This window comes from Pseudomonas sp. RV120224-01b, from assembly GCF_003208145.1.
GTDB classification, from domain to species: domain Bacteria; phylum Pseudomonadota; class Gammaproteobacteria; order Pseudomonadales; family Pseudomonadaceae; genus Aquipseudomonas; species Aquipseudomonas monteilii.
In genome coordinates, this window is sequence record NZ_QKMQ01000007.1 from 55,341 (window position 1) to 113,011 (window position 57,671).

Annotated in this window: 54 protein-coding genes (2 of these 54 cut by a window edge); 37 read left to right on the forward strand and 17 right to left on the reverse strand. The window is 60.7% G+C overall.

The window, feature by feature from the left end; all coding sequences use genetic code 11:
* The 13 genes from ureC to N436_RS13090 form a co-directional block, all read right to left on the reverse strand.
* Positions 1-860, reverse strand: the 5' portion of a protein-coding gene (gene ureC / locus N436_RS13030) for an urease subunit alpha (RefSeq protein WP_060498966.1). Its footprint begins 844 nt before the window's first position; the window shows 860 of its 1,704 coding nt (coding positions 1-860); the start codon lies at positions 858-860; its stop codon lies beyond the left edge, outside the window.
* Positions 857-1,174: an urease subunit beta gene (locus tag N436_RS13035; RefSeq protein WP_014591286.1), complete on the reverse strand. Its 318-nt coding sequence runs from the start codon at positions 1,172-1,174 to the stop codon at positions 857-859. Before N436_RS13035 ends, ureC begins: the two co-directional genes overlap by 4 nt.
* A gap of 19 nt (positions 1,175-1,193) precedes the next feature.
* Positions 1,194-1,496, reverse strand: coding sequence for an urease subunit gamma (locus N436_RS13040; protein ID WP_003253929.1), 303 nt, complete (start codon positions 1,494-1,496; stop codon positions 1,194-1,196).
* 9 nt (positions 1,497-1,505) lie between these two features.
* Positions 1,506-2,339, reverse strand: a complete 834-nt coding sequence (locus N436_RS13045; RefSeq protein WP_110741196.1) for an urease accessory protein UreD — start codon at positions 2,337-2,339, stop codon at positions 1,506-1,508.
* Between the two features lie 279 nt (positions 2,340-2,618).
* The gene (gene xerC / locus N436_RS13050) at positions 2,619-3,533 is read right to left on the reverse strand and encodes a tyrosine recombinase XerC (RefSeq protein WP_016714157.1); all 915 of its coding nucleotides are present in this window, start codon (positions 3,531-3,533) and stop codon (positions 2,619-2,621) included.
* Between the two features lie 226 nt (positions 3,534-3,759).
* Positions 3,760-6,018: an ATP-dependent DNA helicase gene (locus tag N436_RS13055; RefSeq protein WP_110741197.1), complete on the reverse strand. Its 2,259-nt coding sequence runs from the start codon at positions 6,016-6,018 to the stop codon at positions 3,760-3,762.
* Positions 6,015-7,664, reverse strand: a complete 1,650-nt coding sequence (locus N436_RS13060; protein WP_110741354.1) for a VRR-NUC domain-containing protein — start codon at positions 7,662-7,664, stop codon at positions 6,015-6,017. The genes N436_RS13055 and N436_RS13060 overlap by 4 nt, the downstream gene beginning before the upstream one ends.
* Before the next feature lie 73 nt (positions 7,665-7,737).
* Positions 7,738-9,039: an MFS transporter gene (locus N436_RS13065; RefSeq protein ID WP_256589958.1), complete on the reverse strand. Its 1,302-nt coding sequence runs from the start codon at positions 9,037-9,039 to the stop codon at positions 7,738-7,740.
* 99 nt (positions 9,040-9,138) lie between these two features.
* Positions 9,139-10,383, reverse strand: a complete 1,245-nt coding sequence (locus tag N436_RS13070; RefSeq protein WP_371920910.1) for a fumarylacetoacetate hydrolase family protein — start codon at positions 10,381-10,383, stop codon at positions 9,139-9,141.
* Positions 10,380-11,438 (reverse strand): Ldh family oxidoreductase, encoded by a 1,059-nt coding sequence (locus tag N436_RS13075; RefSeq protein WP_110741199.1) that lies wholly within the window; start codon positions 11,436-11,438, stop codon positions 10,380-10,382. The genes N436_RS13070 and N436_RS13075 overlap by 4 nt, the downstream gene beginning before the upstream one ends.
* Before the next feature lie 35 nt (positions 11,439-11,473).
* Entirely contained in the window at positions 11,474-13,015 is a 1,542-nt protein-coding gene (locus N436_RS13080; RefSeq protein ID WP_110741200.1) for a UxaA family hydrolase, read from the reverse strand.
* Positions 13,016-13,200: 185 nt separating this feature from the next.
* Positions 13,201-14,154 (reverse strand): LysR family transcriptional regulator, encoded by a 954-nt coding sequence (locus tag N436_RS13085; RefSeq protein WP_110741201.1) that lies wholly within the window; start codon positions 14,152-14,154, stop codon positions 13,201-13,203.
* A gap of 28 nt (positions 14,155-14,182) precedes the next feature.
* Positions 14,183-15,130: a LysR family transcriptional regulator gene (locus tag N436_RS13090; RefSeq protein ID WP_105947723.1), complete on the reverse strand. Its 948-nt coding sequence runs from the start codon at positions 15,128-15,130 to the stop codon at positions 14,183-14,185.
* 101 nt (positions 15,131-15,231) lie between these two features.
* Here N436_RS13090 and N436_RS13095 point away from each other — a divergent pair, with 101 nt between their 5' ends.
* Positions 15,232-16,545: an L-fuconate dehydratase gene (locus N436_RS13095; protein WP_060498956.1), complete on the forward strand. Its 1,314-nt coding sequence runs from the start codon at positions 15,232-15,234 to the stop codon at positions 16,543-16,545.
* A 66-nt stretch (positions 16,546-16,611) separates the two neighbouring features.
* Positions 16,612-17,913 carry an MFS transporter gene (locus N436_RS13100; RefSeq protein ID WP_105947725.1) on the forward strand — a complete coding sequence of 434 codons (1,302 nt, stop codon included), beginning with the start codon at positions 16,612-16,614 and terminating at the stop codon, positions 17,911-17,913.
* Positions 17,914-17,977: 64 nt separating this feature from the next.
* Here the strand turns inward: N436_RS13100 and N436_RS13105 are convergent, their stop codons facing one another.
* The 3 genes from N436_RS13105 to N436_RS13120 all read right to left on the reverse strand — a co-directional run bounded on the left by N436_RS13105 (position 17,978) and on the right by N436_RS13120 (position 22,248).
* Entirely contained in the window at positions 17,978-19,330 is a 1,353-nt protein-coding gene (locus N436_RS13105; RefSeq protein WP_110741202.1) for a GntR family transcriptional regulator, read from the reverse strand.
* Positions 19,330-20,709, reverse strand: a complete 1,380-nt coding sequence (locus tag N436_RS13110) for a hypothetical protein (protein ID WP_105947727.1) — start codon at positions 20,707-20,709, stop codon at positions 19,330-19,332. Before N436_RS13110 ends, N436_RS13105 begins: the two co-directional genes overlap by 1 nt.
* A 516-nt stretch (positions 20,710-21,225) precedes the next feature.
* Positions 21,226-22,248 carry a zinc-dependent alcohol dehydrogenase family protein gene (locus tag N436_RS13120; RefSeq protein WP_105947728.1) on the reverse strand — a complete coding sequence of 341 codons (1,023 nt, stop codon included), beginning with the start codon at positions 22,246-22,248 and terminating at the stop codon, positions 21,226-21,228.
* Between the two features lie 206 nt (positions 22,249-22,454).
* Between N436_RS13120 and N436_RS13125 the strand changes: the two genes are divergently transcribed.
* From N436_RS13125 to N436_RS13240, 24 genes are all read left to right on the forward strand, one after another.
* Positions 22,455-23,369, forward strand: coding sequence for a LysR family transcriptional regulator (locus N436_RS13125; protein ID WP_003253946.1), 915 nt, complete (start codon positions 22,455-22,457; stop codon positions 23,367-23,369).
* Between the two features lie 153 nt (positions 23,370-23,522).
* A complete protein-coding gene (locus N436_RS13130) occupies positions 23,523-24,791 on the forward strand; it encodes a site-specific integrase (RefSeq protein ID WP_110741203.1) in 1,269 nt (422 codons plus the stop codon).
* Between the two features lie 591 nt (positions 24,792-25,382).
* Positions 25,383-26,120: a hypothetical protein gene (locus N436_RS13135; protein WP_110741204.1), complete on the forward strand. Its 738-nt coding sequence runs from the start codon at positions 25,383-25,385 to the stop codon at positions 26,118-26,120.
* Between the two features lie 158 nt (positions 26,121-26,278).
* Positions 26,279-26,449 (forward strand): AlpA family transcriptional regulator, encoded by a 171-nt coding sequence (locus N436_RS13140; protein WP_110741356.1) that lies wholly within the window; start codon positions 26,279-26,281, stop codon positions 26,447-26,449.
* A gap of 4 nt (positions 26,450-26,453) precedes the next feature.
* Positions 26,454-27,332 (forward strand): ParA family protein, encoded by an 879-nt coding sequence (locus N436_RS13145; protein ID WP_110741205.1) that lies wholly within the window; start codon positions 26,454-26,456, stop codon positions 27,330-27,332.
* A 14-nt stretch (positions 27,333-27,346) separates the two neighbouring features.
* Positions 27,347-28,912: a ParB family protein gene (locus N436_RS13150; RefSeq protein WP_110741206.1), complete on the forward strand. Its 1,566-nt coding sequence runs from the start codon at positions 27,347-27,349 to the stop codon at positions 28,910-28,912.
* 16 nt (positions 28,913-28,928) lie between these two features.
* Positions 28,929-29,480, forward strand: coding sequence for a DUF2857 domain-containing protein (locus N436_RS13155; protein WP_110741207.1), 552 nt, complete (start codon positions 28,929-28,931; stop codon positions 29,478-29,480).
* Positions 29,474-30,694, forward strand: a complete 1,221-nt coding sequence (locus N436_RS13160; RefSeq protein WP_110741208.1) for an STY4528 family pathogenicity island replication protein — start codon at positions 29,474-29,476, stop codon at positions 30,692-30,694. The genes N436_RS13155 and N436_RS13160 overlap by 7 nt, the downstream gene beginning before the upstream one ends.
* Positions 30,695-30,845: 151 nt before the next feature.
* On the forward strand, positions 30,846-31,601 hold the full coding sequence (locus tag N436_RS13165) for a PFL_4669 family integrating conjugative element protein (RefSeq protein WP_110741209.1): 756 nt from the start codon (positions 30,846-30,848) through the stop codon (positions 31,599-31,601).
* Positions 31,598-32,107, forward strand: coding sequence for a DUF3158 family protein (locus N436_RS13170; RefSeq protein ID WP_110741210.1), 510 nt, complete (start codon positions 31,598-31,600; stop codon positions 32,105-32,107). Before N436_RS13165 ends, N436_RS13170 begins: the two co-directional genes overlap by 4 nt.
* Complete coding sequence (locus N436_RS13175; protein WP_110741211.1) at positions 32,104-32,526, forward strand: single-stranded DNA-binding protein; 423 nt, start codon at positions 32,104-32,106, stop codon at positions 32,524-32,526. The genes N436_RS13170 and N436_RS13175 overlap by 4 nt, the downstream gene beginning before the upstream one ends.
* Before the next feature lie 460 nt (positions 32,527-32,986).
* The gene (locus tag N436_RS13180) at positions 32,987-33,328 is read left to right on the forward strand and encodes a helix-turn-helix domain-containing protein (RefSeq protein WP_110741212.1); all 342 of its coding nucleotides are present in this window, start codon (positions 32,987-32,989) and stop codon (positions 33,326-33,328) included.
* A 131-nt stretch (positions 33,329-33,459) separates the two neighbouring features.
* Entirely contained in the window at positions 33,460-35,433 is a 1,974-nt protein-coding gene (locus tag N436_RS13185) for a DNA topoisomerase III (protein WP_110741213.1), read from the forward strand.
* Positions 35,434-36,188: 755 nt separating this feature from the next.
* Positions 36,189-36,734: an STY4534 family ICE replication protein gene (locus N436_RS13190; RefSeq protein WP_110741214.1), complete on the forward strand. Its 546-nt coding sequence runs from the start codon at positions 36,189-36,191 to the stop codon at positions 36,732-36,734.
* A gap of 66 nt (positions 36,735-36,800) precedes the next feature.
* Positions 36,801-37,058, forward strand: a complete 258-nt coding sequence (locus N436_RS13195) for a hypothetical protein (protein ID WP_110741215.1) — start codon at positions 36,801-36,803, stop codon at positions 37,056-37,058.
* Between the two features lie 65 nt (positions 37,059-37,123).
* The gene (locus tag N436_RS13200) at positions 37,124-37,618 is read left to right on the forward strand and encodes a JAB domain-containing protein (RefSeq protein ID WP_110741216.1); all 495 of its coding nucleotides are present in this window, start codon (positions 37,124-37,126) and stop codon (positions 37,616-37,618) included.
* Between the two features lie 64 nt (positions 37,619-37,682).
* A complete protein-coding gene (locus tag N436_RS13205) occupies positions 37,683-38,396 on the forward strand; it encodes a hypothetical protein (RefSeq protein ID WP_256589952.1) in 714 nt (237 codons plus the stop codon).
* Positions 38,397-38,634: 238 nt separating this feature from the next.
* The gene (locus N436_RS13210) at positions 38,635-39,036 is read left to right on the forward strand and encodes a PilL N-terminal domain-containing protein (protein ID WP_256589953.1); all 402 of its coding nucleotides are present in this window, start codon (positions 38,635-38,637) and stop codon (positions 39,034-39,036) included.
* Complete coding sequence (locus tag N436_RS13215; protein ID WP_110741218.1) at positions 39,033-39,704, forward strand: hypothetical protein; 672 nt, start codon at positions 39,033-39,035, stop codon at positions 39,702-39,704. Before N436_RS13210 ends, N436_RS13215 begins: the two co-directional genes overlap by 4 nt.
* Before the next feature lie 133 nt (positions 39,705-39,837).
* Positions 39,838-40,437 carry a TIGR03759 family integrating conjugative element protein gene (locus N436_RS13220; RefSeq protein ID WP_371920912.1) on the forward strand — a complete coding sequence of 200 codons (600 nt, stop codon included), beginning with the start codon at positions 39,838-39,840 and terminating at the stop codon, positions 40,435-40,437.
* A complete protein-coding gene (locus tag N436_RS13225; protein ID WP_110741220.1) occupies positions 40,419-40,973 on the forward strand; it encodes a transglycosylase in 555 nt (184 codons plus the stop codon). The genes N436_RS13220 and N436_RS13225 overlap by 19 nt, the downstream gene beginning before the upstream one ends.
* Positions 40,970-41,386, forward strand: a complete 417-nt coding sequence (locus N436_RS13230; protein ID WP_110741221.1) for an integrating conjugative element protein — start codon at positions 40,970-40,972, stop codon at positions 41,384-41,386. Before N436_RS13225 ends, N436_RS13230 begins: the two co-directional genes overlap by 4 nt.
* Positions 41,387-41,395: 9 nt before the next feature.
* Complete coding sequence (traD, locus tag N436_RS13235) at positions 41,396-43,522, forward strand: type IV conjugative transfer system coupling protein TraD (RefSeq protein ID WP_110741222.1); 2,127 nt, start codon at positions 41,396-41,398, stop codon at positions 43,520-43,522.
* Between the two features lie 25 nt (positions 43,523-43,547).
* Entirely contained in the window at positions 43,548-44,276 is a 729-nt protein-coding gene (locus N436_RS13240) for a TIGR03747 family integrating conjugative element membrane protein (protein ID WP_110741223.1), read from the forward strand.
* Positions 44,277-44,966: 690 nt separating this feature from the next.
* Here N436_RS13240 and N436_RS13245 read toward each other — a convergent pair.
* A complete protein-coding gene (locus tag N436_RS13245) occupies positions 44,967-45,842 on the reverse strand; it encodes a WYL domain-containing protein (RefSeq protein WP_110741224.1) in 876 nt (291 codons plus the stop codon).
* 384 nt (positions 45,843-46,226) lie between these two features.
* On the opposite strand from N436_RS13245, the gene N436_RS28570 reads away from it, so the two are divergent.
* The 11 genes from N436_RS28570 to N436_RS13295 form a co-directional block, all read left to right on the forward strand.
* On the forward strand, positions 46,227-46,373 hold the full coding sequence (locus N436_RS28570) for a hypothetical protein (RefSeq protein WP_177410880.1): 147 nt from the start codon (positions 46,227-46,229) through the stop codon (positions 46,371-46,373).
* Between the two features lie 64 nt (positions 46,374-46,437).
* On the forward strand, positions 46,438-46,794 hold the full coding sequence (locus N436_RS28945) for a 4-fold beta flower protein (RefSeq protein ID WP_110741225.1): 357 nt from the start codon (positions 46,438-46,440) through the stop codon (positions 46,792-46,794).
* Between the two features lie 122 nt (positions 46,795-46,916).
* Complete coding sequence (locus N436_RS13255) at positions 46,917-47,531, forward strand: DUF6338 family protein (protein WP_110741226.1); 615 nt, start codon at positions 46,917-46,919, stop codon at positions 47,529-47,531.
* Positions 47,532-48,219: 688 nt separating this feature from the next.
* Positions 48,220-49,053: a hypothetical protein gene (locus N436_RS13260; protein WP_146232436.1), complete on the forward strand. Its 834-nt coding sequence runs from the start codon at positions 48,220-48,222 to the stop codon at positions 49,051-49,053.
* Between the two features lie 530 nt (positions 49,054-49,583).
* A complete protein-coding gene (locus N436_RS13265) occupies positions 49,584-52,202 on the forward strand; it encodes a PD-(D/E)XK nuclease family protein (protein ID WP_110741228.1) in 2,619 nt (872 codons plus the stop codon).
* On the forward strand, positions 52,199-55,369 hold the full coding sequence (locus tag N436_RS13270) for an exodeoxyribonuclease V subunit beta (protein ID WP_158286273.1): 3,171 nt from the start codon (positions 52,199-52,201) through the stop codon (positions 55,367-55,369). Before N436_RS13265 ends, N436_RS13270 begins: the two co-directional genes overlap by 4 nt.
* 732 nt (positions 55,370-56,101) lie before the next feature.
* On the forward strand, positions 56,102-56,437 hold the full coding sequence (locus N436_RS13275; RefSeq protein ID WP_110741230.1) for an RAQPRD family integrative conjugative element protein: 336 nt from the start codon (positions 56,102-56,104) through the stop codon (positions 56,435-56,437).
* Positions 56,424-56,663 (forward strand): TIGR03758 family integrating conjugative element protein, encoded by a 240-nt coding sequence (locus tag N436_RS13280; RefSeq protein WP_110741231.1) that lies wholly within the window; start codon positions 56,424-56,426, stop codon positions 56,661-56,663. Before N436_RS13275 ends, N436_RS13280 begins: the two co-directional genes overlap by 14 nt.
* A gap of 14 nt (positions 56,664-56,677) precedes the next feature.
* Positions 56,678-57,055, forward strand: coding sequence for a TIGR03745 family integrating conjugative element membrane protein (locus N436_RS13285; RefSeq protein ID WP_110741232.1), 378 nt, complete (start codon positions 56,678-56,680; stop codon positions 57,053-57,055).
* A gap of 7 nt (positions 57,056-57,062) precedes the next feature.
* Positions 57,063-57,464, forward strand: coding sequence for a TIGR03750 family conjugal transfer protein (locus tag N436_RS13290; RefSeq protein WP_110741233.1), 402 nt, complete (start codon positions 57,063-57,065; stop codon positions 57,462-57,464).
* A protein-coding gene (locus N436_RS13295) for a PFL_4703 family integrating conjugative element protein (RefSeq protein WP_110741234.1) crosses the window boundary here: on the forward strand, positions 57,461-57,671 show its 5' portion. 428 nt of this gene lie beyond the right edge of the window; the window shows 211 of its 639 coding nt (coding positions 1-211); it begins with the start codon at positions 57,461-57,463; its stop codon lies beyond the right edge, outside the window. The genes N436_RS13290 and N436_RS13295 overlap by 4 nt, the downstream gene beginning before the upstream one ends.

Genomic DNA, 57,671 nt, shown 5'->3' on the forward strand with positions numbered 1-57,671 from the left:
GCGCGGATGATGTCCGGCGCATGGCCACCGCCGGCACCTTCGGTGTGGAAGGTGTGGATGGTGCGGTCGCCGATGGCCGCCAGGGTGTCTTCGATGCAACCGGATTCGTTGAGTGTGTCGGTATGGATCGCCACCTGGATGTCCATTTCCTCGGCCACGCCCAGGCAACAGTCGATGGCTGCGGGCGTGGAGCCCCAGTCTTCATGCAGTTTCAGGCCGACAGCGCCCGCAGCGATCTGCTCACGCAGCGCTTCAGGCCGCGAGGCATTGCCCTTGCCCAGCAAACCGATGTTGATCGGCAGGCTGTCGGCCGCCTGCAGCATGCGCGCCAGGTACCAGGGGCCGGGCGTGCAGGTGGTGGCATTGGTGCCGGTGGCCGGCCCGGTGCCGCCGCCGATGAAGGTGGTGACGCCACTGTTCAGCGCCTCGTCCACCTGCTGCGGGCAGATGAAATGGATATGCGAGTCCACACCGCCGGCGGTGACGATCTTGCCCTCGGCCGCGATCACTTCGGTACCTGGCCCGACCGGTACGTTCACGCCCGGCTGCACATCGGGGTTGCCGGCCTTGCCGATCACCGCGATACGCCCGTGCTTGATGCCGATATCAGCCTTGACGATGCCCCAGTGGTCGATGATCAGCGCATTGGTCAGCACCAGGTCCATGGCTTCGGCGGCCAGCATCTGGCCCTGCCCCATGCCGTCGCGGATCACCTTGCCGCCGCCGAACTTCACTTCTTCGCCATAGATCGTGAAGTCCTTCTCTACCTCAACCCACAGCGCCGTGTCGGCCAGCCGCACGCGGTCGCCCACCGTGGGGCCGAACATGTCGGCATAGGCCTGGCGGGAAATACGGCTCATACCCTGCCCTCCAGTGCACCCATCACCTTGCCCTGGAAGCCGTAGACCTCACGCTTGCCGGCGTAGGCCACCAATTGCACGGTGCGCGCCTGGCCTGGCTCGAAACGCACGGCAGTACCGGCCGGAATGTCCAGACGAAAGCCCAGGGTGGGCGCTCTGTCGAACACCAACGCGTCGTTGACTTCGTAGAAGTGGTAATGCGAGCCGACCTGCACCGGCCGGTCACCGTGGTTGGCCACGCTGACGCTGACGGTTTCCCGGCCACTGTTCAGTTCGATGTCGCCAGCAGCGACCTGGATTTCACCTGGGATCATGCGGGGCTCCTTGGCAGGTTCAGACGATGGGGTCATGCACGGTCACCAGCTTGGTGCCATCCGGGAAGGTCGCTTCGACCTGCACGTCGTGAAGCATTTCGGCAATGCCGGGCATCACCTGCTCGCGGGTCAGCACTTCGCGCCCCAGGCTCATCAACTCGGCCACGGTGCGGCCATCGCGTGCGCCTTCGAGCACGGCGGCGCTTATCAGCGCCACCGCTTCCGGGTAGTTCAGCTTCAGGCCACGGGCCAGGCGCCGTTCCGCCAGCAAGGCAGCGGTGAACAGCAGCAGTTTGTCTTTCTCTCTCGGGGTCAGCTCCATGGCGCTCTCTCAGGTGGCCCAAATGCGTGGTGGGCAAGCTGGCAGGCCAAGGACGGCCGGGCGCAGCACATGCCACAGGCGTTGCAGGGTGCGTTGCAGGTGTTGGTTGTCGTGGTCGAGCACACGGATGACCAGCAACGAACCCAACAGGGTCGCGCCAGCCGGGTTGGCCAGTTCATCCAGCAGCGGGCGAACTTGCTCCAGCACCGCCTGGTCGGCCGGTGCCGCACAGAACGTGGCGAGCAGCGGGTGGCCGCCGAGCTTGTCCAGGTGCCCGCCTTCGATGCGCAGGCGTTCGTGCAGGCCGACTTCGTCGGGCAGTTCAATGTGCAAGCGGCTGTCCAGCCTGCCCTGCTCGAAACGCTCGCTCATGACCGGGCGCCCGAGGCACAAGGTTTCCCAGGCCAGCAGCCGCGCCCCGGGTTCGAGGGTGAAACGGCTGTCGAGGCTGGCGCGGGCGCCGGAGAAGAAGATGCTGTCTTGCGGCAGCCATTCCAGGGTGCTGCCAGCCGCCAGCCGAAAACGCTGGGTCAGCCGTGCGGTGAGGCCGATGCTGCGGTAGAACTTGCTGGCGCCGGGCATGGTCAGCAGCGCGTGGCTGCCAGGTTCCAGGTGGATATCCAGTTCCAGGCGGTCGCCGGCGACGATGCCACCCGGCGGGTGCAACACATAGACATGGCACGGCGCACCTTCAGGATAAAAAGGCCGCTGCACCAAAAGAGGTCCGAAATGGCGCCACGCACCAAGGCGGGTCACGTCGTCGCGCCTGACAAAGCGCAACTGCAGGTGGGCGCTCCAGCCTGCATCGTCTTTTTGTTGTTCGATCTGCTCCGCGAGCGACATCCTGCGGCCCCTGAAATCCGTGGCCTGCTGGCCGTTTAGAGGGTCCGGCGCGGGCGACTGCTAGCGCGCACGGCCTGACCACTCGATCAAATTCGCAGGCTGGATATAGCAGTTTGCGGGCCAACTCCGCAGGTGAAGGCAGATGAAACTTTTCTCAAAGCCGCTCTGGCACAGGGCATACGGGGGAATGGCGCACAAAGCGGGGGCGCGCACTGGCCCTGTTTCGGTGCCAGCAGAAATGCAATCGGGGCTGCAAAGCGGCCCCGAATACATCAAGACTCAGTAGTCGAAGCGGTCCACCGCACGGCGGCGTTCGTTGTCATCGCGCCGGTCATAGATGGCCGTGGTCTGGATATTGGCATGGTGTGCCAGCTTCTGCGCAATCGACAGGTCATGCTCTTCGATCACCCGGGTAATGAATGCCCGGCGGAAGTCATGCGGCATGATCTTCACCCCCACCTGCGCACCGCGCTGGCGGGCGATGTAGTAGATGGCATGTTTGGTAATGCGCGCCCGGGTAATGTGGCTACCACGGCGGATGCGGTTGAACAGGAACGGGTCATCCTCCGCACCGGCAGGCAGGTCCTGGCGGCGCAGGTCGAGCCAGGCCTGCAACTTCTCGAATGCCCATGGCGGGGCGTACTTGACCAATTGGTGGTTGCCCTTGCCCACCACCTGCAGGCTGCGCGCCTCGAAATCGACCTGGTTCAGGTCGATGTCGACCGACTCCGACTTGCGCATGCCGGTACCGTACAGCAAGGCAATGATCGCGGCATCGCGTACGCCCTGCGGCCGAGGGTCGGCCGCGCACACGTCCATCAGCTCGCGAATCAGGCTGCGCCGCAAGTTGCGCCCGGGTGGCAGGCGAGTGCCAGTGGCCGGCTTGACCTCGCGAATGCGCAACAGCTGCTCATGATCGATCAGGCCCTGGCGCCAGGCCTCGTTCATCACCCCGCGAATCGCGTTGACGTACAGCGACGAGCTGTTGGGGGCATATCCGTCGGCACGCAGGGCAGCCACCAGCGCAATCACATGGCCGGGTTCGAGCCGATGCCAAGGCACATCGACGATGTTGCAGTCGACAAAGCCCAGCCGATCGGCGGCGTCCTGAAGGATGTAGCGCATGGTTTGCTGGCTGGATGGGGCCAGGCGGGCCATGTACTGCAGCAGCGGATTGTTGGAGAGATCGGACAAAACGTGAATCCTGTAGCGAAGCGGCGGCGGGTATTGAGCCGGCCAGCATCTGAAGCAAGTCGAAGCGATTGATGAACAAGGGCCAATGACGTTTCAAGCGCACGCCATTCGAACCCAAAGCAGTGCCATCATCTTGATATTCAGGGATTTTATAGCTGAACGGGCCAGATCTTAACCCATTTACAGCGTCGATGGCCGCCCGTACGGCGCCAAGCCTGCCAGCCAACTAAATGGCCGTCGGCCACCACCCTGGGAACATCTGCTGCACCCGCGGCTCGGCGAAACGCTCATCAATCAGCACCAGTACGCCACGGTCCTGGTCACCTCGGATAACCCGGCCCGCCGCCTGGATCACCTTGCGCACCCCCGGGTAGAGATAGGCGTAATCGAACCCCGCACCAAACTGCCGCCCAAGGCGCTGCTTGAACTGCTCGTTGACCGGGTTGACCTGCGGCAGCCCGAGTGTTGCGACAAACGCGCCGATCAAGCGCGTGCCCGGTAAATCCACCCCCTCACCGAAAGCACCGCCCAGTACGGCGAAGCCGATGCCCTGCCCGTCGCTGACAAAACGATCGAGAAATGCCTGACGGGCCGCTTCGTCCATGCCCGGTTCCTGAGCCCATTGCGGAATCTGCGCATGCTGCTCTGCCAACAGCCCTGCCACCTGCTGCAGGTATTCGAAACTGCTGAAGAACGCCAGGTAGTTGCCCGGCATCCGCTCATACTGCCGGGCAATCAGCTCGACGATTGGCGCCAGAGAGGCGTGACGTTGCTGGTAACGGGTAGACACCTGGCTGGCAATCCGCACCTCAAGTTGCTCTGCACGAAACGGCGCGGCCACCTCCAGCCAGGCGGTGTCGGCTGGCATGCCCAGCAGGTCGCTGTAGAAATGCCGCGGGCTCAATGTGGCGGAAAACAGCGTCACGCTACGCGCCGCCTGCATGCGCGGGGCCAGCAGGCGCGCGGGGGTGACATTGCGCAGGCACAGCGTGGCCAGCCGGCGCTTGCGTGGGCCCTGGCGCTGGCTGATGTCGAACAGGAAGTGCTCGTCGAACAGCTCGGCCACCCGGGTGAATTGCAAGGCGTGGTAGAAGAACTGCAACACCTGCGGGTCCATGTGCGCGGGCGCCTGGTTCATCTGATCCTGAATCAGCCCGATGCATTGCTGCAAGGCACGCAGCAAGCCTTCGGGCAACGACTCGCTGGCCTGATACGGCGCACGCTGCTCTTTGTACAGTGCGTTCCACTGGCGGTTCAGCCGGTCCAGCGCACTGCCAAGCCCGGGTGGTTTGCTCTGGCGCAACGCCAGCAACTGGCCTTGGTCGAGGCTGGCGCTGTACATGCCGCGCCCACGCTCGACCAGGTTGTGCGCCTCATCCACCAGCACGGCAACGCGCCACTGGTTGAGCTGGGCAAGGCTGTACAGCAGCGCATGCGCATCGAAGTAGTAGTTGTAGTCGGCAACCAGCACGTCGACCCAGCGGGCCATCTCCTGGCCCAGGTAGTAGGGGCATACCTGATGTGCCAAGGCCACTTCGCGCAGGTTGGCGCGGTCGAGCAACGGCAATGCTGCCGCCGCTTCGCGCGCCGCCGGCAAGCGGTCGTAGAAGCCCGTCGCCAATGGGCAGGACTCGCCATGACAGGCCTTGTCCGGGTGTTCGCAGGCTTTGTCGCGGGCGATCAGCTCCAGTGTGCGCAACGCGGGCTGCGGCGTTGCTTCGGTAATCTGGCGCATGGCATCCAGCGCCAGCGCCCGGCCCGGCGTCTTGGCCGTAAGAAAGAACAGTTTGTCCAGCTGCTGCGGCACCATGGCCTTGAGCAGCGGGAACAAGGTACCGAGGGTCTTGCCAATGCCGGTGCTGGCCTGGGCCATCAGGCAACGGCCGGTACTCACCGCCTTGTACAAGGTTTCGGCCAGTTGCCGTTGGCCCTGGCGGAACTGTGGGTAGGGAAAGCTCAGTGCCTGAAGGCCCTGGTCGCGTTCGGCCAGACGTCGTTGCTGGCATTGAGCCCAACCCAGAAAGCGCTGACACTGGGTTTCAAAGAAGGCCCGCAGTTCAGTCGCCGTGTAATGCTCACTGAACAGCGTCTGCCCATCGCTGTCTACGTCCAGGTACACCAACGCCACCTCGATGGCTGGCAGTTGACGTGCCTGACACATCAGCCAGCCATAGACCTTGGCCTGCGCCCAGTGCAACTGCCGGTGGTTGGCCGGCTGGCGCGCCAGGTCGCCACGGTGTGTCTTGATCTCTTCCAGGCGATTGCTGGCCGGGTCATAACCGTCGGCACGGCCGCGCACCTTGAGGGTTTCGAACTGGCCTTCGAGGGTAATTTCCGACTCGTAGCCGGCAGCACGCCGTGCCACTACCCGCTGGTGCCCTTCAATGCCCTCTTGAGCGGTGGGCGACGGGGTGAAGCGCAGGTCCAGGTCACCGACCTTGGCACTGAACTCGCATAAGGCGCGCACCGCCACGCTGTAGCTCAAGGTGCTTCGCTCCAGCGCACATGGCACACCGCGACCGGCAGCCCGTGTTGCCGGCAGAATTCCAGCCAGCGCAGTTGGTTATCCTGCAGGCGGTCACCGGGGCCCTTGACCTCGACCATGCGATAACGGCCCTGCTCGGGCCAGAACTGGATCAGGTCGGGCATGCCGGCACGGTTGCTGCGAATGTCCTGCAACAGGCGCAGGAAGCACTGCTTCAACTGGGCCGCCGGCAGGCAAGCCAAGGCCTGTTCCAGCAGTTGCTCACTGAGCATGGACCAGAACACGAATGGCGACTGCAAACCCTGCTTGGCCTTGTAGCAGTCGAGAATCGCCTGGCGATGGCTGCCATCGTCGAGCCGACCGAGGCAGTGATCGAACAGCGCACTGCGCCGTTGCTGGAAGTCGCTGTCGTGCAGGTCTTGCGGCCCTGCCTGGAACGGGTTGAAGAACGCACCGGGCACCGGCGCGAAGATGGCCTCCCAGCACAACAGGCCAAACAGGCTGTTGAACAGCGTGTTCTCTACGTAGTGTGCCTGGCCTCCCGCTTGTGCCAGATGCTGGCGCACGGCTTCCTCCACGCCGAGTGCTGCGTGCTCGCGGGGCAGTTCGAGTTCGATCAGCTCCAGTGGCGCAACCCGCTGGCGCCGCTGTGGCGGGCCGCCGAGTTTTCGCGCCAGGCGCGGCAGCATGCGCTCCAGCGCCTGCACTTCCAGCGCATTGGCAGGTGCCGCAGCCAGCTGCAACGCCAATGCGTGGGCCTGGGGCCACTGTTCGCTGCGCTCCAGCACCCGCACCTGGCGGATACGCGCCTGGGCATGGTTGCACTGCGCATACACGGCCATGGCCAGGTCCCATTCAGCCAGGCGCTCGCAGTGTTGGCCCAGGGCGAATTGCAGCCGCGCATGGCGCCGGGCCAGCCAGGGGTTGTCGCTGTGCAGGCCCTGCAAGGCCGCGAGGATGGGCAGCGGGTCGCCGCCCTGCTCCAGTCGCTCGGCGCACTGGTGCAGCGCCATGGCTACGTCCACCTCGGCGCGTTGCTGCAACGCACGAGAGTCAGTGGTGAACGGCACCTGCTCGTAGCGTAGCAAGCCAAGGTCAGCGAGGACGAAGTCAGACCAGTCCTGATACAGGTTGCCGAAGAACAGCAGGCGCATGCGGTCGCACAGGGGCTGCAGGCACCACTGGACAATGCATACCTCGCTGTCAGGGAACCATTCGCTCAGTGGCCGGGCAGCCAGTTCCAAGGGTTGCAGCTGTGCCAGCAGGTCCTGCTTGGCGGCGCGGGGGCGGCTCAATTGCGGGGCGAAGCAACGGGCCAGCTCGTCTTTGCGCAGCAAGGCGAACAGTTGCTCCAGCGCCAGTTGCTCGGGCTCGCGTACCCAGCCGAGCGCCTGCAACGGCTGCAGCGCCAGCGCGGTATCGCCGATTTCGACGTAGTCCAGCCGGTCGCTGCGAAACAACTCGCCCTTGCGCATGACCATGCGCACCATCAAGGCCTGAGCTGGCGCCTCCAGTTGGTTGAAGGCCTGGATGAACGCCAGCTCCTGGTCATCGAGCAGGTCCTGGTAGCGCTGTTCTACCCACAGCAGCACCTGGCGGAAATTGTGCAGGTAGTAGAACGGGTCGTCGACGGAATGAGCGATCACAAGTACAGAGTCAGGCGGCTGGAACAACTACTGGTTATACATACAGACCAGCACGCCTGGCAAGTACCGTGGGTCACTCCGTCGCGGTGACCATGTCCCCCGCCTCGGCCTTCACGCTGCCAAGCGGCGCCTGCAGCAGCAGGAAGTAAGCCACCGCCGAGCACAGCGCCACCACCGCACTGATCATGAACGCCGTGGTGAACGAGCCCGAATACTGAATGCTGAAGCCGGTCACGATCGGCGCGACAGAGCCGGCGATGTAACCGCCGAAGTTCTGGATCGAACCGAACGAGGCCACGCGCTGGCTGTCGACGATGGTGTTGACGATCATCCAGGCCGTTGCGCTGGCCATGTTGATGCTGAACAGCGCCAGGCACAACAGGATGATGCAGCCGGTCAGGCCGGTGACGAACGACAGCGGCAAGGTGAACAGTGCTGCCAGCACCAGGCCGGTGATGACACTGAACTTGCGGCTGCCCAGCACACTCATGCCACGCTTTACCAACCAGTCGCAGAAGCGGCCGGCAACGATGGTACCTGCCGCGCCAAAACCGTAGGCCAGCGACACCACCCAGGCGGTCTTGTACAGGTCCAGGCCGTGCTCACGCTCGAAGTAACCCGGCAACCAGGTCAGGTGCAGCCACAGCATGTAGATCACACCCATGAAGCCCAGCACCGCCCCCCAGGTGCTGCGGTGCTTGAACAGGTCGAGCCAGCCGGCGAAGTAAGATGGCTTCGGCGCGTGCACCGAGGGCGTGGGCGCGTGGTGCTCACCCGGCAGCGGCTTGCCTTCGGCAGCCAGCTCGGCCAGGTATCGCGCCTTGCTTTTGTAGAAGCTCAGCCAGCACACCGCCAGTACCACGCCGATCACGCCGGTAATGATGAACATGCCGCGCCAGCCGAAGTTGACCATGAACAGCGTCAGCAACGGCGGTGCCAGGCAGGGGCCAAGACAGGTCGACGACCACACCACGCCGGTGGGCGTGCCGCGCTCGTTGGCATCGAACCACTCCGACAAGGCCTTGGCTGCCGACGGGAACATCGGCGCCTCGCCAATCCCCAGCAATACCCGCAGGCCCATGAAACCGGCAAAACTGTTGACCATGCCGAACGCGGCCTGGGCAACCGACCAGCCCAGCAACGAGGCACCGAGGGCGATCTTGCTGCCCAGGCGGTCGATGATCATGCCCATCGGCAGTTGGGCAAAGGCATAGGCGATGGAAAACGCCGACAACAGGATGCCCATCTGCGAAGGGCTGATCATCATGTCTTTCTGGATGGAGGTGTTGGCGATCGACAGCGCACTACGGTCCAGGTAGTTGACGATGCCGATCAGCAGCAGGAACACGACGGTGATGCGCTGGTACTTCTTCATAGGGTTCATGTGTCGACCTTTATTATTATTGTTGCCGCGCTGTCAGCGCTTTGGCGATCCCTCGTTGATGCTGCGCCCCTCCCTGGCGCAGCCTGTCATTCAAGGCCTGCGTGCAGTGGCTGCAACCTCCAGCAGGCCACGCCGGCCGAGGTTGTCGATCAGCGCGCGCAGGCCGAACGCCCATTGCGGGGCCTGGTCGCTGGTGGTCACGCGGTTGCACAGGGTACCCAGTTGCGGGTTGCTGATGCTCACCACATCGCCCGGCTTGTGGGTAAAGCCGTTACCCGGCTGGTCGCGGTCCTGCTTGGGCGCGAACAGGGTGCCAAGGAACAGCACCAGGCCGTCGGGGTATTGGTGGTTTTCGTTAAGCGTCTGCTGCACCAGGTCTTGCGGGTCGCGGCTGATCTGGCGCATGGAGCTGCGCCCCGACAGGACGAAACCGTCTTCACCTTCGACCCGCAGGTCCACGTCGGCAGCGCGGACGTCGTCCAGCCCGAAGCTTTCGTCAAACAGCCGCAGCAGCGGCCCCAATGCAGTGGAGGCGTTGTTGTCCTTGGCTTTGGACAGCAGCAAGGCACTACGCCCTTCAAAGTCGCGCAGGTTGACGTCGTTGCCGAGCATGGCGCCCTTGATACTGCCATCGCTCGACACCGCCAGCACCACTTCCGGCTCCGGGTTGTTCCAGCTGGACTTGGGGTGGATGCCGATGTCCGCGCCATGGCCAACCGCCGACAGCGGCTGGGCCTTGGTGAACACTTCGGCATCCGGGCCAATGCCCACTTCCAGGTATTGCGACCACAGGCCCTGCTCCACCAGCACCTTGCGCAGCGCTTCGGCCTGGGCTGAACCCGGCACGATCTGCGAAAGGTCGGCGCCAATGCGGCTGGCCAAGGTGTCACGGATCGCATCGGCCTTGGCCGGGTCGCCCTTGGCCTGCTCTTCAACCACACGCTCCAGCAGGCTGGTGGCAAAGGTCACACCAGCGGCCTTCACCGCCTGCAGGTCGATGGGTGCCAACAGCCATGGCTGGCGCGGGTCGCGCCGGGCGGGGTCGCTGTTGGCCAGCAACGCCGGTAGCGCAATGAGCGGCTCGGCCAACGGCAAGGCACGCAGGTAAGCGGCCGGGTCATCCACTTCAAGCAGCGCCGAGACCGTCGCCACATGGGTGCTGATATCGTAGACGGCGCCAGCCTTCACCCGCACTACCGCCGGCCCCTGTTCCGGCAACCAGACGCGCCCTACCCAACTGCCACTGTCGAACACGCTGGCATCACAACTTAGCGGTAGCGGTTGATGGGTGTTCGATCGATCATCAGTCATCTGTGTACCCTTACTGTGCATCATTGGGAAAATGTCGGCAGTTCCAGCAGCCCGGCCAGGCGGTCGAGGTCGGCCATCAACTGTGGCGACAGGCTCACGCCCTGCGCCAGTGCCTGACGACGCAGGGCAAGGCCGGCCTGCCCGGGCAGGCGTACCGGGCGCTCGGGATCGAGCGGGCGGCTTGCCAGGATCAGGCTGCCAAGGAAGCTGGTTTCGTGGATGAACGCCTCCAGGCCGCCGAAGAAGCGCGGGTCAATGACCACGGCAGTGGCCGAGGCGCCCCACTGGGTGGGTTCGTCCTTGCGTCCATGACCGGCCAGGCCCGAGGTCAGGGCTTCGACCAGCAGCGCCAAGGCGAAGCCTTTGTGACCAAAGGCCTGCCCCCCCAAAGGCAGGATGCTGCCTGGCGGGGTGGTGAAGAAATCGCGCGGGTCGTCACTCAGTTGCCCGTCGTTGCTCACCAGCACCGGGTGCGGCAGGCGGCTGCCGGCATCGCGGCATTGGCCCACCAACCCGAGGGTGACCGTGGACATGCTGACGTCCAGCAGTATCGGCTCGCCCTGGGTCGGTATACCGGCAGCAATCGGGTTGGGGGTGTATACGGGGTCGATGCCGCCATGGGCGCAGACCAGCGCCACAGACGGGTCCGACGAGTAGACCATGGCCACCAGGCCTTGGTCGGTATAGGGCTTGAGGTAGGCGGCCAGGCAACCTATGTGCGAAGCCCGGCGCACCACGGAGATACCGATGCCCTGCGCCGCCGCCCCTTTGGCTGCGCAATCAAGTGCACGGCTGACGCAGTACGGCCCCAGTACATAGTGGCCATCGAACACGCTGGAAATACCACTGTCCGACACCTGCTCCAGCGCCTGTGCGCGGGCCTTGACCTGCCCGCTGAGCATGCCATCGATGTAACGGCTGACCAGGTTCAGGCCATGGGTACGGTGCCCGAGCAGTTCGCCTTCGAGCAGCACCCGGGTGACCACCTGGGCGACTTCGCTATCGGCACCGGCCTTTACGAACAGTTGCTCGACAAAGGCGGTGAGCGCTTGCACGTTGTAACGTGTGATTTGAGTCATTACGGTTGCCTCAAAAAAGGGACGGGAGCGGACGATCAGGTCACGGCGCCAATCTGCCAGGGCACGAATTCGTTCTGCCCATAGCCGTGCTGTTCGCTTTTGCTGCGCGCCCCGGAGGCAATGCGCAGCATCTGCTCGAAGATGTACGCACCCCGCTCCTCGATGCTGGTGGAGCCATCGGCAATGCCACCGCAATTGACGTCCATGTCTTCTTGCTGGTGCTCGAACACCCGGTTGTTGGTGGCCAACTTGATTGACGGCGCCGGGGCACAGCCGTATGCCGAGCCTCGACCGGTGGTGAACGCGATCAGGTTGGCCCCGCCAGCCACCTGGCCGGTGGCCGAGACCGGGTCGTAGCCGGGGGTGTCCATGAACACCAGGCCTTGTGCGCGCACGGCTTCAGCGTACTGATACACATCGACCAGGTTGCTGGAACCCGCCTTGGCCACCGCACCGAGGGATTTCTCGAGGATGGTGGTCAGCCCGCCTGCCTTGTTACCGGCCGAAGGGTTGTTGTTCAGTTCGGCGTTCATGCGCTGGCAGTAGTCTTCCCACCAGCGAATGCGCGCCACCAGCTTCTCCCCCACCTCACGGCTGACCGCGCGGCGCGTCAGCAAGTGCTCGGCGCCGTAGATTTCCGGGGTTTCGGAAAGGATCGCGGTACCACCGGCCGCCACCAAGCGGTCAACCGCATTGCCCAGTGCGGGGTTGGCGGTAATCCCCGAGTAGCCATCGGAGCCGCCGCATTGCAGGCCGACTACCAGATGCTGTGCGCTGACCGGTTGGCGCCTCACCTGGTTGGCCTCGGCCAGCAGGCTGCGAACCTGCTCGATGCCCGCCGCGATGGTTTTCGAGGTGCCACCGATGCCCTGGATCGTGAAGGCACGCAACTGTGCGCTGGCCTGCAGGCCCTGGGTTTCCAGCAGGCTTTCGATCTGGTTGGTTTCGCAGCCCAGGCCGATGATCAGCACGGCAGCGAAGTTGGGATGCACGGCGTACCCGCCCAGGGTTCGGCGCAGCAGGCCAAGGGCTTCGCCGCTGGGGTCCACGGCGCAGCCGGCACCGTGGGTCAGGGCCACCACACCGTCGATGTTCGGGTAGTCGGCAAGCGCTTCGGGGTGGATGTCGCGGCGGAAATGGTCGGCCACCGCCCGAGCTACCGTTGCCGAGCAGTTCACCGATGTGAGAATACCGATGTAGTTGCGGGTGGCGACCCGGCCATCGGCGCGCACGATGCCCTGGAACTGCGCTGCGCTGCCCGGCTGGCTGCGGGTGTCGACACCGAAGGCATAGTCGCGGGCAAAATCACCCATCTGGACGTTGTGCACATGCACATGGTCGCCGGCATCGATGGCCTGCGATGCAAAACCGATGATCTGGCCGTACCGGCGCAGCGGCTGACCCTGCTCCACACGAACCGTGGCGAGCTTGTGGCCCGAGGGGATAGGCTGGCGCACGGTGATCGCCTCGGCCTCCAGGCGCAGGCCTTGCGGCAGCGGCTGACGGGCGATCAGTACATTGTCCAGCGGGTTTAAGCGGATGACGGCAGGGTCACCGGATTTGGCAATCAGTTGCATGGGACCTCTCAGGGCGGTGCGGCTGACTTCTTGTTATGGCTGTGGCCACTTTAAGAAGCCTTGCGTGGCATTCCCAATGAGATGATCCGATCAAGCGATAACCTGGCGTTATCGCAAGCGGATTTCAGCACCTGATCATCAATCACCTGAGAGGCCATGAGGGCGGCGCCACACGGCCCCCGGGGCTACCTCTGCACGGCCCTGCGACGCTGTGCGCCCTCCAGCAGGATCTCGACAAACGCCCGGGCCGAAGCGCTCAGCGGTTCATCCTTACGGGTGACCACGCCATACTCCAGCGCAGGTACATGCAAGGGGCTGCGCAGCTCCTTGAATTGCCCGCTGGCCAGCTGTGCAGCAACCATCGAGCGCGGCAACATGGCAATCATCGGTGCCGATTGCAGCAGCTGCAGGAACATCGGCATGGAGATGGTCTCGACGCTGTCGGCAGGCGTGGCGATACCGGCCACCCGGAACGCTTGCTCCAGGCGGTTGCGGATTGGCGTGCCCACCGGGTACAGCACCCACGGCCAGTCGCCTAGCGCTTCAAGGGGTGTGCTGTCGAGCAGGTTGAGCGGGTGCTCGCTGTTCACCACCAGGCTGAAAGGTTCGGGCTCCAAGGGCTGGAAGTCGAACAGCTGGCTGTAGCGTTCCTCGGTAAAGCGGCCAATCATGATGTCCAGCTTGTTCTGCTCGAGCATGGCCAGCAGGTGATCGCTGGAGTGCTCCACCACCTCAATCGACAGTAACGGGCTGCGCGCCTTGATGGCGGCGATGGCCTGCGGCAGAACCAATGCAGTCGCGGCAAAGATACCGCCAACCCGAATAAAGCCGTGCCCGCCGTTGCGCAGGCGGTTGACCTGGTCGACGAACTGCTGCGACTCGGCCAGCGCACCCTGAGCGTAACGCACCACGTACTCGCCAAGTTCGGTAGGTGGCATGCTGCGCGGCAGGCGCTCGAACAGGGCAAAGCCGAACTGCTCCTCAAGGTCGCGCAGCATCTTGCTCAGGGCCGGCTGGCTAAGGTTCATGCGGGTGGCGGTTGCGTGCATGTTGCGCGTGCGCGCCAGGGTGTCGATCAGCACCAGGTGCTTGTAGCGGATCCAGTTGCAAAAGCTGGAATGGGTCATGTCCGGCGGCATAGACGCAGGGCCTCATGCAGGGTGAAGGTCATTGCGCCCGCAAGTAGCGCAGCAAGGTATCGAGGGCAACCGAGTGGGGCCGTGAACGCAAGGTGAGTACACCGAGGTTGGCCATGGCCAGCGGCAGTTCCACCGGCAGGATGGCGACCATGCCATAGCGGGCATAATGCTCGGCCACGTCGTTGGGCACCACCGCAATCATTTCAGAGGCTTCTAGCATGGCCGTGGTCGCCAGGATCGAGGCGGTTTCGACGATGTCCAGCGACTGCACCATGCCGCCGGCCTGCAGTGCGCTTTCGACACGGCGGCGCATCGGGCTGCCGATGGGATGCAGGATCCAGGTCAGGCTCACCAGGTCGGCCAGCTGCAACCCGGTGGCGCTGGCCAAGGGGTGGCCTGCGCGGGCAATCACGCGCATCTGCTCACCGCCTTCGAACAGCTCGATGTTCAGCGCCTGGCTGTCGCTCTGGTCTGGCAGGCGCCCCACCACCATGTCGAAGTCACCGCGCAGCAAGGCGGGCAGCAAGGTATCGCTGGTACCCACTTCCAGGGCGATGCGTACCTTGGGGTGGTCGTGCTTGTAAGCCAGTATCGCCTTGGTCAGCACGCCCGGCACCGGCCCCATGACGCTACCCACCCGCACCAGGCCCAAGGCCCCGCGCGCCAGCTCGGCGATTTGCGCCTGGGCATGTTCGAACTCATGCAACGCGTTCTGTGCGTAGCGGATCATTACCTCGCCGTACAGCGTTGCTTGCATGCCCCTTGGCAAACGCTCGAACAAACGTACGCCAAGACGCTCCTCCAGTTGCTGCAGCAACAGGCTGGCCGCCGGTTGCGTGGTGTGCATCGCTGCCGCAGCGCGGCGCAGGTTGCCAAACTCGCCCAAGGCATTGAGCAGCGTGATCTGCCGGCTGGAGATCTTCAGTGCGCCGAGGCTGGCAGGCGCCTGGGCGTTATCGGGCAGCAAGCGAGACATATCGAATCCGGTATCGCTGGTTAAGATTTGGCGATTATGCCTGTATCGCTCGACAACCTACAGTCAGCGCTCCCAGTGCTTGAACAGAACAAGAGCCGACCATGAGCATTCGTATTACCCACCTCAGCGTACGTGACATCCGTTTCCCCACTTCTCTGTCGCTGGATGGCTCAGACGCCATGAACAGCGCCCCCGACTATTCTGCCGCCTATGTGGTGCTGCACACCGACGCCGAGGCCCTCGAAGGCCACGGCCTGACGTTCACCATCGGCCGCGGCAACGAGATATGCGCGGCTGCGGTGCAGTCACTGGCGCCCTTGATCGTCGGCCTCACCCTCGATGAAATCACCGCCGACATGGGCGGCTTCTGGCACCGCTTTACCGTCAGCGACAGCCAACTGCGCTGGCTGGGCCCGGAAAAGGGCGTAATCCACCTGGCCACGGCCGCCATCATCAACGCCGTGTGGGACCTGTGGGCCAAGCACGAAGGCAAGCCCGTATGGAAACTGCTGGCCGACATGACGCCAGAGCAGCTGGTGCGCTGCCTGGACTTCAGCTATGTCACCGACGTGCTCACCCCCGAAGAAGCCATTGCCCTGCTGCGACGCCAGGCGCCAGGCAAAGCCCAGCGCGAGGCACAGATGCTGCGTGAGGGCTACCCCGGCTACACCACCGCGCCAGGCTGGTTGGGCTACAGCGAAGAGAAAATGCGCAAACTGGCCCGCGAGGCCGTGGAAGATGGCTGGACCCACATCAAGCAGAAGATCGGCGCCGACCTGGAAGAAGACATCCGCCGCGCCAGTATCCTGCGCGACGAAATCGGCTGGGAGCGCACCCTGATGATGGATGCCAACCAAGTGTGGGGGGTCGAGGAGTCGATCACCAACATGCGCCGCCTGGCCGCCTTCGAACCGCTGTGGATCGAAGAGCCGACCAGCCCGGACGACATTCTCGGCCACGCCACCATTCGCCAACGCATCGCGCCAATTGGCGTGGCTACCGGTGAACATTGCCACAACCGCGTCATGTTCAAGCAAATGTTCCAGGCCGGTGCGCTGGACTTCTGCCAGCTGGACGCTGCCCGCCTGGGCGGCCTGAACGAGGTGCTGATCGTGCTGCTGATGGCGGCCAAGTACAACGTACCGGTGTGCCCGCACGGTGGTGGCGTCGGGCTGTGCGAATATGTGCAGAACATCGCCCTGTTCGACTACATCGCAGTGTCTGCCTCGCTGCACAACCGGGTGCTGGAGTACGTCGACCACCTGCACGAGCACTTCATCGACCCGGTGGTGATCCGCCGCGGGCGCTACATGCCGCCACAACGCCCGGGCTACAGCATCGAAATGCACGCCGAAACCCTGGAGCGCTACCAGTACCCCAACGGCGCCGTGTGGCTCGACATCAACCGCTCCTGACCCACAGACCTTGGCGTGTCGCGGTTACGCGGCACGTCACCAGCACATTTCACGGGGAAAAAAACAATGACAACCCTCACCCGTGCAGCGGCTTCGGCCCCTGCCGCCACCACTGAGCAGCGCCTGAACGGCCTGCTGTTGCGCAAATTGATGCCACTGCTCATCGTCGTCTATGTGATGAGCTTTCTTGACCGCACCAACATCGCCCTGGCGAAAGCCAGCATGGGCATCGACCTGGGCCTGTCGGCAGCGGCGTACGGCCTGGGTGCCGGCCTGTTCTTCCTCACCTATGCGCTGGCCGAAGTGCCCAGCAACCTGATCATGCATCGGGTGGGCGCGCGCTTCTGGATCACCCGCATCATGATTACGTGGGGTCTGCTTTCGGCGGGCATGGCCTTCGTCCAGGGTGAAACCTCGTTCTACATCATGCGCCTGTTGCTGGGCGTAGCCGAAGCGGGCCTGTTCCCGGGTGTCATGTTGTACCTGACCTACTGGTTCGACCGCGAACAGCGCGCCCGTGCCACGGGGTATTTCCTGCTGGGCGTGTGCCTGGCCAATATCCTTAGCGGGCCACTGGGCGGTGCCCTGCTGGAAATGGACGGCGTACTTGGCTGGCATGGCTGGCAATGGCTGTTCGTGCTCGAGGGCCTGCCCGCCGTGGCCTTGGCTTTCGTGGTGTGGAAGAAGCTGCCGGACGGCCCCGCATCGGCGCCCTGGCTGTCGGCTGCCGATGCCAAGGATATCGAACGCCGCCTGGCTGCGGAGCGGGCTGGTGCGCCACAGCAAAGCAAGTTGGGGCAGATGTTCCGCGACCGGCAGATCTGGCTGGCGATCGTGGTGTACTTCGTGCACCAGATCACCATCTACACGGTGATTTTCTTCTTGCCGGGCATCATCGGCACATACGCTGCGCTATCGCCTTTCCAGGTTGGCCTGCTGACCGCGGTACCTTGGGTTGCCGCCGCCATCGGCGCCGCCACGTTCCCACGCCTGGCCACCTCACCACGCCGCTGCCGCACCTTGCTGTTCTTCGGCCTGCTGACCATGGCGACCGGGCTGCTGCTGGCCTCGCTGGCCAACTCGTTCCTTGGCCTGATCGGGTTCTCCCTGACGGCGCTGATGCTGTTCGTGGTGCAATCGATCATCTTCGTCTTCCCCTCCAGCCGCCTGAGCGGCAATGCGCTGGCGGCCGGCCTGGCCTTCGTTACCACCTGTGGCCTGTTTGGCGGCTTCGTCGGGCCTTCGGTAATGGGGCTCATCGAGCAGACCACCGGCAGCACCCGCAATGGTTTGTGGATCATTGCTGCGTTGCTGGTAGTGGCGGCACTGGTCAGCACCCGCCTGCGCCAAGGGCAGGAACAACACTGAGCAACACGCACGCTTGCACCGCCTGCAAGCGCAGCCCTGTGCTGCACTTGCAGGCACTTCGATTTCAATGTGAGAAGCGGGCACGGCGCCGACAGCCTTGCTCCAGCGCTTGCGCCAAACGCTCCGCCGCTTGGTGCAGGTCGTCCGGCAGCCCGCCCGGCCACATCAACGCCAGGTATTGCGGGTAACGCCCCTGCACGCAGAACTGCGCGCCCGGCAGCGCATGCAACGCTGAACCTGCCAAAGCTGCGGCAACACGCTCCCATACCAGCGGCTGGCGAAAGCAAACCCACAGCATGTGCCCACCTTGCGGCATCTCAAACCTCACCTGTTGGCCAAATTGCAGCTCAAGCACATGCGCCAGGCCGTGAGTGCGCTTTTGCAGGTCTGTGCGCAGGTGTACCAGTTGTACGTCCATTTCCCCCTTGCCGAGCATGTGCGCAAGCGCTTGCAGACGCAGTGGCGCAAGCCGAAACGCACGTTCGACGAATGCCTTGGCCAGCACGGCGTCTTTGCTCAACAAATAGGCATACGGTGCTTCGGCCCCTACCGCAGGCTCGAACGTGCCCATCACCAGCAGCCTGTGCGGGTCGACCCAGTCACGCAGGCGCTTTTTGGGGGGCCCGTTGTAACAGAGCTCACTGTCCAGGTCGTTTTCCAGCAGCCAAACAGGGTGTTGGCCTAGCAACAGGCCAAGCTGTTGCTGATAGTACGGTGAAACCAGCCGCCCTTGCGGCATGCCCAGGCACGATGGCATGACCAGCATCTTTACAGGCTCGCTCCCCAGCAGCGTGGCCAGAGTGTGCAGGTCCGGATTACCCCGGGCATCCGGTGGCACCTCCAGCACACGCATGCCTGCACGCGTCAGGGCGCGCAGCACTTGCCGGCAACAGGGCGAATGCACCAGCACGGTACCGCCCTGCAAGGCCAGCGCCGCCAGCAGCGTCTCCAGCAACGCCGGCACATCAGGCGCCAGTTGCACATCATCGCGACACCAGTACTGGCTGGAAGAACGGGTATAGCGTTCTGCCAACGCACTGCGCAGGCGGGTGCTGCCAAGTGCCCCCCAAGGCTCGGCGCTGCGATCACGCTGGCGGGCGAAACGCCGTTCGTGGCCAAACAGGGCACGCTCCAGCAGCGGTTGCACGGGGGGTGGCAGGCAGGGCGTGGTCACCGCTTGCACTTTGCCGGCGTGTTGTACGTAATAACCCGACCTCGGCAAGCAGCGTACGCGGCCCTCCTCTTCCAGCAGGCTGTAGGCGCTCTGCACGGTTGCCAACGACACCCGCAGCCGTCTCGACAGTGTGCGCAGTGACGGCAAGCGGCATGGGCCACCGCTTGCCGCCTGATCGATCAAGGCTTCCAGGTAGCGATATACCTGGCGATACGCGAACTCGCCGGGGGCCACTCGCCCCATCAGGACAACCCCGCAAAACCGCGCCTCAGCCCCGACGCCTGCCGAGGCATCAACCTCAAGTGCACGTCGCGGCGGGCCAGGTTGTTCAGCAGGCGCCAGGCGGTCAGCGGCAATTGCCCGCTATAAATCGCCCGCAACTGCACCAGCGGCAGGCCACTGGTGTTCACCAGCCAGGCTTTCACCGCATCTGGGCAGGGTTTGCCCTGCAACGCCCGGTGTAGATACGGCAACGCCACCAACATGTCGGCATGCCGGCATTGCAGGAAACGTTCGAGGTTCTTCCCTTGCCGGGCAAAAGGGCTGAATAGCAAGCACACCAGCTGCGTCTGATTGATGCCGTAGGTTTTGCCGAGTTGCGACTGATGCATTTCGTGTTGCTTGCTACCGCCCGACTGCCCGGCCAGGCGCAACGCGGGGCGGCTGGACTGAGGATCCAGGCTGCGTGCACGCAGTTCATGCAACTGTGCCGCGGCTTGCGGATCGACGAATGCCGACAGTGGCCAGGCATCCGGGGCGTTCTCGATGCTACAACCCAGCATGCTATCAAGCGGCTGTGCTTCGACCACGTACGGTAGCAGGTCATCGAGGGCAATCAGCCGCACCATCTCCCTTTCTGCTGCGTCGCCCAATGCCGGCTGGCTAGTGGGGGCGCCCCCGACAACCCCATGCAACCGGCCCAGACCTTGGGCCAGCACCGCCAGGCACTGGTGCATCGCATACGGGCCGCGCTCGCCGGACAGGCGCAGGCTACGCCGGGCCCATGCCAGGTATCGGCGCCGCTGGGCACCGGGTATGGCGGTGACCAATGCATCGGCAGGTGCCTGTGCCTGCAACGCAAAGCCTATGGCCCCCGCCAGCTCCAGGTGCAGACGGCTACCCAGCAAGGCTTCAGGCCTCGCGTCGACCAAGTGGCCGAACATCAACAAGGCGTCTTTCGCCAGTGCCCAACGCTCGGGCCTGGCCGAGGGCTGGCGGCGAAACGGCACCACTGCGCCACCCTCGATCATCTGCAGCTGCACCCGCGGGTCATCCTGCATGAACAGTGCGCTGAAGCTGCGCTCATGCGCGTCCAGCCTGGCGCTGTCCGCAACCGGCAAGCTGACCACCAGCACCCGCAGCTGGAAGGTTACCGGCGCACGCAGGGCAATACTCAATTGTGCGGCACGCAGCATCGCCAACAGCCTGGCACTGTGGCGATCGCCGCCCTGCAACACCTGCAAGCGGAAGGTACCGATGTACTCGAGCCCGCCCGCCGCAACCAGCAGCCGCTGTATCAGCAACTGCAGGGAAGCACGCTGCGCCTGTGACATGTGGCTCAACAAGCGTTCGAGCACTTGTTCGTAGACGTAATGCATTGCCTGGTCGTGAATAGCTGTCACGAAATCACCTCACCCACTTCATTCAGCCGACACATGCCGAGCCCACTGTATTGAGCTTGAACCTGCGCCAAACTTACCCAGAAGAAATTTCCTACAATCGAATAGAAGTAATGACGTAACCCTTCACTGTCGCCAAGCCATCGAGAAAAGCCCTCCGCCACGATGACCTATCGCTAACGCACATTGCCCTGGCCTGGGCATAGCCATGCTCATTTCACGCTCCTTGCGCAAACTACTACCGGGCCATTATCGAGGGATGCAGAGCGAATTGAAGATACAGATTGCGGCAAAAAAACCATTCACCAGAAGTACGAACGCACATTGAAGCGCATGGCGAATGCGTTCAAGCCAGATTATTTGGCGGAATATTTCCGACAATTAAAAACCACCCCACTTAGATGTAGTACTTGTCACATTCAATTGTAGGAACGTTCCTATTTTTAATGTTTCAACCCCATCCCGCAGACACAAAAAAACCCGGGACTCGCCCGGGTTTTCCAGTAACGCATGCAACCGTCAGTGTTGTGCCATGTCCAGCACCACCCGCCCGCCGCACGGGCATTGGTCCATGTAGCGATGCGCCTCTACCACCTGCTCGAACGGATACACCTTGATGATCTGCGGTGTCAGCAACTGGTCGGCGGTGAACTGGTTGATGTCGCGCAAGGCGCGCTGCAAGGCCACCTGGTCCTGGCTGATGCCAAGTTCTGGCTTGCCGGTGAAGTTGCCAATGCAATGCACATAGAACTGGATGTTCTTCTGGAAAGCCGCGCACGCCGGGAACGGCGTTTGATTGCCGCCTTGCAGGCCATACAGCACCAGGCTGCCACGCGGTGCCAGCACGTCGCCCAGCAGCGACATCTGCGGGCCGCCCATGCCATCGAGAACCATGTCCACGCCGCGGCCATCGGTATACTTGCCAACCTGCAGCAGCAAGTCCTGCTCTTCGGTGACAATCACTTTGTCGGCGCCCAGGCCCAGCAGGTACTCACGCTGCTCAGCTTCCTTGGTGGCCGCAAACACTTTCAGCCCCAATGCCTTGCCCAGCTGCACGAAGGCAGGGCCGGCGCAATGGCTGGCATCGGTGACCAGCGCAGTCTGCCCGGCCTTGGCCCGCGCCAGGTCGACGTAGGCGAAATAGGCGATCAGCAGCGGCGTATAATGCACGCTGGCCTCGATCGGGGTGAGTACATCCGGATAGCGGGTAATGGCTGAACGCGGCAGCACGATGACATCACCATACACCGGGTGGTCGTTGGCACTGGTAGCCGGGAAGCTGGCAACCCGATCACCGACGGCAATGTCTTCTACCCCTTCACCGACCGCCGTCACCACCCCGGCCATTTCGTGGCCGATCCCCGCAGGCAGCCGTGCCTGGGACGGCGCCAGGTTCTGGCGCCAAAGCACGTCATACCAGCTGACGCCAACCGCCTGGACGCGGATCTGAACCTCGTCGGCAGCGGGTGACGGTTCGGCCTGCTCCTCGCAACGGAGCACATCGGCAGCGCCGAACTTGTGGAAACGGATCATGCGGGACATCGCATACCTCGCCTTTGTGAACCTCTAATTACCACTGACTCTATCCGGGCTTTACCGGTTAGACCATCAGCGGTCATTAATAGTCGACATGCTTGTCATCGATTGGGCACCTCACTTTCCCTGCAATTGGTCCCCCTAAACCCGTGCAGGGTAACAGCCTTTGGCCTTAAGATTCACCCCTGCCCCACTTTAGGCGAAGCGCACCGATGAATCGAAACGACCTGCGTCGCGTAGACCTCAACCTGCTGATCGTGTTCGAAACGCTGATGCACGAGCGCAGCGTGACCCGTGCCGCGGAAAAACTGTTCCTCGGCCAACCGGCCATCAGCGCGGCCCTGTCGCGCCTGCGCAACCTGTTCGACGACCCGCTGTTCGTGCGCACCGGGCGCAGCATGGAGCCCTCGGCGCGGGCCCACGAGATCTTCGCCCTGCTGTCGCCGGCGCTGGACTCCATTTCCACGGCGGTCAGCCGCGCGGCCGAATTCGACCCCGCCACCAGCAATGCCGTCTTCCGCATCGGCCTGTCGGACGACGCCGAGTTCGCCCTGCTGCCACAGTTGCTCAAGCGCATTCGCGCAGAAGCGCCTGGTATCGTGCTGGTGGTGCGGCGGGTCAATTACCTGCTGATGCCTACGTTGCTGGCTTCGGGCGAGATTTCGGTGGGCGTCAGCTACACCAGCGAACTGCCGGCCAACGCCAAACGCAAAGTGCTGCGCCGCAGCATGCCGAAACTGCTGCGGGCCGACAGCGTGCCCGGCAGCATCACCCTGGACGACTTCTGTGCCCGCCCGCATGCACTGGTGTCGTTTGCCGGGGACCTTTCCGGGTTTATCGACGAAGCGTTGGAAGAAATTGGTCGCAAGCGCCATGTGGTGCTGGCGGTGCCGCAGTTCAACGGGCTGGGGAGCTTGCTGGCAGGCACGGATATCGTGGCCACGGTACCGGACTACACGGCCGATGCACTGACGGCGGCGGGTGGATTGCGGGCTGAGGACTTGCCGATACCCGTGCGCAGTTTCGAGCTGCACATGGCTTGGCGCGGGGCGCAGGATAACGACCCGGCGGAGCGGTGGTTACGGTCGAGGATCCAGATGTTCTTCGGGGATCCCGATAGCCTTTGACTGGATTCCACCAAGATCCATAAATACGATAATTAACAACTAGTTACGGCAAATTCACATCCACTGCCGTCCGTCGCATTCCGCTAGTTTCCGAGACTATCGGGGGTATCTTTGAGGGTACTTTTCACACCTCGAAAAATGGTACCCCCAGCGATGTCTCCCGAAATTTCACCAAAATTCCGGCGTAAGCTCAGCGATGCCTTCATCCGGTCTCAGACATCGCCTGGCAAGTACTCCGACGGCGAGGTGCCGGGCCTGTACCTCCAGGTAAAAGCGTCGCTCAAGCCGGACAAGCCAGCGTCCAAATACTGGAGAATGAAATACCGCTTGCATGGCAAGGAGAACGTCTTTGCGATCGGGAGTTATCCCGATGTTGGCTTGAAGGAAGCGCGAGATATTGCACGATCGGCACGCCGCGATGTAGCCAACAATACCGCCCCATTGAAAGCAAAAATTGCCAAAATGGAAGCTCAGCTGCTCAATGAAGAACGCACCTTTGCATACGTCTCCGAGCAATGGATGGCTTTCAAATCCTCTGACCTCGTACCCAAGTCAGTCGCTGGCTTCCGTGGTGCACTAAACAACCACATCCTTCCAGCCATCGGTCAAAAGCCAGTCGCCGAGATCAAGCTTGAGCATGTCACCTCGATCATTGCCGAGCTTCGCCATCGTCGTACCCTCGCGATGGCAAAGCGTGTACGTACCATCATCCGGGCCATATTGGGATTTGCGGAGGGCCGCGGATGGATTGAGCGTAATGTCGCACTGAGCAACAGTGAGGAGCTTAAGGTTCGCCACGTAGTGACCAGCAATCCTGCGATCGAAAGGCCCGCGGACTTAGGCAAATTTCTACTGCGCCTGGATGATCTGCACGACGGTAGCGTAACCAATGCGATGCGCCTACTGGTGATGCTCCCAGTACGGCCCGGAGAATTGGTGAAGATGCGGTGGGAGGATGTCGACCTTGTCGGCGCTGACTGGCGCTATGTCGTCGGCAAAACAAAACATCTAGACAAAACGAAACATATCGTTCCTTTGCCAGAGCAGGCCCTGATCCTCTTGCGTGAGCTAGAGAGTAACCGCGTCGTCGATGAAGCCGGCAACGGCTGGGTATTCGTTTCCCCGGTCTATCCAGGTCGACCTATTGACTCAACGTCCATGCTCAAGTCGTTCCAGCGAATCTGGCCAGAATACGCCATCACTGCCCACGGGTTCCGCGCGACCTATCGAACCATCGCCCATGAACATTTGGGCGTTGATCCGATAGTCCTAGAGCTCTCACTATCACATCGGATGCCTGGAGCGCTTGGTGCCGTATACGCGCGCGCCCAGCTTCTCAGTCAGCGTAGGGAAGCTGCCCAGTTGTGGTCTGACTATCTCGATCAACTACGTAGGCATGCCCGACAGGAGTCCGGGGAGTAGACGAAGGGTCAAGGGCTTCGCTTTCAAAGCCGCGCGGGTATTTTCTCAGTCTGAGAGGCCCCTCCTCCCTCAAAACCGCTGGCGATGATTCTGGACATCGATGCAACTCGGTTTTGTGTTAAAGCCTGTGCTCGATGGGGCTCGGGAGCCCTGAGCACGTGAAATCGACTCCAACCAAATCAACCAATCTGTTTGATGATGAACGACATCAATGTATAGTTAGGCCACTCAGATCCGGACGTCTGCGCGATGAGAATTATTGACGTAGGACCAGAACAACCAGCCACTCACAGCGGGACTCGCCCAAAGGCCTGGTTTGGTGGCATGCAAGGGACCCCAACAGGTTTCACCTTCTCGAGCTGCTCAACACCGCCTACAAAACGAAGGTACGCAACACTCCGACGTGCAGCTTCAAGGTCACCCTTCCTCAAACGATTTGTGGAAAATTTACGTTTTCCGTGTTCCGCGTAAGTGGCTGTTTTGATGCGTAGTTGATAATGCTCTGCTGCTGAGCGGTATGTGGTTGCTCTAGAGCACATGCTGACACAGCAAGGCTTGAGCTCAGGGACATGACTGCAGGAGGCTGAGCAGATGGCATCAACCAGAAACTCCTACCATCCGATTGGTGCTGCGCTTCTCTGGTGTGACCTCGCAGCCCATGAAGCCGACATCATGCAGGTCGCCTTGACATGCCCCGAAAAGTTGTCGACTCATTTTCCGCAATGGCCATTTCTCCATGCGTACGTCGAACGCATATACGACGCCATCGCGCGCTACGAGCTACCGGCGATGTACCTTGGCAGTCCGATCACTCCTGACAATCAGGTCGACCGAGCATTTGTAACTCTTCGACATACTGATCTGCGTATTTGGATTGCCCGTTACTATCCCGATGAGAAACCGGAGTTTCTTTTCTCGAGAGATCTCGATCACTCCCAATGCATAAGCCTTGGCGTACACCTGGCTCAGAAAGCCGAGCTGGATGCAATTCAGCGCGAACTAGCCAAATGCCATGCACAGCTGGCGTCGCTGGAGACTGAGCTAGCTGGACAGTCACATGAAAGGCGAACACTTTCAAACCGCCTTGATGCGCTTGCTACCCCGAGGGAAGCTTCAAGCATGGTGCTTTCCGTCATCATTGCGTCGCTACTCGATGTCACTCTAGCCAGATCGAGCTCAACCCGATTTCCGTCGATCTATAAAAACCAATCAGCAATTGTCGACGCCATCGTCAACCGCTTCCCAAGCACTCCAGGGTTGAGCAAACGCACCCTCGATCGGAAATTTGCTGAGGCCCGACGCCATTTGGCCCAAGTCCTAGAGCGCTAGCGTCGAGTTGCCAGGCAATAGGTATCATTGCCTGGCAATGATTTTTTACGTCGATCGCACTTCACTATCCGTCACATCCCAAGACGCGCCACCCCGCGCTAAGGAGTGACATCGTGCAATCCATCATCCCCACTTCCCTGTCGGCCGATCGACACATCATGCGTCGCGATGAGGTTGAGCAAAAAACCGGCTTCAAACGTTCTCACATCTATAACTTGATGAAAGCTGGGCTGTTCCCGCAGTGCCGACGGATTGGTACTCGCGCAGTCGGCTGGGACTCAATTGAAATCGAGCAGTGGGTTCAGGACCGACTCTCTGCAGGGGACTGACGCGATGAAGGTCCTTTCGTTGATCTCAACCAAAGGTGGCGCCGGCAAGACGACGGTCGCCGCCAATCTTGGCGGCTTGCTAGCCGACTTCGGGCTACGCGTACTGCTACTGGATCTCGACAGCCAACCGACGCTTTCCAGTTACTACGCTCTGGCTACGACTTGCGAGTCCGGCAGTTACGAGCTCATCTGCCAGAAATTCAGCTCAACTGAGCAGGTGATTACACATACGAAAATTCCTCGATTGTCGTTAATCGCCTCCAATGATCGCGCTGGTCATATGAGCACTCTGTTACTACACGCGGCCGATGGACGCCTGCGCCTGCGCAACCTGTTACCCATCTTCGAGGAAAACTATGATGTGCTTATCGTCGACACCCAAGGCGCGCGTAGTGTCGTTGTCGAGATGGCCATTCTTGCCTCCGACTGCGCAGTCTGCCCCGTTCCACCAGAAATGCTGGCTGCGCGCGAACTGCGACGTGGGACCCTCGAGCTGCTGGACGAACTGAAGCCGTACCGCTCTCTGGGGGTACCACTGCCGACGGTGAAGTTGTTGCTGAATCAGGTGAATGCGAATCGCCGCGACACCCGATTGATCATGGAGAGCTTGCGAGAATCCTTCAAGACTGATCCGCTCGTCAGCGTCTGCTCCACTGTGATTCCCGATCGAGTTGCTTATCTCAATGCTGCCTCTCTCGGACTGCCCGTACATCGCGTTGAGTCCGCCGTCCCTGGTCACAGCCGCAACCGTTGCGCAGCAGAAATCATGCATGCCTTGGCAATCGAGCTGCTACCGGACTGGGCCGATCACTTACGCTCCCTGGTGAGACCCAACTCTAAAAAAATAACAGCTGGAAGCAGCCGGCTGACCCACCGTAGCTGACCGGAGAACGCGTGATGAAGCCACCGACCTCCGAAGATATAACCCGCCAACTACACAAACCGCACTTCCCACAGAAGAGCCGTGAGCAGCCGGCCGACCCTGTTGGTGAAACGGCAATGGTCGTTACGCTGGAGCAATTGCGCCCCTACGAGCTGAATCCTCGGGTGGTGCGCAACCCACTGTATGACGAGCTCAAAGCCTCCATTCGTGAGCGCGGCCTGGACCATCCACCATCCATCACTCGTCGGCCCAACGAGCAGCACTTCATCATTCGCAATGGCGGCAACACTCGCCTGAGCATCCTCGGCGAACTATGGCAGGAAACTCACGAGGAACAGTTCTTCCGCCTCAATTGCCTGTTCCGCCCCTGGCAATCCGAGCCGCATGCCTTGCTCGGACATTTGGCAGAAAGCGATCTGCATGGACAACTGACATTCATCGAACGGGCGCTGGCGGTCGCGAAACTATTGGACATGCTCCAGGAGCCCGGCGAGACCCTCAGTCAGCGTGAGCTTGCAATACGCTTGAGCAAGGGTGGGTATCCCATCTCGCAATCGCACATCAGTCGCATGTTCGATGCAGTAGAGCATCTCCTGCCCTCCATTCCCCAGTTACTCTATTCAGGCCTCGGTAAACCCAGTATCGAGCGCGTGATTACCCTGCGACGCCGAGCGGAGTCGACCTGGAATCAGTATCTCGGTGATCCCCAGCAGTTCTCGCTGCTCTGGATGGAGGTGTTGTCTACCTTCGATGACGAGAAACCCGAGCTAGATACCAGCCATCTACAGGATGAACTCATCGCTAAACTGGCTGTATACCTGAACCAATCGCCACGAGTCCTTGCGCTGGACATCCACCAAGACAGCCGCGCGCTGCCGAACCCCGCACCACCAATGCCACGCCTATCGCAACAGGACCCACCCCCCAGCCCAGCACCAGCACCAGCACCAGCACCAGCACCAGCACCAGCAGCGAATCAGGTTATCGAGTCAGCGCAAATTCCTGAGTCGGCAAACGTTGATCCGGGCGTGGCCAGTGTTGAATACACTTCCCCCCCTCAACCTCGACTACCACATATCCTGCAAGCGCTTGGAAACGAACCGTCCGGAAACGAGCCATCAGAGGTCAATGATTCAGGCCGAACCTCGTCGGGTCCGGCGAACACCCGATTTGGAACTACCGACGACATCTACGGCCTGCGGGAACACTGTGCCGAACTGGCGAAAGACCTCGCTGATTACGCCGATGCCGACGATTTGGTGCTGCGACAATCAGACGGTCTCGGTTTCATCCTGGCTCTGGACCAGAACGCCACCCTCACCCCTCGACGCACGGGCATCCAACTTCTTCTCTCGGCGCTGTTGCGCCTGCAGGATGACGTGGGCTGGGCGCAACGCCAGCAGTTGCCAGCAGCCCTGTTTGGGCAATTGCTGATCGGTGTTTACGACCTTCCATTTGCCGAGCGCCCTGCCCTGACCATTGACCTTGAGCGCTTGCCAGACGAGCAACTGGAGCAATTGTTTGCCCTGATCCGCCATGCACGGCAGTTGATCGATATTACGCTGTCGACCCTCCGTTAACGTGAGGAGCCACCTCATGACCACGACTTTCAACCTGCTGAACCATGCCATGTTGAACCAGGTGCTGCATGAGCTGCGCCACGGGCGTTTGCAACGCTGCAAAGCCCTCGGCCTGGCGGATGAGGACATTGAGGTATTGCAGTCGTTACCGCCGACCACGCTGTCGCAGCTGGCCCATTCGACGATCAGTTGGGTGGAGATCAAAGTTGACACCACCGTGTTGCGACGGCTCATTGCCCAGGCCGAGCGGGACGAACTAAACGAGCGACTGATCAACCGAGCGCTGAAACTCGGGGCCAGCTCCAGCATCATGTACCGCTGGTTCGGCCTGGATCATTCGGAAACCGCCCTTCGCCGCCGGATCCTGAAGATCGAAACCCACCGCGGTCGACCGGTACAACTAACCGAGGCACAGGAGCATGCGGTGTGGAACCGCTGGAGCCAGTTGCGTGAGGAAGACCCGGAGAATGATCCACTCGACGCGATGATGATGCTCGCTGAAGAGCAGCACATCAGCCTGACGCTGATCTGGCAACAGATCGAACTGTACGGAGGTGCCCCATGCTGAGCTTCTACGAGGTCGATTGGCAGGACGTCGTGCGCCAGTGCTACGACGCGCTCCGGCGGCGCTTGGAATGGCAGGCCACGCAGGCAAAACTGGCAGAGTCCGCTGCTGCGGCGGCACCGATACGCACGATCTACTATGGCGACAATGATCCATTGCCCCTGAAGCTGTTGCTGGATCGCCGCCTCACGCCGCTCGAGCGCAACACTTGGCAGGTCCTGCGTTGGCTGATCACCGAGCGTAAGGTGCAGACACCCCGCTATCAGGATCTTCAGCCCTACTTGGCGACCAGCCCCTGCGGTGCCCAGGCCTCCCGTGAAACGATCGCCCGGGCGCTCAATGTGCTACGAACCACCCGCTGGCTGAGCCTGGTCGAGCGTTCGCGGGATGCACAGGGCTGTCTGCGCGGTTCCGTCTATGTGCTGCACGGAGATCCTTTGACGGCGGCCGAGCAGTTAGAGCTCGACAGCGGCTACCGATCACTGCTGCTGCAAAATCTAACCCATGCCACCAAAGGCGTCAGGGATGTCGCCGGGCATGTGATCGCAGACATTCAGGCAGACCCCAAGGTCGCCGCTGCCGACAAGGCCATGCTTGCGATGCCCCCGGCGGTGGCGGAGCAACACACGCTGCCGCTGATGAGCAATGAGGCGGCGTATTCCGAACGCGGTGAATACCACTGGGTTCGGAATACGCAAGCCCCGGCAACGTATTCCGAATCCAGCGGCAGAACCCCTGTTTCCGCTGCCGTTCGGAATGCCGACGACGGCCGTACAGTACAAAAAGACAAAAGCAAAAAAAGTACAGTACTGGCACACGTGGAGTTCGGACGAGCGCGCTGGCCAGAAGACCTAAAACTGAGTCCTGCCGAGCGGCGCATGGCTTCCCAAGCAATGCGCCCGCTAGAGCCAGAACAACAGCAAGCGGTAATCAACGAGGCGGCGGTACGTTGCGCCCGCGGCGAGATCCGAAAGCCGGTCGCCTATCTGATGGGGCTGATCAAGCGAGCGTGCCAAGGCGAATTCAACTTGTGGGCCGCACGCAGCGATACGACTGCTCCAGAGCACAAAGCTCGGCAGCCGCCAGCCACTGTGACGGAACCTGAACCCCCTCGCGAACGCCGGCAGCCCGGCGAGCAGCGCACCGCCTCGCCACTTGCCCTCGCCTGCCTGGAAGAACTCAAACAGCGTTGCCGCGTCCCGAATGCAACGACCTAGCACCGGAACACTGTGGATTTGATGCCTAGTGTGATCAAGTCCATGGACGTCCATTGTCTGAAAATACGAGCCCAGCACCTTCGCGTTGATCCAAGCCGAGTGCGGTGACAGAGCTCATCGTCTGCCTCACTTCAACGGCGAGGATCCGGCGATGGTCGACCACTACCAGCTCAACCTGGGCTCACTGCGCAGCAGCATCACGCTCACCCTGCACACCCACCATGCCGCGCGACTGTGGCAGGGACGAGCCGCCCGCGAGGGCGTCCATGGCATCCTCGGCATGGCCGGCTACATCAGCGTGACCAACCTGCTCAAACAGGCCAGTAGCCAGGACGATCCCTTTGCCGACTGGTTCATGCTGCAACTCGAAGACAAGCTGCTGCAGGCGAAGGCTGATCTGCAAACGTTGACCGAACAGGTCAGCCTAGTGGAGCGCGATCTCCCCACTCAGGTCGATGTCGGAGACAACCTCAATATCCATCCGGTAACCCTGCCACTGTTCATCGGCAGCCAGCTCGGCTTTCTCGCCGTGTACCTGCTGACCGACTACGACACGTTGGTGCGGCGCGTGCTGCTGGCGCATCACACCGCCCTCATTGGTCGAGGCGACATGGAGATCTGGATCGACCGCGGCGCGCACCTGCTGCGCAGCGTATTCGGCCTGGCCCAGCGCTACCGTCTGGCCGGCGTCAGCCGGGACGACGTAGCCGCCAACAACGCCCGCGCGCGTGAGGCCGTGGACAAGTTCGGTTTACCCCCGCAAGACGTGCTCGAGGGCACGCGCCGCTCCCGTTTTGCTCCGCCCATTCTGCGCCAGACGATGGATGCGAGTCTGGCAACACCACCGATTGAGATCGCCGAAGAGGCCCTGAACCTGCCACCCGCGCCGGAAGGCGATGAGGCATGACCCTGGCCGAAGCGATCGCACGGCGCCTTTCAACGGATGCCTATCGTCAGTTCGAACAGGGTGCCTCCCTAAAAGGCCTTTTAAAGCCTTTTAAGGGTAAGGGGGAGCTGCAGCAGTTCGCCGAATCGATCCTGCGCCTGCGTACCCAGGTCGCGGGGCTGATGGCAGGCATGCTCGCAATCGTGGCGCAGCCACCCTTCTCGCTGCTGGACCTGCGGTTGGTGGTGCAGCACAGCGCAGCCGGAACGGACTTTTTGCGCTGGCGCAGCCGTGACTTCACCCGAATGGGCGCGGAGGTGTGGAAGCAGGCGATGGAGCAGCCGCAGCTGGCACCTGCAGTGCGCGAGGCGCTGCACCAGTTGGAGGTCAACCGCGTGGTCCTAAACCTGCAAATGAGCAGCCTGCACTCACTGCACCGCCAAGCCAGCGCGTCCGCCCACCAGCTACTCGACGCCGAGGCCGCCCTCGGCAGCACCGTTTCACCACACCCGGAGTCAATCCCATGAGCACGTTATTTGTTGGCGAAGGCAACATCGGCAGCGTTCCCGAGTTTCAGGAATTCAATACCAACCCCGAAGAGCCGCGTCGCCTGCTGCGGCTCAATGTGTATTTCGACAATCCGGTACCGCGTGACGGCAACTACGAGGATCGCGGTGGTTACTGGGCACCGGTCGAACTCTGGCACCGCGATGCCGAGCACTGGAGCACCCTGTTCCAAAAGGGCATGCGCATCCTGGTCGAAGGCCGTACGGTCAAAGAAGAGTGGGAGGACAGCGAGGACAACGCTCGAGTGACGTTCAAGGTCGAGGCCCGACGCATCGGCATCCTACCCCACCGATTGGCGTCAGTGACCATGCGTGAAAAAGCTCAGGACGGCGGCAGCAATACACGCAAACACGCGGCCAAGAAGAGCGTGCGCAAGTAGGCAGAGATTGTGGTACTCGGTGGGCTGGCCGAGCCAGCGCGATTTTGGTTAAGAACGGCCACCCACCGGACACAGTGCAAACTGAATGGACTAGTTCAATGACGCGATGACGAAGCTAATGAGGTGTTGGCTAAAAGCAACCTGGCGTGCTCCAAGTATCCGCTCAAAGCACGTAATGCAAGCTGGTGCACAGGGCTTTCCAGTAGCCATTCAATCAATTCGGTGCGAGCGTATGGGTTGTTCGGTTCAAGGTGTGTCACTAGCAGCAACTCGTAGGCTTTCAGCTGCAAAACCTCGGTTACACCGCACTTACTTTCCCCCATGCCCCTACCCTCCACGACAGTCCACAGCTGCATTTTATAGCCGTAATACGCCGCATAAGGTTGATAGTCAACCTTTTAGGGCGTTCATATGCACAGGTTGATGGTCAACCATATGGGTCGAATTGGAGAACGCCCCATTGCCAGCCAAAAAGCCCAACTCCCGTCACATTGGCCGCCAATTGGCCAAGTTTCGCAACGCCTGCAAACTTACTCAGGAAGAAGTGGGCGAGCGGCTGCAGATTAGCGGGGAGGCCGTTTCCCGGATGGAGCGTGGCCAAGTCGACCTGTCCGTCACCAAGTTGCTGCAGTTGGCGGACATCTACCAATGCTCTGCAGACGAACTATTGCTGGTCGCAAGTAGCCGGCCTCGCGATCAAGGCTTGGTAATCGCTGAGATGCTGCAAGATCTGAGTGAAGCCGATCGACTATTTGCCGTAGACAGCTTACGTCAACTGGCTACGCACCTCGCTCGGCGCTGATCAACACTCCGTAACCGCCTCCCTTTTCCCGTCAGACTGATTGCTGAAGTGATCTGCACAAATTCGGCTTTCCGCTAGCCCCGCTATCCCACCTCGGCACGCTGTCATGAACCGACTGGGAGTGCCTGCTCATGCGTGTATTCATCTGTGAAAAGCCTTCGCAAGCTCGCGATATCGCACTCGTCCTCCAAGCCACCCGGCGCAGCGAAGGCTGTCTGACCGGATCAGGGGTGACGGTGACCTGGTGCGTGGGCCATCTGCTGGAGACCGCTCCACCGGAAAGCTATGGTGACCGCTATCGGCGCTGGACCCTGGAGGATCTGCCCATCATCCCCGGGCAGTGGCAAGTCGTCGTCAAACCGAAGGTGGCCAAGCAGTTGAAAGTTATCCAGGATCTGCTGAAGTCATGCTCCGAGGTGATAATCGCCACCGACGCCGATCGTGAGGGCGAGATGATTGCTCGCGAAATCATTGAGCGTTGCCAGTACCGCGGTCCGATTCAGCGTCTGTGGTTGTCTGCCCTGGATGAGGCATCGATCCGCCGGGCTTTGGCCGCCCTGCGTCCGGGCGAGCAGACCCTACCGCTGTATCACTGCGCACTGGCGCGATCACGAGCCGACTGGCTGATCGGCATCAACCTAAGCCGTCTGTTCACCCTGCTGGGCCGACGTGTCGGCTTCGACGGGATGCTGCCCGTGGGCCGCGTACAGACACCAACGTTGCGCTTGGTGGTCGAGCGCGATCGCGAGATTGCCAGCTTTGTCGCTAAACCGTTCTGGACCGTTGAGGCCACCTTGGAGGCCGACGGCACGCGCTTTCGTGCACGTTGGCAGCCCCCGGCGCACGCGTGCGATGACAGCGGCCGTTGTCTCACCGAGACCGCTGCACAGGAGGCTGCGGCACGATTGGAACATCGAGCTTCGGCGAAGGTCGGCAGTATCCAAATCGAGGCTGTCCGCAAAGGCCCGCCCCTCCCCTTTGACCTGGGCACCCTGCAGGAAGTCTGCTCCGCCAAGCTGGGCCTTGGGGTTCAAGAAACGCTGGCCGCTGCGCAGGCGTTGTACGAAAACCATAAGGCCACAACCTACCCGCGAACCGACTGCGGCTTCCTGCCCGAAAGCATGCTAGATGACGTTCCCAAGGTACTACGGGCCCTTGCCTCCGCGTCCTCACCCTTGGCGCATTGGTTGAAATCGGCTGACCCCGCGCGACGCTCACGCGCCTGGAACACTACCAAGATCACCGCTCACCACGGCATCATCCCCACCGCAGTCGTGACCGACCTGTCGCTGCTGTCCGAGCACGAGCGCGCTGTCTATTCACTGATCCGCGCTCGCTACCTAGCCCAATTCCTCCCCGATTATGAATATCTGAAAAGCCAAGTCCTGCTGGAGGCGGGTCAGGACTGTCTGGTCGCCCGCGGCAAACAGATCCAGGTGCGTGGCTGGAAAGCCGTAATAGACGAACTCGGTGACAGCGATCAGCCAGAGCCCAGCCAATCGCTGCCGACGTTGTACGAAGGCGCTGACATCACGCTGCTGGACACCGCGGTCTCCGCTCAGCAGACCCAACCGCCGAAAGCGTTTACCGAAGGTACCCTGGTCAAAGCGATGAAAACCATTGCCAATCAGGTGGACGATCCGCGTCTCAAGCAGAAGCTCAAGGACAGTATCGGCATTGGCACCGAAGCCACTCGCGCGACGATCATCCAAGGGTTGATAGATCACGGGTACTTGCAGAAGAAAAGGCGAAGCCTGGCGGCATCAGCAGCCGCGCACACGCTGATCGAAGCCGTGCCACGGGAGGTCGCCGATCCCGTGCTGACCGCTCTCTGGGAGCAGGCTCTGGACCGCATTGAATCAGGCCAGCTTAGCATCGACACCTTCCTCGCCAAGCAGGCTGCGTGGCTGACACAACTGGTGCAGAGCCACCGCTCGCTCACTCTGCCGCTGCCAGTTCCCAAAGGCCCAAGTTGTCCGGTGTGTTGCAGTGTCATGCGCCAGCGCAAAGGTCGGGCCGGAGACTTCTGGTCGTGCTCGCGCTATCCAGACTGCAAAGGCACGAAGCCCTTGAAGACGAGCAAGCGCCCGGTCAGATCCAAGTAGCAGAGGCGCCACCGCTTGACGCCAACCGGCGGCGCTGCTGTAGTGGGACTGCCCATCGCCCCTGGCGATCCCAGACCGATTCGCTCCGGGCAGCTCGGTCAGACTCATTGAGTTCGGAGCCCTCTCTTCCACCGCTCCCAGCGTCAACCTTACGTTATCAGCGTCGGACTGAGGCGGATGACCCACGCGGCTTGCTACAGGCCGCAGGGGTCATCCGCTTCGGCGGCCATGCTCAGCCCCGGTGCCCGCCGGCGAAAGACTGGGCACCTTTTGTGCGCGGATGCGTGCCAGTTGGTTCCGATCCAGGCCACGACAAGGGTCGGTTGATTGCTCGGAACGACAGCTTGAGGTTTGCGATGACTTAGCTGTCAGGATACGAGTCAAAGGTGGTCCCTCTCCTCCTAGCCCGATTACCGTCGGGCTATTTTTTCGCCGCTGACAATCTACTGAAAACCACCCGCTTCCGCTCGCTCAGATCGCCTGAAATCCTCCATTGACGCACCTTTCATAGCGTTTTATAGATGAGGTACACGCCGCTGTCGTTGACAGCGCCCAGGCAGCCAGGACCTTCAAGGCTGCGCCCGCTTCGGGTGGTTCTCCCAAGTGCGACTCGCGCTCGGCAGCTCGCACGTTCATCGACCCGTCGGTGATGAGCGCCCTCCACACCGATCACGTTTTTGCATCTCTCCCTTGCGGAACTCACCAGCCGCCAGGGCCGGTGGATGTCCGCGTTTCTGCTGAACAGGAGCTCCACCATGACTACTGCAAGCAATAACGCCCCCACCACCTACTTCAACCTGCACACCCAAGGCATCGGTTACCTGAACCGTGTTCGCGAAGTCCCGGTTCGCCGCGGCCAATCGTTCATGGCCTGTGACATCGCTGCCTTGCACGGTGCCTCGGACGACGTCGAGTACACCCGCTTCGATTGCAAGGTCGCGAGCGGCGAAGCCGACCGGCTGATCCGTGAGCATCTGGAAGACGTCCGCGCGGAGCGCAAGGTACTCATCGCGTTTCGCATCGGCGATCTTTGGGTCGATCCATTCATGTACGAGAAAGGCGAACGCAAGGGGCAACCCGGCGCCAGCCTCAAAGGCCGACTGATCTTCATCGAGTGGATCAAGGTCGATGGCCAATTCAGCTACCGTGCGCCCGCCCGCACTGACGTTGCACCCGCTGCTGAGGGTGCTGAGCATGCAGAGGCGGAAGGAGATAAGGCAGACACTGACGGTGACTCCGATCAAGGTCAGCCAACCCCGGCCTCCGCGCGCAAACCCACCGCAGCCCGTCAGTCTGCCTGAGGCAGTTTGACCACCAGCAACAGGCGCTCCTAAGAGCGCCTGTTGCTATTCACGTCGGAGGTCGCCATGGAAAGCTTCTGGCTCTGTGAGGATTGCCTGCAGGCGGTTGCCTACGACGACTTCAGCGCGCTGTCGCTCTACTACAGCGAGGCTGAAGTTGAACAACGCATCACCCATATGCGCCTCGAACTGCAGGCCTTGCTGCCCCTGAGCGCCGATTTCGATCCGCACACCGGCGCAGGCATTCAGGCCTTTTCCACCTACCCGTGCGAGGGCTGCGATAGCCGGCTGCACGGTGCGCGTCATCGTTTTACACGTCTGTGACTCACCTCTCTCATCTGCCTGGGGCACTCCCCAGGGGGCGCTCCACCTCCCACGAGGAATTGCCCATGAACACTGCCCACAATCGGGTCGAGCGTCTCGACCCTGCATTGGCCCAGCGTGCCCGCGAAGATGCGCTGCTGACTGAAGCGCTGGAGTTGCTGGATCAACGTTATTTCCAGCGCGGCGAGCAACTGATCTCACCATCCGATGCAGCGTCCTATCTGAAATTGCAGCTTGCACCCTATTACCATGAGGTATTTGCGCTGCTCTGCCTGGACTCGCGTCACCGCGTGCTCAGCTTCGACATCCTCTTCACTGGCAGCATCGACGGTGCCTCCGTGTACCCGCGCCAGGTCGTCGTCAAGGCTCTTGAGCACAACGCCGCTGCGGTGATCTTGTGCCACAACCACCCCTCCGGCTGCTCGGAACCAAGCGGCGCCGATCGGGTGCTCACCAATCGCCTGATCGAGGCGTTGGCCCTGGTTGAGGTACGTGTGCTGGACCACATCATCGTGGGTGAAGGCACGCCGCTATCGCTGGCCAATTACGGCTGGATCTGACCACCCCCACCACTTGTAGGGTCACTGCCTGTACGGGGTGACCTTCACATTTTGGAGCGCCATCATGTCCACTCTTCCCAATCCCTTCCTCCGCGGCTTCCAGGACCTGAGCTACGAACGCGTGGTGCAGATCAGCTACGCCGACGATTGCCCGCCCTGCTACCGATCCCTTCACCCTGCGCTGCATGACCTGCCGGATGACGGCATTAATTTCCAGCCGTGCCTGTTCGATGATGACTTCGCGGTGATCACCGACGACGAAAGCGTGCCCGAGTTTGTCCGTATGCCGTGCCCTGCCGACGGTACCGTGAGCCAGGTGCTCTACCAGGTCACAGGGCTGCACCATGGCCGCCGGCAACACGTCAGCGATCTCCCCAGCGAGGAAGCTGCACAGCACTTGATTGAGCAGCTGTCCTTCGCCACTGGGCACTACAGCCGCAGCTGGGAGATCAGCAGTGCGCACCTACCAGCAGATGAGTTTGAGTTCCTGCAGGTGTGCGCCTGGTGTCGTTCACCGTCAGGTTTCTTCGAGTGCTTCGAGCTGAGCAGCAACAACGCGGTGGGCTGCAAACTGTACTCGACGCCCTGGCTCAAAAACATCGCCGCGGGCGGCAGCTACTGCAGCGCCGAGGAAGTGACAGCACGTCTGCACGCCGATCACGTGCCACCGGTGCTGCTGCGCCTGCTGTTACTGGCCGGAGAGGCCGATACCCGCCTCCTGATCTTTGACCCCGATGCGACGCCGCTTTCCGAGTTACCCATGTTCGTCGAAGATTGACCTCAAGGCGCCTCCGGGCGCCTTTTTCATGGTTGCGCCAGCATAATCCGGTCGGCGAGATTCGCTTTTTCAGTGGGGGCGCACCCTGGCTTTTCGCCAAGGTGTCGGCATCTTTTGTTGAGACCTGGTCATGCATACCCCCACGCTCTTCACGCTCGGACTGATGCTCACGCTGCTGGGCTGCAGCACGCCACCACCGGTGCCCGCCCCAGCACCACCCGCACCCGTCCCGCCCTCAGTGGTCAAGCCCAAGGCCCCGGTACCCGCCTGGGTCCGACAGGACCGCTACACCCTGGCCAGCACGCGGCCAACGCTGGAGCAGCGCCAACCGCTGTATCAGCTGATCAACGTCCAGATCGCCCCTGCGCTGCACGCGACAGTCGGTGAAGCGTTGCACCACGTGCTGCAGCATTCGGGCTACTCCCTCTGTCCCGACAACCCTGCCGTGACGCGGTTGTTCCGCCGCCCCTTGCCTGCCGTGCATCACGACCTCGGACCGATAGCGCTGCTGGATGCCTTGACCATCATCGGCGGCCCCGCTTGGCGACTGGCCATTGATCCGGTCGAGCGGAACGTGTGCTACGTCCTGCGTCTGCCCGCACCCGAGCCACCCTTCTCGACACTGGAGACCGCACCATGAAGGTTCACCATTTTCAGGCCCTGGTGATCGGCGCGCTGTGCCTGGGTGCTGCCGTCCTCGCTGCTGCAAGCTACAACCAGCATCAGCAACTGACTGAACTGCAGACCGCCGCACGCAATGCGCCGGCCGACCCCAGCCCGTCACTGCGTCGCGACATCGGTGAATTGCACACCACACTCGCCACGCTGCCACCACAAGTCGCGGCACTGGAAGACGCCCAGCACCAGCAGACCACTGCGCAAGCAACGCTCGGCCAGCGACTCGACGAGCTGGCGACCTCCGTCAGGGTGCTGCAAGCGCTACCGCCAGGACCGAGCAGCGCCGATCTGACCGCCCTAGCGCAACGCATGGGTGTGGCAGAAGCGGCACTCGAGAAGCTGTCGACCGCTCCTAAAGGGCCAGAGGGTACCGACGCATCCCAATTTGCCTCCATCCGCGAAAAATCAAAAGCCAAGGTACCGCAGCCGCCCTTCACCCTGCTGGGTATCGAAGCTCGCGGCATCGTTAGGTTCGTGACCGCACTGCCTACCGGCGCCCTTAAGTTATCCGCCGTTCACCTGCTCCAGCCCGGTGATAGTTTGAACGGCTGGCAACTTCGGGCGATTCGCGAGGGGCAGGCCGTCTTCCAGCACCCGGGCCATGGCGAGCAAACGCTGCTCATCCCGTGAGGAGAAAAACGTGCATAGGCTTTCCGCTGCTGTTGCGCTCATCCTGCTGCCGGCATACGTGTTCGCCGATCAGGGCTTGAGCGTCCCCAAGCGTGTTGACGCTCAGGTGCAATTCAGTGAGCAGTCGTCGCTTATGCGGCAGAACTCTGCAGCAGGCCAGGCTAAGGCCTGGGGCCTGACGGATGACGAATGGGCCACGTTTGAGCGCTTACAGACTGGCCCTCGTCGCTACTGGTCGCCACAACTAGATCCCCTCACCACACTGGGTGTTGAGGCCAACTCCGAACAGGAGCGGCAGCGCTACGCCGAGCTGCAGGTTCGTCTGGAAGCCAGGCGTGCCGAGCGCGAGCTGGCCTACCAGAAAGCCTACTCCGCGGCCTGGGCACGACTGTTTCCGGGTCTGCAGCCCGTGCAGGGCATGAGCGACGATACTGGTTCTTTGAGCAGCAGCCGCACGGCGCTTTTCGTGGAAGAGCACTGCGCCGCCTGCGTGACCACCGTCCAACAGTGGCTGCAGGCCGGTGAGCGACTGGATGTCTATCTGGTCGGCAGCCAAGGCAACGACGCGCGGCTGCGCTCATGGGCGCAGAGCGCAGGCGTCACTGCCGCCCAGGTCAGCGGCGGCCAGGTCACCTTGAACCATGACCGCGGCCGCTGGTTTGCCCTGGGCGCTAGCCGGCCCTTGCCGGCCCGCTATCAACAGGTGGACGGGAAATGGCAGCGCATCGACTGATTCTTACCCTGGCGATGGTCGGCGCCACCGCCGCTCAAGCAGGAATTTTGCCGCCGCCGGCGTATCAATTGGCTGCCGCGCGCGCCGGCATTCCAGCCTCGGTGCTGTTCGCCATTGCCCTGCAGGAAAGTGGCACGCCGCTGCGGGGGCAGCTCATGCCCTGGCCGTGGACACTGAATGTTGCGGGTTCACCGCTGCGGTTTGCTCGGCGCGACGAGGCGTGTGCGGCACTCAGAGAAGCGCTCAGCAACCACGACCCCAAGCGCATCGATATCGGACTGGGGCAAACCAACCTGGGCTATCACCCGGACCGCTACCTTAACGCCTGCGATGCGCTCGACCCGCGCACCAACCTCGCGGTCACCGCCGAGCTGTTGCGCGCGCACTATGCCGATACCGGTGATTGGGTTATCGCCGCCGGCCGCTATCACCGGCCCGCCGGTGGTCCCCCTGCGGTACGCTATCGCCTTCAATTCAGCCGCCACTGGCAACGCGTCCAGCTAGTCGCGACAGTACTAGGACGGGCGCAGCCATGAGCTTTTTGCGCTTGGTGGTCCTGACCCTCTGCCCGTGGCTGTCACTTACCGCGAGCGCTGACTCCAGTCCGCCCGACCCCACCATGCTGAACTGGGTGCTACCTGTACGCAGCGCACGCCTCTCGCCAGGTGCCGTGCCACCCAGGGCGCTGAGCCTGCCCGGCATGAGGCCGCTATTCCTGGTTGGGCAGGACGCTACTTCCCTGGAGTGGCTATCGCGGCACGCCCAGACGCTACAAAAGCTGGGTGCCAACGGGTTGGCAGTCGAGGTAGACGACGCAAAGGCCCTGCGCCGCATCCAGGCGGCAGCGCCCGGGCTGACTACCTGGCCAGTGAGTGGTGACGACATCGCCGAACGTTTGGAGCTGGAGCACTACCCGGTGTTGATCACGCCCACCGGCCTGGAACAGTGAGAGCATCCCATGGGCGAACATGCGATGGAATCCCTGCTGCGCCCGGCGGTGGAACTGTACACCGTGGGTATCTGCGTCGGCGCTGGTGCTCTGTGCCTACACTCGCCCTGGGCCGTGGCACTGTCGCCTGAGGTAGGTACAGGCATGGCCTTGGCGTATACCGCGCTCGGCCTGAAGCGACTCAACGAGGCGCGGATCGTCCTGCGATACCGGCGCAATATCCGCCGCCTGCCGCGCTACTCACTGACCAGCCGGCAGATTCCGGTGAGCGGCAAGCGCCTGTTCATGGGCCGCGGCTTCCGCTGGACTCGCCTACACACTCAGCGCCTACTCGAAGCTCAGGACCCGGCACTGGCCCATTATGTCAACCAGTCGGCTGCTTACCAATGGGCACGACGGATGGAACAGCTGCTGGAGAAGGCCCCACCGGGGTTGTCGCTGCTACCTCGCCTGACCGCCTGGGACAACCCGCTCAATCCTGTACGTCCGCTACCACCGGTGGGGGGCTCACCATTGCTGCATGGCGTCGAGCCGAAGGAACAGGAAGCTAGCCTGCCGCTCGGCGAACGGGTCGGACATACACTGGTGCTGGGCACCACACGGGTGGGTAAGACTCGCCTGGCTGAGGTCTATATCACCCAGGACATCCACCGACCGAGCCGGGAAGTGGTCATCGTCTTCGACCCCAAGGGCGATGCCGACCTGCTCAAGCGCATGTACGTCGAGGCCCGTCGCGCAGGCCGTGAGCACGAGTTCTATGTATTCCACCTGGGCTGGCCAGAGATCTCCGCGCGCTACAATGCGATTGGCCGCTTCGGCCGCATTTCAGAAGTCGCCACTCGGATCGCCGGCCAGTTGAGTGGCGAAGGCAACTCGGCGGCCTTCCGCGAGTTCGCCTGGCGCTTCGTCAACATCATCGCCAGGGCGCTGATCGAGCTCGGTCGGCGCCCGGACTATCTGCAGATCCAGCGCCATGTGGTGAACATCGATGCGCTGTTCATCGAATATGCCCAGCACTTCTTCGCCAGGCATGATCCACAGGCCTGGGAAGCTATCGTGCAGATCGAAGGCCGCTTGAACGAGAAGAACATCCCGCGGCACATGGTTGGTCGGGAAAGGCGCGTCGTTGCCATCGAACAGTACCTGACCGCCAAGCGCATTTTCGATCCGGTGATGGACGGCCTGCGCTCCGCCGTGCGCTACGACCGCACCTACTTCGACAAGATCGTCGCCTCATTGCTGCCGCTGCTGGAAAAGCTCACCAGCGGCAAGACCGCGCAACTGCTGGCCCCGAACTATTCGGACCTGGATGACCCACGACCGATATTCGACTGGCTGCAGGTCATCCGCAAACGCGGCATCGTCTACGTCGGCCTGGACGCGCTGTCCGATGCGGAAGTTGCCGCCGCCGTCGGCAACTCGATGTTCGCCGACCTGGTCTCCGTCGCCGGCCACATCTACAAACACGGCATCGATCACGGCCTGCCAGGCTCCTCCAGCGCCGCAGACAAGGTACCAATCAACCTGCACGCCGACGAGTTCAATGAGTTGATGGGCGACGAGTTCATCCCGCTGATCAACAAGGGTGGCGGGGCCAGTATCCAGGTGACGGCTTACACCCAGACCTTGAGCGACATCGAGGCACGTATCGGCAGCCGGGCAAAAGCTGGGCAAGTCATCGGCAACTTCAACACCTTGCAGATACTGCGAGTACGGGAAACCGCCACGGCTGAACTGCTGACCAACCAGTTGCCGAAGGTCAACGTACAAACACGCACGCTCGTCTCCGGAGCGACGGACACCGCCGATCCGGATGCACGTACAGACTTCACCTCGTCCTCCCAGGACCGGGTCACCACCACCGCCGTGCCGCTGATCGAACCCGCGCACATCATCGCCCTACCCAAGGGGCAGATGTTCTCGTTCCAAGAAGGCGGGCAACTTTGGAAAGTACGCATGCCGCTGCCCAAACCGGCCAGCGATGATGCGATGCCAGCAGATCTGCAGACCCTCGCTGCGCGCATGCGCGAATCTTACAGCGCCAATGCAGGGAGTTGGTGGAGCAGCGCTGGAGGTGCACCCACGGCCGATTTCGATCCCGAGGTGCCTCCACCAGGGCGCAGGCACGCGCCTTAAGCGACCTAGTACTGCGGAGCCCCCTATGCCGCCCCCTCCAGCCAGCCAGCCTCCTGCGCAAAAACGTCCGGGGCTGATCTTCGGCACGCTTGAGCTTGGTCTACGGCTGCTCGGTTTGCTGTTCGCTTCGCTGATCGTCTCCGTCGCCCTGGAGTTCGTGGGCATGCTGTGGTTCTGGCCCGAACAGGGCTGGCATCACAGCCATGCCATGTGGCTCAGTGAGCTGGGATGGCTCAGCGATCACTTCAAAAATTCGCTGCTCGTCGAGGAACCCGCGCAAGCTACCGCCAAAGTCCTTCAGCACCTGAATGAATGGGTCGTGGTCCGCTCCGGCTGGGCGCAATCAGACGCTCAGCTCAAGCTTTTAAGTCATGAAATATCGATGCAGGGTGAGTTTGCTCAAGCGTACGTTATGCTGCAGGAATACCTATTGGCCGCCCTATTCACCGTATTCACCTTTGTCGTGCGCCTCGCCGTCCTCACCCTGGCCATGCCCCTATTCCTGCTCGCCGTGCTCACCGGCGCTGTTGATGGTTTGATGCGCCGTGATCTTCGCAAATTCAGCGCCGATCGCGAGAGCAGCTTTGTCTACCACCGAGCGAAGCGTACATTGTGGCCCTTAATGATGAGCCCTTGGGTGATCTACCTCTCCCTCCCCACCTCGGTGAATCCTATTTGGGTGCTATTGCCCTGTGCTGCGTTGCTTGGATTGATGGTGTCAATCACGGCTAGAACCTTCAAAAAATACCTTTGACTGCCCGATATAGACCCCGGCTGTGTGAAAACGCAGTAAACACATTGAAAACTGAGAGGCACGCGGGTTGCGTGTGGACTAAGCACGCGAAAGCGCGAAAAGCCCATTCAACGAAGAGCTGCGGTGACGCCGTATGGGTTGCGTCAATGGCCCATCAGTAAACGCGACGGGGTTACGCCCTGATCGCCTCAGATGGTGGAGGACACTGGACCTCTCAGTGCGGCATCACAAGCGACATAGCCAACGAGCGGGCCCATTCCGTCGGCGGTAAGGTGTCAGACATATCAACGAAAGCCGCTTGGTGCTGAAAGGGATGAGCTAAAGCCGCTATCTACATCCTATTTGTTCGCGCCGGCTGGCTGCCGCTAGGTCTTGGCGCCTCCAGTCTCATATGCCTTTTACGATTTGCGAGAGCGGCGGAGATGGGTTTGTCGACTTTTTACCCTAGATTATCCTGTGGCGCAGCTTGAAGCGTTGGACCGATTTGGGTCGTTAGTGCTCGTAGTAAATTCACACTTTCGCCCCCCGGCCTGCATTTTCACCCCGTCCGGCGGGCAGGCCAGCGATAACTCGCATGCACCGCCTAGCAATATAAGGGTTCAGGCGAGTGCCAAGAAGGGTCTTCGCTGGTCGCTACGTTCGGGTGCAGCGAGGCAGCCGCGCTCGCCTTGATAGGGCTCGGCCAGACTGTCAGTTGGGACTTTTATAGCCTGGGGCAAGCTTGGCGCTTTTAACACCATAAAGAGCTAGAGGGTCGCTCAACCAGAGTCGATATGCCTCGTCTGCAATGCTGTGATCAGTCGAGCAGTCTACGTGGTACTGCTGCAGTACATACCCAGCCATCGCTGCACGCACACGCAGCTTGAGCACGCCATCAGGCATGTCGTAGTCCCGCATCATGATCTGAGCGCAATTTTTATCAGGGTGTGGGACCAGGGGTAGATCCAGCATCCGATTCCACTGGTCATCATTTCTAAGATTCTCGTTCTCCAGGGGCTTCTGCCCCTGCTGAATCTGAGCAGCACCGATTCTGGCTAGAACAAAGTCCACAAAATCTTTACGCTTTCTATCGTAAGCCCGAACATGCCAGCGCAAGCCATCACAGCTAATGGCGAAGGGCACAATTTCACGCTCAGATTCACCCGATGCCGACGTGTAGCTGATTTTCACCACCTGACTCAGGCTAATCGCACGCGCGATCGGCGCCAGGATCTCCACCTTAGGCTGGCTGAGCAGCGAAACGGACTCGTTGAGAATGAGCGGCCTCTCACCATCCAGGCTGTATCCGTATCCCTGCGTTAGAGCAGTGAGTACTCGCTCAGGCGGATGCTCTACCAGCGGGGAGAATGTATCCCGGATTACATAAAGCTTGCTGACGGTGTCGAGCTCAGTGTTGGTCGGAGCTATCTCACGATATTGAGCAAAATCTCGAGTAGCAGCCGCAGCGCCCAAACCGAATCGATCCATCAGGTCATTACGCGAGACCACACCCGTGAAATACAGGCGAAAATCGATATAAACCAGGCGCTCCCGCTGGGCCTGGCTGTAGTCGCTCAAGTTACTCATGTCCACTCCGTCTTGCCTTTTCACCGTCTTACCTGTCTTGCATTCCGACTAGGAACCTGGTCGGTCGTTTCATGAGGATGCATCATAGCACAAGATCGCTTGACCTAATCAAATTGATGATGATAGGATTTCCTCATGACCCTGATAGACCCTTATCTATAGCACCTGACCTAAATTGGAAAGGGTATGGATGGAGGTAAATCAGCCAGAAACGAAAAAGCCGATCAAGTTCGCACCTTGACCGGCTTTAGGGAAAAGATATCTGAACTGGTTCCAGATATCTCTCGCGCTTTGTTCAGAAAGCTCTGCGATGGTAGCCCTTGTGGGTTGCTGACGCAAGGGTAGCGAGTTCTGTGTTCGAGCCACCTCAGTAGGAGACATCCAATGTCCCAGCTCGAGATGTTCGACAAGCCCGAAGGCGAAGGCGAGGTCATCTATCGCATGACCATACGCACCCGCAACGGCAAGGTGATACGCCGCGCGAACGGTCAGCCGTTCCGTATCGTGCTTCGCCCTAAAGCGGCCGATTAATTGGTCACTTAACAGAGCTCAGGGCACATTGGTGCCCTGCCCTCCTATCGGATGGAGAATTTTCATGCCCTTGAATTTCTACGATCGAGCCGGTGCCCCTATAGCGTATACCGATGATGGTGAGCATATCTTCACAATCAGCGGTCGCCCTGTGGCCTACCTAAACGACGGTTCCGTCTATTCCTACCAGGGACGACACCTGGGCCTCATGACTGAAGGAGTAGTACGCGATAACAGTGGACATGTCGCCTTTTTTACCGAAGGTGCAAGACTTGGCGTTACGAGGCCAATGCTTCGACTGATGCCGCTGAAGGGACTAAAGCAGTTAAAGCCTCTTAAGCAATTACGACAGCTCAGGCCGCTGAAGCCGTTAAATCGGATGACCTGGTCTCAACTGTCAGGCCAGAAATTTTTCTATTAGATCTCCACACGGTTGCCCCCTCACACACGGACGTATGTGCGGAGTAATCATTCAAGATCCTTCGTAGCTCATCACGAGAAAAGCCGGGGCTTCACCTGCAGGTGAGCTTTCGGAGGTGCAAGATGGAAGACCTAGCTACAAAAATCATTCCGTTGGTTCAGACCCTTATCCCAGGCTTCCTCACCGCCATGATTTTCTACTGGCTGGCAGATGTGAAAAAGCCTGGCCAGTTCGAACGAACAGTTCAGGCACTGATCGGTACCGGCCTGATAACCATGATGATCGCAGGCATCAAGGGAGGCCTGGGTTGGATTGGTGAGCATTACTTCACAATGGGTGAGTGGACCCCCCAGGTAGAGGGTGTCTGGGGGATCGGTCTGGCGGTGATAATGGGCCTGCTCCTGGCATTCGCGTCGAACCACGACTATCTATACAGATTCGCCCGATGGCTGACCCTAACCTCGCGATCCTCGTATCCAGAATGGATTTATGCGTTTCGCAAGCGGGAAGGTATGAGCGTTGTGTTGACCCTGCTCGATGGTCGTCGGCTTTTCGGGTATCCCGCAGTTTGGCCAACCGATCCTAAAGACGGGCATTTTCTTATCACTTACCCGTGTTGGATGGACGAGAACAACCAGTGGATAGACACGCCTGGAATTGAGAGCTATCTCATCGCCAACAGTGATGTCTACCTAATCGAATTCTTAGAAGAGGTAACCGAAAATGAGCAACGATAACCGACCTAGGCAGCATGTGCTTGAACAGCGGGTTGCCAACGATGGCATGAACGTCAGTCCTCCGGCACCAACAAATATTCGCCCTAAAGCACCGCCACCAGCCCCGCCGAAAGCCACGAAAAAATAAGAGGTAAAAATGTACCAAGAAAGAGGTATATCACCCAAACCACAACGGCCAACTCCTGGACAGTCAAATCCATCTAAGCCTTTTGCCCAACGTCCAGCTACACCTCCTAAAGCACCACCACTGCCACCACCCAATAACCGGTGATCAGCATGACCAATCAAACTGGCGGTAAGATTCACGTTAACGATGGTATAAGCAAACAGACAACAAGTCAGCGCCCGGCAGCTCCACCAGTTGCACCTCCGCCGGCGCCTCCAAAGCGATAAGTTGAGAGCGTGTTTGAAATTGACAGTATGTGGCCAAGGATTGGCGAGCTCTCATGCCGCCATTATCAATTATGGGGTTCAAACGGACCCGGCTATGGGGCGCCTCCTTCTAAACTCATAAATCTCTTCTCCTTGCGTACGAAGCTAGCTTGAAAAAGCTGGGCATGCAGTAAATCTTTTTTGTCGTCGCTGACGTCGAACGCGGCGAAACTCTGCTGGCTGCGGATTAGGTGCGCCATGGTGGTCAACGGGGCCAAGATAACGAAACAATGAAAAATTAGATGGAACTGAAAAATTGAATAGCACGCAGGATTGCAATCACAAATTTACTCGCCCTCAGCGTTTCGCCAAGTGGATTCTGGATAAAAATGCTGCATTTTGCTCAACAGCATCTAGGAGCCAAAAACTATATGCTTTTGGTTACTTTACTGCACTTGGCGTGATACTGATGCGGCTCGTCGGATTCAATAGTGATCTCAATATTTTTTATTTTACAATACTGATGCTAGGGCTCGGAGTTACCTCTGACCTTATCATGGTTTATAAGAGAATCTGGGAAACTGCATTAGGAAAGGCATGTTTGCTATTAGTCTATTTCGTCCTATCCAATATCGCTCTTGGCATTTCGGAAAATGCAATTAACATCATAACAGGAGTGGATTTCACTTCAGTTGTCTACACGAAGGCGATACTCACAGTGATAATGATCCCGTTATTTGCGTGGAGTATTTCAGTTTTTTTGATGACCATGAGCTTTGTATTGCTTCCGTTGATTTTTATGTTCTTGGTTATTGGTAAAGATTTGGCCCAACATCCTTGCTTCAGCTTTATTGGTAGTATTTTCAGCAGCTACCTTGCAAAAACAACTTTAGCCGCTCGCTTTTTTGCGTTTTTATTGCTCTTTATTTTTGTGAAGTCTGAGGGGAAGGGATGGGCGACCGACTATGATGAGTTCCTGGAAGAGCAGTTACCACTTTCATTGTACTGGTTAGAGGGCAGGAAGTTTACAAGTTGCACGTTGAGCGACAACGAACGAGGCATAAAAGGCGAAGATGAACGCTATTTAATCATAAAACATGAGACTGGAGCATACTCATTTAAAACTAAAATCTGCGGAAGTAAGAATTGATTAGTAGGTGTCAGGCACCTGGAGTGTTTGACACCCTATTTCTATTCGTTTTTATTCTTTCCCCCAGCGCCAGATCACATCTTCGAAACTGATATCTCTCCATGACCCTCTCCATTCCTTGTGAACTTTTACACTCTTGGAATGAGGCTCTGGAGATGGCAGTGGCATCTTGATTACGGCCGGGAGTAATATCGCGCCTCTTACTGCAATGCATTCACCCGGAGATAGATCAGGAAGCATGTCCGCAATAGAGCTTGCGTTGCCCGGAAACAGCCGTTTGAAATAGTTTTGGTAAGTGCAGTGTGGCTTCACCCCGCTGAATTGGCGATCAGTCAAGTAAAGCCGCCTCGTCGCCGGCGCGCATGGCCACGGGCTCGGTGGCCAGCCAGATGGCATCGAGGTGGGTCGCTTTTGGCCGTTTCCCTTCGTACGCGAATGGCAGCTTTCGGTTACTCTAGTCGACCAGGAGCAGGGGAACATTACGCAATAGGACACCTGCATTCGATTGCCGTCAGGGAAGTCAGCGCAGCATGCATATCACTTTTGGCCTTTTCTTGGACGCCCGTCAGGGTCCGTCCCCAACAAACTTCTTCAATAATCCGATAGTAGGCCGCCTCGGTTTCCTGTCCCTGTTGGAGACCTACCTTGGTCTAAGCGCGCCAGAAGCCTCAACGGCAAGGCGCGTGGCCATTTACTCCGGCCTGCTGCAGGCTCATGACAACGACTCGCGCTTCTACAGCGACTCCCTGAAAGTCGACAGCATTGGCACTGCCGCGCGCCTCCTAGCTTGGCGTGACGAGTGGCGGCTTGGCGGTTGGGACGGCAGCGCGAATCCGGAGCACCCGCCGCGAATCCAGGAACTTGCGGTTGTCGAAAAGGCCGCTCTTGAAGACCTGCCGCCTGGAGAGGCCGAGCGCTTGCATCTGGTGATAAAAGCTCTGAGTGCCTCCGGCCCCGGCCCCATCAGATCAGTTCACTTAGTTGACCCACTTGAGGACTTCCCGCACCTCTGGCAGCAGGTGTTGGAGCGCCTGCCCAAGGTCGAAGTTCGCCTCCCTGAACCACAGGGAGCAGGCCAACTCCGCGCGGTGCAGGAGCAAGCCCTGGCCGTCCTGAACGGAGGCTCTGCAGGAGATTTTGCTGTGCAGACCGACGGGAGCATCTTGCTGGTGCACACCCTCGCAGCCACTACCGCCGAACATTGGCTAGGTACGCAGCACGTGCACACGCCCGCAGACCGACTGATCCTGGCCGAGGATGCAGGAGACTCACTGGACGTATCACTGTCTGTTGCTGGCAGCGTCAACTGCGGGTTCGAACGTCCTAGTCAACTGCGCCCGGCCCTTCAGGCACTAGCCCTTGCCTTGGAGCTGTGTTGGGACCCAGTGGACATGAACCGCCTTTTGGACTTCCTGACTCATCCGGTCGGCCCATTCAGTCGCGCTGCGAGAGGCAGACTCGCACGCGCTGTCGCCAACCAACCTGGGATAGGTGGCGAAGCCTGGACGACAGCCAAGAACAAAATCGCCGAAGGTGACGATGCCCAGGAAGTGGCAGATGAAATCACCTTCTGGCTGGAGTCAAAGCGCTGGGCACGCACGGATGGAGTGCCGGTAGATGCACTGATCGCCCGCGTCGATCGGATGCAGGAAGCTATGCGGCGTCGTCTCTCAGGTGAGTCTGCTGACGCGGCGATTTTTATCGCGGCGCATAGCCAATGCGCGGCTGTTCATGACGCATTGATCGAGCTGGCTCGGCAAGGTGTGTCCAAGCTGCTGCCTCGACAAGTCGAGCAGTTGGTCGCCCACGCCACACCCGCCGGAGCAACCAACCCCGCGGCGGTTCCTCATATTGGTTGCATGCGCTCGAGCGGCACGGCAGCCGCGTGCATCGAAGCAGCTGATGAAGTGATTTGGTGGATGCCGTCGACACCTGCCCTGCCCTCGCCTCTGCCTTGGTCTCCTGCCGAGGTGAATGCTCTGACTGAATTAGGTGTGCAGTTGCGAGACCCGGCGCGTGAGCTTGTATCGTTAGCACTGAGGTGGCTGCGGCCACTACTTGCCGCGCGAAACAGATTCGTCATCGTCTGCCCTCCTCCTGGTTCAGAAGTGCATCCGATTCGCCAGCTTCTTAAGAAGCTCGTACCGGATATCGAGCCCGCGTCGCTTGACTTGGACGCCGCACTCAACTCCACGCTTCTAGGGGTAACCGCCGAGGTGCTTGCACCTCAGGCGCTGCCCGCTACTCCACGACACATCCAACTGCCTCATCCCGTGCAGCTCGGCGACACCCTACAGTCGTTCACTACGCTGAACGAGCTTTTCAATGACGCAGCCCTATTCGTTTTGAAACGAGTGGCGAAGCTGGATCCCTCCTCAGTCCTAGAGGTTGATGAGGGCAACCGCCTGCTGGGCATCCTCGCTCATAGGGTGCTCGAAAAACTCTTCGCGCACGACAAAGCCTTGAGTTGGTCAAACGCCGAAGCCGTTGACTGGTTCCGCACCGTAGCCGACTCGCTCTTGATGACTGAAGGCGCTGTACTGCTCATGCAGGGTGCTGGGGTAACACAGCAGCACTTCCGGCAGGTTTGCGAACGAGCCATCGGAAGTCTCCTCGATCACCTCAGGCTCGCAGGTGCCATTCAGGTTCAGACTGAGGTGGAGTTCAGAGGAACCTTGGGAGCAGTTCCGCTGATCGGCAAAATTGATCTCTTGGTCACGCTTGGTGACAAGCGAACTGTTGCCGTGGACATAAAGTGGAGAGGCGATACCTACTACGCCGGGCTGCTTCGCTCTGGCGAGCACCTGCAGTTGGCGCTCTACTCCAGCCTCATAGAGCAAGCAAGCGGTGTCGCACCAGCCGCGCTTGGCTATTTCATCCTGGAAAGCGGCGGACTGTACATCAGCGCTGCTGACATCTTCCCAAAAGCGCAGGTCAGAAGACCGCCGGACGGCGTAACCGTATCCAACCTACTCGATCGCGCGCGCGCTACCTGGGAGTGGCGCAAGCAACAGCTGGACGCCGGGATCATCGAAGTCGTTCCGGAAGAACCGAGCGACGAGTTCCAGGGCCCTGAGGGAACCCTTCCGGTCAACGGTCCAAGCAAATGGGACCAAGACCACCTTATCTTGCTGGGAGGCTGGAAATGATGAACAGCATCGAATTCATCAGTGCAGGCGCCGGTAGTGGCAAAACCTACAAGCTGACCGAAACACTCGCCCAAGCCCTCGAATCGGGCGCAGCCCGCCCTCACGCTATCTTGGCCACGACCTTCACCGTGAAGGCCGCTACCGAGCTGCGTGAACGCGCCCGGTCCTGGCTTCTTGAAAAGGGACGTATCGACCTCGCCACAGCCATCGGCCAGGCCCGCTTAGGCACCGTCAATAGCGTTTGCGGTCAGATGCTCAAGCGGTTCTGCTTTGAGCTTGGCCTGTCTCCCGATCAGACTGTATTGAGCGAAGGTCAATCCAGGAGACTGCTCAAAGCTACACTGGCCGAGTCGATGGAAGCCGATGCTCAAACGGAACTGGTTCGGCTCACAGGGCGGTTCGGCATTGAGCAGGCGGACTGGTCCAAGACTGTTGAGGCTGTCGTCAAGGCCGCACTCGACAACGATATTGGACCGGATGAGCTTCGAGTGATGGGTTCCAAGAACGCAGACGAGATGCTCAGGAATTGGCCTGTTCCGGGAGTGGACCCGACCGAAGCATTGGCGACTGCGCTGGCCGAAGCGCACAGGCAAGTAGCGGCGTATGTAGAACAGCAGCAAGCTGCCGATGCCAAAGTTGCAGGCAACCTGTTAAAAGGCCTAGAGGACCTCCAGAAGCTGGATCGACTCTTCCGTGAAGGACGCTGGAGCTGGCCCGACTGGATCGGTGCAGCCGGGTTCGACGCCGGCGCCAAGGTCAAAGATATCGTGGCACCAGTCAAAGCCGCAGCGCAGGCGCATGAGTCTCACCCGGCCTTTCATGCCGAGGTCCGCCAGTACCTTGACCAAATATTCAACCTGGCCGCCGACGTTCTCAATGCATACGAGCAGGCCAAGAAGGCGCTGGGTGCCGTCGACTTCAGCGACCAAGAGGTATTGCTGCTACGTGCGTTGAGGACGAAGCCAGCTGTCCGTGAAATCTTGGCTGCAGAACTGGATCTGATCATGGTCGATGAGTTCCAAGACACCAGCCCTCTCCAACTGGCGCTTTTCATCGAGCTGGCCAAGCTAGCCAAGAAGTCGGTGTGGGTCGGCGACCCTAAACAGGCTATCTACGGCTTCCGCGGTACTGACGCAAGCCTCATTGCCGGCGTTCTCAATGCCATCAAGGGCTGGGGCGGAATAGTCGGGAAGGCCCTGGACACCTCCAGGCGCTCCAACGAAAGCCTGGTTTCGCTCACTAATGGTCTATTCAACTCTGCGTTCGAGCCCGAGCTGACATCCGAGCAGGTCCAGTTGCAGCCACTGCGCAAGGACATTCCGGACCAGCCGGCGCTGTTGAACTGGAACTTCGAGAGCAGTCGAAACGATTCGGATTACCTGTGCCTTGGCCAGGCCGTCCGCGACCTGCTGGAGTCCGGGATTAAGGTCGAAGATAGGGACACCAAAGAGCTCCGCCCGATTCAGGCTGGCGATATCGGAGTGCTTTGTCGCTACAACGACCAGGTCGAATTTGCCGTCACGTCGCTCACCCGCTGGGGAATCCCGTCAGCCAGCCCACGCTCCGGCTTGTTGGGAACTGCCGAAGCCATCTATGTCATGGCCTGCCTGAGGCGTATGAGCGACCCAACCGACACTGTCGCCACCGCGCTGGTTCTAACCCTGGCTGACAGCACCCCGATCGAAACCTGGCTTGCAGACAGGCTGCAGCACCTCGCCACGGATGAGGCCAAGCCATACGAGTGGCGGACGACGGGCGATAGCGCTCACAGACTAATTGCCCGATTGGAAAAACTACGTCCGACACTAATGGCTTTGACGCCACTGGAAGTGCTACGACTTGCCGCTGCCGAGTCCCAAGTAGCAAGACTGGTCGGCCAATGGTCCACCTCCCCCCACGAGAGCCGCAACCGGATGTCCAACGTCGAGGCACTGGTCGAGCTCGGAAAGACTTTCGAGGACGAGTGCGTCGCGGCGAAGCGGCCAGCGACGGTTAGCGGCATGCTTCGTTGGCTGGAAGAACTCGCTAGCCAAGAGGATGATAATCGGGCGACTTCGGCAGACAACGCAGTCTCGGTCCTCACTTATCACGGGGCAAAGGGGCTGGAGTGGCCGGTCGTCGTGCTGACAAGCCTCGATGCGGTAGCACGTACTTCGCTTTGGGGTGTGCGCGCGAGGACAGTTGGAAACTTCGATCCGCAGCAGCCACTCGCCAACCGCTTCGTCCACTGCTGGTTGAAGAGCTGGGGCAAGCGATCCCAGCCCCAAGCCGCGCTTAAGGCCGAAGCCAGCGTAACTGGCCAAGCCATGCAGGCAGAGGCCCTGGCGGAGAACAAGCGTCTGCTATATGTGGGCTTGACCCGCGCACGCGACATAAACGTCGCACTGTCTTTCGTGCGAAAGTCAGGGCCGGGCCGCGGCTGGGTCGGCGAGATTAAAGGCGCAGCCGAGCTATTGTTCGGTGGCTCAGAAATGATAACGACTCCCGAAGGCAAGCGGCTTTCCAGACTATCGAAGTCCTGGAGCTCGAGTGAGTGCTCAACGGAGCCACCTGCCAAAGCCCCCGAGGCTTGCCACTGGTTTACAGCTCGTCCGCGCGTGCAGGCCGAACCTTTGTGGCACCGACCGAGTTCTGCTTCGGGCGGTACATTCACGGTTGTCGAGACCGATGCTGTCGGAGTTCGGCTAAGCCTTGCAGGCAAGCCAGACATGGCATCCCTGGGTACCGCGCTCCACCTGTGCATCGCACGCGCCGGCGTGCTAGGCGGCGTTTCTCCCCCTGAAGTCGAGCGCATCCTGAAGACCTGGGCTGTGGCTGATTCTGTAGATAAGGATGCCGTGTACACCCAGACCTCAGCATTCCAGGCTTGGATAGCCAAGCGCTGGCCCGACTGCCCGGTTTACGTCGAGGTACCCATCGAAGCCGATGGCCCGAATGGCACTCGTATCCGGGGCCGCATCGATTTGCTGGTTGAGTTGCCAGACGGCTGGATTCTGGTGGACCACAAATCGAACCCCGCTGGCTCAACTAGAGACGATGACTTGGCAGCCTTGCATGGCCCACAGCTAGAGTCCTATGGCCATGCCCTTCTCAGCGCAACCGGCAAGCCCGTGAGCCAGGGATGGCTCTATTTGCCAGTCGCTGCACGAGCCGTCCGCCTGTCCTGACGCCCACAAAAGTGCACCGAGTTTAGATCAATAGAACAACGAGGGTGGTGTAGGGATGGATGTAAAGTACCTCTTGGCTTCGCAAACCCAAGCGACGCTTATCGCGCTGGTCAAGAGGTGCGAGTCGATGCAATGAGCATTCTGGTCGTTAACGTCCTGCCTTGAATCAGCAGGCGGACGCGCTATAAGGCTCAAGGAGCGCTTCGACGTGATTCCCACGCTCTCCGGTGGTGCAGGCGCCAGCTTGCCCCTGTCAGCAACCGGCGTGCTGGAGCTTGAGTTCATCGGTTACAAGTCAGGTCGCTGCATTACTACGACGTAGGCAAACGAAACTTCATCAGCGCCAGCATCTAGCGCTCCAAGGACCATCTGGTCGAGACCAGTCTTGGGCACTATGACGGACTGATGGATACGATAGAGCCGCTTACCCAGGGCGGCCTGAGCCTTGCCCACCAGTCATGCAATGCAGGAGGCATAAGGCTCACCAGGACATGCAATCTTCATCGCGGCACCGAAGTGAGGTCACAGTGATATGTCTCGGGCGTATTCACTAGGGAGGACTGTGACAACGTAAGTCATTCATCCATCGGCGGCATGCTCGAATTGGCCACGATCGCGGTGGTCAATCTTAGGTGAGCGCGTAAAAACCGAACTATCTAAATTCCCTTTAGCCCATGCCAATGCCAGCCTAACGGATCAAGGTGAAGACCAGATATTCAGCTGGATCTCACTATGATGCCGTCCCCCTACTCCTTGTTCTTAACTTGTTTGGTTGCCGCCACGGTCGCCGCTCAGGAAGGACGCGAACGCTCGGATCTTGGATTGATGCAGCGGCAGATCGATGTCATCGAGCTGTTGGCGGATCGAGCACATAGCAGCACGACCGCTACTGACCGAGTTCGTTATCGCTTCGACTACCCCAGGTTGGCTACAGACTTGGAGCGCATCCGCCACGGTATCAGCCAATACCTGTCACCCTCACGCGCACAGCCGGCCGATCCGGTCGAGCTGGCCAGTGATTATTGTGCTGAAGCGCCCTGTTCGAGCCCCCCCAATGAGCATGACTGACACCCAAATCACCGCGTTCTCTGCTGTGGCCGGGTTTACCCCGCAGCTCAGTTCGGCGCTGTGGCGCTCATTGGTGCTGGTGCTCGCGTTGCTCTGGTGCACCTGGGCGCTGTGGACCGGCTACCGCGGCTGGGCGGCCGGCAACCTCAATTTCGGTGCGCTCGGCGGCAGCACGCTGCGCCTGGCCCTCGCCCTGATCGTGCTCATGTTTTTCATGCTGTCGTAAATTGGAGGCTTGCCATGAACCTCTCTCGCCATTGCCACCGCCCGCTTCTCCTGCTGCGGGATACCTTTTCAAAAGTCCTGTTCAGCGGTCTGGTTTTGCTGAGTTCGACGTTCGCAAGGGCCGACCTGCCAACCATGGAGGCACCCTCTCGCGGCGAAGGTTCGGGACTGATCGATACCATCAAGAACTACGCCTACGACGGCGGCATCCTGATCGGCCTGTTGATCGCCACCCTAGCTTTCCTGGGCGTGGCCTGGCATTCGCTCACGGTCTACGCCGACGTGCAGAACCAGCGCAAAACCTGGAAGGACCTCGGCGCCGTGGTAGGCGTCGGCGCCCTGTTGGTGGTGCTGATCCTGTGGTTCCTCACCAAAGCCGCGACGATTCTGTGAGGTCACCATGCCCGACACCCCTACCGTCCTGCCTGACGGCACGTTGACCTTCCTGCCGGAACGCCTTAACCGCGACCCGGCGGTCCTCCGTGGCTTCACCAACGACGAAATGTGGGTCGCTCTGATCATCGGCGCCGGGCTTGGCGTGCTCCTCGGTGCGCCGCTGGCGGTGGCCACCGCCTCCATCGCCACGCTCCCCACCTGCATGTTCCTCTGCATGGCGTTGGTGTTGCTCGGCGGCGGCAAGCTACTGCGCCGGGCCAAGCGTTCTCGCCCCGAGACCTGGTTGTACCGGCGCCTGCAGTGGCACCTGGCGGTGCACTGGGGCATCGGTACCCAACAAATGATCCTGCATTCGGGGCCGTGGACCGTGCGCCGGACTCGCCGGCATAAGAGGGCCTACCCATGAGCCGCTTCCGCAACAAGGTGGATGCGCAGCAGGCGCATATTTTCAGCCTGCGCCTTGCCGTGGCAATCCTGGCGCTGCTGTGCTGCGGGATGTGGTACGGCTGGCAGGCTGCACCTTCCGAGCTCACCATTCACGTACCGCCTGATCTGCGCTCCGGCAGCACGCGCAAGTGGTGGGATGTGCCCCCTGAGAACATCTACGCCTTCG

What these genes read in the sequence shown, in the direction of transcription:
- N436_RS13035 (WP_014591286.1), bottom strand. Translation starts at nt 1,174, where the DNA reads ATGATCCCAGGTGAAATCCAGGTCGCTGCTGGCGACATCGAACTGAAC.
- N436_RS13040 (WP_003253929.1), bottom strand. Translation starts at nt 1,496, where the DNA reads ATGGAGCTGACCCCGAGAGAGAAAGACAAACTGCTGCTGTTCACCGCT.
- N436_RS13045 (WP_110741196.1), bottom strand. Translation starts at nt 2,339, where the DNA reads ATGTCGCTCGCGGAGCAGATCGAACAACAAAAAGACGATGCAGGCTGG.
- N436_RS13065 (WP_256589958.1), bottom strand. Translation starts at nt 9,039, where the DNA reads ATGAAGAAGTACCAGCGCATCACCGTCGTGTTCCTGCTGCTGATCGGC.
- N436_RS13070 (WP_371920910.1), bottom strand. Translation starts at nt 10,383, where the DNA reads ATGATGCACAGTAAGGGTACACAGATGACTGATGATCGATCGAACACC.
- N436_RS13075 (WP_110741199.1), bottom strand. Translation starts at nt 11,438, where the DNA reads ATGACTCAAATCACACGTTACAACGTGCAAGCGCTCACCGCCTTTGTC.
- N436_RS13080 (WP_110741200.1), bottom strand. Translation starts at nt 13,015, where the DNA reads ATGCAACTGATTGCCAAATCCGGTGACCCTGCCGTCATCCGCTTAAAC.
- N436_RS13085 (WP_110741201.1), bottom strand. Translation starts at nt 14,154, where the DNA reads ATGCCGCCGGACATGACCCATTCCAGCTTTTGCAACTGGATCCGCTAC.
- N436_RS13090 (WP_105947723.1), bottom strand. Translation starts at nt 15,130, where the DNA reads ATGTCTCGCTTGCTGCCCGATAACGCCCAGGCGCCTGCCAGCCTCGGC.
- N436_RS13095 (WP_060498956.1), top strand. Translation starts at nt 15,232, where the DNA reads ATGAGCATTCGTATTACCCACCTCAGCGTACGTGACATCCGTTTCCCC.
- N436_RS13100 (WP_105947725.1), top strand. Translation starts at nt 16,612, where the DNA reads ATGACAACCCTCACCCGTGCAGCGGCTTCGGCCCCTGCCGCCACCACT.
- N436_RS13105 (WP_110741202.1), bottom strand. Translation starts at nt 19,330, where the DNA reads ATGGGGCGAGTGGCCCCCGGCGAGTTCGCGTATCGCCAGGTATATCGC.
- N436_RS13120 (WP_105947728.1), bottom strand. Translation starts at nt 22,248, where the DNA reads ATGTCCCGCATGATCCGTTTCCACAAGTTCGGCGCTGCCGATGTGCTC.
- N436_RS13125 (WP_003253946.1), top strand. Translation starts at nt 22,455, where the DNA reads ATGAATCGAAACGACCTGCGTCGCGTAGACCTCAACCTGCTGATCGTG.
- N436_RS13130 (WP_110741203.1), top strand. Translation starts at nt 23,523, where the DNA reads ATGTCTCCCGAAATTTCACCAAAATTCCGGCGTAAGCTCAGCGATGCC.
- N436_RS13135 (WP_110741204.1), top strand. Translation starts at nt 25,383, where the DNA reads ATGGCATCAACCAGAAACTCCTACCATCCGATTGGTGCTGCGCTTCTC.
- N436_RS13140 (WP_110741356.1), top strand. Translation starts at nt 26,279, where the DNA reads ATGCGTCGCGATGAGGTTGAGCAAAAAACCGGCTTCAAACGTTCTCAC.
- N436_RS13145 (WP_110741205.1), top strand. Translation starts at nt 26,454, where the DNA reads ATGAAGGTCCTTTCGTTGATCTCAACCAAAGGTGGCGCCGGCAAGACG.
- N436_RS13150 (WP_110741206.1), top strand. Translation starts at nt 27,347, where the DNA reads ATGAAGCCACCGACCTCCGAAGATATAACCCGCCAACTACACAAACCG.
- N436_RS13155 (WP_110741207.1), top strand. Translation starts at nt 28,929, where the DNA reads ATGACCACGACTTTCAACCTGCTGAACCATGCCATGTTGAACCAGGTG.
- N436_RS13160 (WP_110741208.1), top strand. Translation starts at nt 29,474, where the DNA reads ATGCTGAGCTTCTACGAGGTCGATTGGCAGGACGTCGTGCGCCAGTGC.
- N436_RS13165 (WP_110741209.1), top strand. Translation starts at nt 30,846, where the DNA reads ATGGTCGACCACTACCAGCTCAACCTGGGCTCACTGCGCAGCAGCATC.
- N436_RS13170 (WP_110741210.1), top strand. Translation starts at nt 31,598, where the DNA reads ATGACCCTGGCCGAAGCGATCGCACGGCGCCTTTCAACGGATGCCTAT.
- N436_RS13175 (WP_110741211.1), top strand. Translation starts at nt 32,104, where the DNA reads ATGAGCACGTTATTTGTTGGCGAAGGCAACATCGGCAGCGTTCCCGAG.
- N436_RS13185 (WP_110741213.1), top strand. Translation starts at nt 33,460, where the DNA reads ATGCGTGTATTCATCTGTGAAAAGCCTTCGCAAGCTCGCGATATCGCA.
- N436_RS13190 (WP_110741214.1), top strand. Translation starts at nt 36,189, where the DNA reads ATGACTACTGCAAGCAATAACGCCCCCACCACCTACTTCAACCTGCAC.
- N436_RS13195 (WP_110741215.1), top strand. Translation starts at nt 36,801, where the DNA reads ATGGAAAGCTTCTGGCTCTGTGAGGATTGCCTGCAGGCGGTTGCCTAC.
- N436_RS13200 (WP_110741216.1), top strand. Translation starts at nt 37,124, where the DNA reads ATGAACACTGCCCACAATCGGGTCGAGCGTCTCGACCCTGCATTGGCC.
- N436_RS13205 (WP_256589952.1), top strand. Translation starts at nt 37,683, where the DNA reads ATGTCCACTCTTCCCAATCCCTTCCTCCGCGGCTTCCAGGACCTGAGC.
- N436_RS13215 (WP_110741218.1), top strand. Translation starts at nt 39,033, where the DNA reads ATGAAGGTTCACCATTTTCAGGCCCTGGTGATCGGCGCGCTGTGCCTG.
- N436_RS13220 (WP_371920912.1), top strand. Translation starts at nt 39,838, where the DNA reads ATGCGGCAGAACTCTGCAGCAGGCCAGGCTAAGGCCTGGGGCCTGACG.
- N436_RS13225 (WP_110741220.1), top strand. Translation starts at nt 40,419, where the DNA reads ATGGCAGCGCATCGACTGATTCTTACCCTGGCGATGGTCGGCGCCACC.
- N436_RS13230 (WP_110741221.1), top strand. Translation starts at nt 40,970, where the DNA reads ATGAGCTTTTTGCGCTTGGTGGTCCTGACCCTCTGCCCGTGGCTGTCA.
- traD (WP_110741222.1), top strand. Translation starts at nt 41,396, where the DNA reads ATGGGCGAACATGCGATGGAATCCCTGCTGCGCCCGGCGGTGGAACTG.
- N436_RS13240 (WP_110741223.1), top strand. Translation starts at nt 43,548, where the DNA reads ATGCCGCCCCCTCCAGCCAGCCAGCCTCCTGCGCAAAAACGTCCGGGG.
- N436_RS13245 (WP_110741224.1), bottom strand. Translation starts at nt 45,842, where the DNA reads ATGAGTAACTTGAGCGACTACAGCCAGGCCCAGCGGGAGCGCCTGGTT.
- N436_RS28570 (WP_177410880.1), top strand. Translation starts at nt 46,227, where the DNA reads ATGTCCCAGCTCGAGATGTTCGACAAGCCCGAAGGCGAAGGCGAGGTC.
- N436_RS28945 (WP_110741225.1), top strand. Translation starts at nt 46,438, where the DNA reads ATGCCCTTGAATTTCTACGATCGAGCCGGTGCCCCTATAGCGTATACC.
- N436_RS13255 (WP_110741226.1), top strand. Translation starts at nt 46,917, where the DNA reads ATGGAAGACCTAGCTACAAAAATCATTCCGTTGGTTCAGACCCTTATC.
- N436_RS13265 (WP_110741228.1), top strand. Translation starts at nt 49,584, where the DNA reads ATGCATATCACTTTTGGCCTTTTCTTGGACGCCCGTCAGGGTCCGTCC.
- N436_RS13270 (WP_158286273.1), top strand. Translation starts at nt 52,199, where the DNA reads ATGATGAACAGCATCGAATTCATCAGTGCAGGCGCCGGTAGTGGCAAA.
- N436_RS13275 (WP_110741230.1), top strand. Translation starts at nt 56,102, where the DNA reads ATGATGCCGTCCCCCTACTCCTTGTTCTTAACTTGTTTGGTTGCCGCC.
- N436_RS13280 (WP_110741231.1), top strand. Translation starts at nt 56,424, where the DNA reads ATGAGCATGACTGACACCCAAATCACCGCGTTCTCTGCTGTGGCCGGG.
- N436_RS13285 (WP_110741232.1), top strand. Translation starts at nt 56,678, where the DNA reads ATGAACCTCTCTCGCCATTGCCACCGCCCGCTTCTCCTGCTGCGGGAT.
- N436_RS13290 (WP_110741233.1), top strand. Translation starts at nt 57,063, where the DNA reads ATGCCCGACACCCCTACCGTCCTGCCTGACGGCACGTTGACCTTCCTG.